Below are 45,904 nucleotides of genomic sequence, written 5' to 3'. Positions count from 1 at the left end.
CATCAACGGCGAGGTGCGCTTCAAGTCGCACTGCTTCAAGGTTTCGAGTGCGCTGGCTGAGCTGCCCATCGCGTTGCGCGCCTGTAGCGAAACTGACGGGTGCTACGACGTGTACTTTGTTCATCATCGCATCGATACCATCGACTTGAGGGAACGCGGCGAAAGGAGCTAAATGTGTTACCCATGTCCTGACACACCTGTTACCCATGTCCCCGGTCTATACACTGCTGCAAAGAAAGTAACCAAAGAAAGCAGCTTCTCACCGCCCGCGGTCACACGCACGTTGACCATGCTTGCCAGCCGGTGGTGGCACTCGCCTAAGTGTCGCCCTCACAGGCCCAACCGGGCTTGGATCGCGCACGGTCTGTCGCGTCGCATCGCTTGCGTTATTGGTTCAGCACCAAATGGCTCCGACCCGCTTCGCGGCCGACCGGTCAATCGGGTCGGCGTGCGCTTCTTTTTCGACGGTTTCCCTCGCATACCCAACGGCAGCGCGTAGCGCTGTGCCGAAGCTATTTCGTGCTGAACCAGCGTCCTTGGACATTTGGGGCGGCAGACCGTGCGCGGTCCAAGCCCCGCGAGACCTTCGAGGGCACTCGCTACTGCCGGGCCATTAGGCCAATCGTCTGTGCCGCGGCCGGTGTGAAGTGCTTAGGCTGGGGAAAGCTGTTTCTTTGGTTACTTTCTTTGCAGCAGCAAAGAAAGTGACTGCCGCCCCGCACAGGGGCAACGCTAGTAGACCAAAAAGAAACCGGGATCCGGCGAAAGCCTAAAGGCCCTCAGGCGTGGTAACCCAAATCCCCCCGCACTTTCCCGCGAAACACCCAATAAGACCAGATCACATAGATCATGAGCACAGGCAACAAAAACATCGTGCCGATCAGCAAAAACTGATGCGATAACGGCGCGGCGGACGCATCCCAGAGCGTGACGGAAGGCGGCGCGATAAACGGCCACAAACTGATCACAAGCCCTGTGAAGGCGAGAAAGAAGAGCCCGATCGAGCACAGAAACGGCATCACTTCGCGGCCCTTGGCAAGACTCGACCACAGCGTCCACGCAAGCAGCACGGTGAGCACCGGCACGGGCGCAAACACGAAACTCTGAGGAAACCCGAACCAGCGCGCCGCGATGCGCGCATCCTTGAGCGGCGTCCAGATGCTGATGAGCAGAATGAACACGATCACGCCGAAGAGCGCATAGCGCGCCATGTTGCGGCTCCAGTGCTGGAGTTCACCTTCGGTCTTGAGCACGAGCCACGTCGTACCTTGCAGCGCATAACCGAAGATCAGCCCCACACCGACCAGCAGCGGAAACGGCGCGACCCAGTTCCAGCTCGTGCCCACATAAACGCGCCCTTCGATCGGAAAGCCCTGAATGAACATGCCGAGCACGATGCCCTGCGAAAACGTCGCGACCAGCGAGCCGCAGCCGAACGCGCCGTCCCACAGCCACTTGCGCGCACCGATCACCTCGCGGAACTCGAACGCGACGCCGCGAAAAATCAGCCCGAGCAGCATGAATAGAATCGGGAAATAAACCGCCGGCACGATGATCGCGAACGCAAGCGGAAACACCGCGAACAGCCCGCCGCCGCCGAGGACCAGCCAGGTCTCGTTGAAGTCCCAGACAGGCGCGACGGAGTTGATCATGAGGTTGCGCGATTCGGCGTCGCGACGCAGCAGAAACATCATGCCGACGCCGAGATCGAAGCCGTCGAGCAGCACATACATGAACACCGCCAGCGCGAGAATGGCGGCCCACAGTGGCACGAGATCGAGCATCGCGTTCTCCGTTATCGACGTTGATTGCGCCCGTGGCCCGGCGGCACGATATCGTCGTCGCTGACGGGCCGCGCCGTGCCGCCCGCACTCGCCGATACCGCGGAGAGCGGACGCGCCGCGCGTGTTTTCGCATCCAGTTCGTCCTTCTCGTGCGCATGCGCGACTTCCGCCGGCCCGACGCGCACCAGCCGTCGCAGCAGGAAAAATCCCGCGCCGAAGATGACGACGTAAGCCACCACGTAGAGCAGCCACGAGAGGCCGACATCGGCCGCGGTGAGCGATGGCGTCACCGAATCCTTCGTGCGCAAAATGCCGTACACGGTCCACGGCTGGCGGCCCGCCTCGGTCGTCGTCCAGCCGGCGATCACCGCGATGAAGCCGAGCGGCATCGCCCAGGTGGCCGCGCGCAGCCAGCGCGAGCTCGTCTCGATCCGGCCGCGCGCGAACTGCACGATGCCCCACAGCACGAGCGCGAACATCAGCAGCGCGACGCCCACCATGATGTGAAAGGCAAAGAACACGACGGCCACGGGCGGCCGGTCCTCACGCGGAAAGTCCTTCAGCCCGCGCACGAAGCCGTTCGGATCGTGCGTCAGATACAGGCTGCCGAGCACCGGAATCGAAATCTCGAAGCGATTGCGCTCTTCTTCCTGATCCGGAATCGAAAAGAGATTGGCCGGGATGCGCGTGCCGGATTCCCACAGGCCTTCCATCGCCGCGAGCTTGGCGGGCTGATGTTTGAGCGTGTTGAGGCCGTGCGCGTCGCCGATCACCATCTGGATCGGCACCATGATGATGAGAAAGATCAGCGACATCTTCACCATCACGCGGCTTTCTTCGAGCGCGCGTCCCTGACGCAGATACATCGCGCCGATGCCGAGGATGACGAAGCCTGCCGTCACGAGAAACGCGCTCACCGTATGTCCGAGCCGATACGGAAACGACGGCGTGAAGATCACGTCGAAGAAACTCACCACTTCGAAGCGGCCGTCGGGCAGCATGCGATGGCCCTGCGGCGTCTGCATCCAGCTATTGACCGCGAGTATCCAGAACGACGAGATCACCGTGCCGGCGGCGACGAAAATCGCGGACATCACGTGCGCCCATTGCGGCACGAGCTTGCGCCCGAAAAGCAGCACGCCGAGAAACGCCGATTCGAGGAAGAACGCCGTCAGCACTTCGTAGCCCATCAGCGGGCCGACGACGTTGGCGGTCGCGTCGGAAAAGCGGCTCCAGTTGGTGCCGAACTGAAACGGCATCACGATGCCCGACACCACGCCCATGCCGAACGACACCGCGAAGATCTTCAGCCAGAACGCCGAGAGCCGCCGGTAGACGTCGCGTTTCGTGATCCACCAGTTGAATTCGAGCGTCGCGATGTAGCACGACAGGCCGACCGTGAACGCCGGCAGCAGAATGTGAAACGCGACGACCCACGCGAACTGGAAGCGGGAGAGCAGGACGGAATCGACATCCATGAACGCTCCTTTGTTCAGGCTTTTGCAGCGGCTATGTCGAGGACGCGCGCAGCGCGCACGCGTTTTACTTAATACACGGTTTTCATGAACGCGGCCACGCACCGCGCGACGAGACACCCGCATGCGCCGGGCCACGAATGCACCAATTTGATACAATCGGGTTTTGGTCTTAGGCCATGTGGACGACCGCATGCGCCTCGTTTCATCGGGGACGGCCCCATTTTTCAAGGGAGTCGCCCGATGTCCTGGATTCTTCTCTTCATCGCCGGTCTGCTCGAAGTCGCGTGGGCCGCGGGTCTCAAATCGTCCGAAGGCTTCACCCGGCTCGGACCGTCCATCTTCACGCTCGTCACCGCAATCGGCAGTTTCGTCCTGCTCGCCATGGCCATGCGCCAGTTGCCGCTCGGCACGGCCTACGCCGTCTGGACGGGCATCGGTGCGGTCGGCGCGTTCGTGTTCGGCATCGTGTACATGGGCGAGGCGTTGTCGGCGGCGCGTATCGTGAGCGCGATGCTCATCGTCGCGGGGCTGGTCGGGCTCAAGCTCTCGTCGGGGCATTGAACGCTCATCCGTTGCGCCCGCGCCACCCCGCAGTGCGCTGGCGCACCCGGAACTACAATCGCTCGAACCGTTGCTGCACCGCGCGTATCGGCGTGGATATAATGGTCTGAGTCATCCGGTTTTCGTCTGATTCCTATGTCCTGCTTTTTCGTTGTATCTTCGTGGATGTAGGCGGCTTCTTTCGATATTTACCGGGCAGACCGCATTTTTCAGCCGGCTGATCGTCCCGTGGCGGCGAACGCCGGCAGCAGGCAGCACAAGGGAGGCGGCAATGCTTGAGTCACTTTCGCTCGCAGCGGGTCTGTCATGGGCGAGCGGGTTGCGCCTGTACCTCACCGTTTTCATCGCCGGCATGTTCCAGCGCATGGGGCTCGTTCATCTGCCGGATACGCTCGCGGTGCTCGGTTCGCCGTGGGTGATCGGCGTCGCGGCGGTGCTCGCGCTCGTCGAATTTCTCGCCGACAAAATCCCCGCCGTCGATTCCCTGTGGGACGCGGTTCACACGTTCATCCGCATTCCGGCGGGCGCCGTGCTCGCGGCCGGTTCGCTCGGCCACGCCGATCCGGCCATGCTCACGATCGCGGCGCTCGCGGGCGGCACGCTCGCCGGGGCATCGCATTTCGCGAAGGCGGGCACGCGCGCGCTCATCAATCTGTCGCCGGAGCCGGTGTCGAACTGGGCGGCATCGACGACCGAGGATGTCGGCGCGCTCGCGGGCATCACGCTCGCGCTCTTCGTGCCGTTCCTGTTTCTCGTGCTCCTGCTCGCGTTTCTGGTGCTCGCGGGCTGGGCGCTGCCGCGGCTCGCGCGAGGCGTGCACGGCGGCGTGTCGCGCATGGCCAAACACATGTTGCCGAGCTCGGATCGTATGAACCGGCTGCGGAGCAAGCACGATTGAGCACCGCATTCCCGAACGATCAGGCTGCACGCAAGGCAGGGCATCCGCATCCGGCCATCAAACTCGGCTTCACGCAGACGGTGCGCCAGGCATGGCGCATGACCGGGCGCGACTGGCGCGCGGGCGAGCTCACGATGCTCCTGCTCGCGCTGGTACTCGCCGTGGCGGCGCTGTCGAGCGTCGGGTTTCTCGCGGATCGCATGCGTCAGGGGCTCGCGCGCGACGGGCGTCAGATGATCGCCGCCGATTTCGTCGTGCGCGCGGATCATCCCGTCGATCCGATGTTCGCAGCAGAAGCGCAGTCGCTCGGACTTGAGACCGCCGGCACGACGATCTTCCCGAGCATGATCAGTTCGACGGCCGCGGAGCCGCTCTCCAGGCTCGCGGCGATCAAGGGCGTGACGCAAGGCTACCCGTTGCGCGGGGCGCTGCGCATCGCGCCCGGCACCGACGCCGCCGATGCGCCCGTGCACGGCATTCCCGCGCCCGGCACCGTCTGGGTCGATCCCGCCCTGCTCGATGCGCTCAAGACCCGGGTCGGCGGGACGGTCAAGGTCGGCACGCGCACGTTTACGGTCGCGGGCGTCATCACCCGCGAGCTGGATCGCGGCTTCTCGTTCGTCAACTTCTCGCCGCGCCTCATGATGCGCGCCGACGAGATCGCGGGCACGGGGCTCGTCGGCTATGGCAGCCGCGTGACGTATCGATTGCTCGTCGCCGGTTCCGACCCGCAAGTCGAGCGTTTCGCGAAGTTCGCGCGCGAGCAGGTCGATGGCGGCAAGCTGCGCGGCGTCGGCCTGGAATCGTTGTCCGACGGCCAGCCGCAAGTGCGTCAGACGATCGATCGCGCGAGCCACTTTCTCACGCTCGTCTCGCTTCTGACGGCGCTGCTCGCAGCCGTCGCAATCGCGATGGCCGCGCATCGTTTCGCGCGGCGGCATCTCGACGGTTGCGCCGCGATGCGCTGCCTCGGCGTTAGCCAGCGCACGCTGCGCGCGCTCTTTCTGAACGAATTCCTCGCGATTGGCTTGATCGGTAGCGTGCTCGGCGTCGTGCTGGGTTTCGGCGGCCATCTCGTGCTGCTGAACTGGCTCGGTTCGCTCGTCGATGTCGAGTTGCCGCAGCCGAGCGTGTGGCCGGCGCTGCAAGGCATCGCGATGGGCCTCGTGCTTCTGCTCGGCTTCGCGCTGCCGCCGCTCCTGCCGATCACGCGGGTGCCGCCGGTGCATGTGATCCGCCGCGAGCTCGGCGATGCGCAACGCGTCGCCCATGCGGCGTATGGCGTCGGCGTGCTGCTGTTCGCGGCGCTCCTGATCGTCGCGGCGGGCGAGCTGAAGCTTGGCGGCATCGTCGCGGGCGGCTTCGCGGCCGGTCTGCTCGTGTTCGGCGCGATTGCGCGCGCGGCGCTCTGGGCGGCGGCGCGTTTCGTGCGCCGCGAGACGAGCCGCGCGGGCGTCGGCTGGCGTTATGCGCTCGCGTCGCTGGAGCGGCGCAGCGGATCGAGCGCGCTGCAGATCACCGCGCTCGGTATCGGCTTGATGTGCCTGTTGCTCATCGGCATGACGCGCAACGATCTCATCAAGGGCTGGCGCGACGCGACGCCGCCCGACGCGCCGAACCAGTTTCTCATCGACATTCAGCCTGACCAGCGCCCGGGCGTGCTCGACTATCTGCACACGCACGGCGAGCCCGACGCCACGCTCTCGCCGATGGTCCGCGCGCGCCTCGTCGCGATCAACGGCAAGCCCGTGAATCCGGACAACTACGACAAGGCCGATGCGAAGCGCCTCGTCGATCGCGAATTCAACCTTTCGTACACGACCGAGCTGCCCGGCGACAACCGCGTGACGCAAGGCGCGTGGTTCGGCAGAGACGGCAAACCGCAGGTGTCGATCGAAGAGGGCATCGCGAAGACGATCCGCGTGAAGATGGGCGACACGCTGCGTTTCGACGTCGCCGGCCTGCCGGTCGAAGCGCCCGTGACGAGCGTGCGCAAGGTCGACTGGAATTCGTTCAAGGTCAACTTCTTCGTGCTGATGCCGCCCGATGCGCTCGCCGATCTCCCCGCGACCTTCATCACGAGCTTCCATCTGCCGGCGGAAGAACAGCGCGTGATCGACGGGCTCGTCGCGCGCTATCCGAACGTGACGGCCATCGACATCGCGCCGATTCTCGCGCAGATCCATCGCACGCTCGCGCAGGTGATCGGCGCGGTGCAGTTCCTGTTCCTCTTCACGCTCGCGGCGGGCGTGCTCGTGCTGTACGCGGCGCTCGCCGGCACGCGCGACGAACGCGTGCGCGAGTCGGCGCTCCTGCGCGCGCTCGGCGCATCGCACAAGCAGGTGCGCTCGGTGCAGGTGGCCGAGTTCGTGGCCGTCGGCGCGCTATCGGGGCTGATGGCCGCGATCGGCGCGCAGGCGATCGGCTATGTGCTCGCAGCGCGCGTGTTCGAGTTTCATATCGATTTCAATCCGTGGCTCGTGCCGACGGGCATCGTCGCGGGCGTCGCGTGCGCGGGGCTCGGCGGCTGGCTGAGCCTGCGGCGCGTGCTGTCGCGCCCGGCGCTGCAATCCCTGCGCGATGCCTAGTTTTCTGAATCAAAGCAATGACCGACGTAAATCCTCAAGACGAAGTGCAAAAGCCGACCGCTTTCGAGCTGATCGGCGGCGAGGAGCGCGTGCGCGCGCTCGTCGACCGTTTCTATGACCTGATGGATCTGGAGCCCGAATTCGCGGGCATCCGCGCGCTGCATCCGCCGACGCTCGACAATTCGCGCAACAAGACCTTCTGGTTCCTGTGCGGCTGGATGGGCGGGCCGGATCACTACATCGACCGCTTTGGGCATCCGCGTCTGCGGGCGCGGCATCTGCCGTTCGCGATTGCATCGGACGAGCGCGATCAGTGGCTGCGCTGCATGGCGTGGGCGATGGAGGACATCGGCGTCGACGAAACCTTGCGCGAGCGCCTGCTGACGTCCTTTTTCGACACCGCCGACTGGATGCGCAACCGTCCCGGTTGATTCGCGCCGTTTTGTATCGGTTCAGGCGTGGCGCGCGTGGTGCATCATCGTCTGCGAATGGTTTCAACTCCCCCGCAAGACAAGGAAGCAAAGACATGAGCACACGCGCACTCTTTCGCGAGGACGCCTATCTGACGCGTTGCGACGCGACCGTCACCGCCATCGACGAGCAGGGCATCCACCTCGATCAGACCGTGTTCTATCCGCTCGGCGGCGGTCAGGCCGGCGATGCCGGCACGCTGACGCTCGCGGACGGCACGGTCATCGCGATCGCCGAAACGCGCAAGGCGAAGTTCGAAGGCGCGACGCCCGATGACGCCGTGCATGTGCCCGCGCCGGGTCAGGACGACGCGCTCGCGAAAATCGCGGTCGGCAGCAAGGTGAGCGCGGAGATTGACTGGGCGCAGCGTTATCGGCGGATGCGGCTGCATACGGCGAGCCATCTGATCTGCGCAGTGCTGCCGTTTCCGGTCGATGGCTGCAGCATCACGACCGATTACGCGCGCCTCGACCTGGCGACCGTCGAGCCGATCGAGCGCGAGGCCGTCGAAGCGAAGCTGAACGCGCTGATCGGCGGCGCGCACGGCGTGCATACCGAATGGATCACCGACGACGAGATGGCCGCGCGTCCCGAACTCGTGCGCACGATGAGCGTGAAGCCGCCGATGGGCCTCGGCCGCGTGCGTCTGCTGCGCATCGAGAACGTGGATCTGCAGCCGTGCGGCGGGACGCATGTGCGCAATACCGGGGAAATCGGCGCGCTGCGCATCGCGAAACTGGAGAAGAAGAGCGCGCGCACGCGGCGGCTCGTGCTGGAACTGGTGTGAGCGTGGACCCGCGGGCGCAGGCAGTGCTCGATCTCTGGTTCGGTGAGCGCGGCTCGCCGGACTTCGGCCAGGATCGCAAGCTCTGGTGGAAAAAGAAGCGCGCTTTCGATTCGATGCTTACCGAGCGCTTCGGCACGCTCGTCGAAGAGGCCCACGCGGGTGGTTTGCAGGACTGGGAGCGCACGCCGGCCGGCATGCTTGCGTTGATCGTGCTGCTCGATCAACTGTCGCGCAATTGCTATCGGAACACGCCGCGCGCGTTCGCGGGCGATGGCCGCGCGCTCGCGCTGGCGAAGACGCTGGTCGCGCGTGGCGACGACCTGCGTCTGCCGAGCGCGTATCACCGCGCGTTCGCCTATATGCCGTTCGAACACGACGAAACGCTTGAGAGCCAGCGCGAGTCGCTGCGTCTCTTCGGAAAACTAAAAGACGAGACGGGCGTTTCGAGCTTCTACGAATCGGCGGTGGAACATGCGGAGGTGATCGGACGCTTCGGGCGCTTTCCGCATCGCAACCGGATTCTCGGGCGTGAGATGTCGGCCGATGAGGAAGCGTGGCTCGCGAGGCACGGCGGGTTTTGACAGTAGCTGACTGACGCAGTGATTTAGAATCGCAGTCTTTGGATATCCTGAATCATGGAATTCGGGAATCTTAACGATTTGCAACAATCGCTGCCGACATGTCTGACTTCAGCAACATTACACTGGTCTCCGTCACAGGCCTGAACGATGCGCGGGGTGCCGCGTATTCGCTCGCGCTGAGCAGTCGGCAGATGCCTCAGGCGAACGTCTTGCTCATCAGCCCCACGCGTCCCGCCGATCTTCCGCTTCACATTCGCCACCGCGTCATCGCGCCGCTCAGCTATCACGAATACAGCTGGTTCATCATGTTCGCGCTGTGGAAGTTAATCGACACGGAGTTTGCGCTCATTGTCCAGGAAGACGGCTGGATCCTCGACATCCGCAACTGGAGCGACGATTTCCTGAATTACGATTATCTCGGCGCGCCGATCGCGCTCGGGCGAGTCGATATGCCCGAAGGCATCATGTGGATGCAAAATTTCACCTGGTGCGAGCACTTGAACCGGCCCGACCGTGTGGTTCGGCCGGTGCTGAACGGAGGATTCAGCCTGCGCAGCCGTCGCATGCTGCGCGCATTGATCGATCATCCGCAGATTCGGGTGGAGATTCCCCCACCCGAAGTGGTCGAGGTCGAGCCCATACGCATGGAATGGTTTCACAAGCCCTTGAACGAAGACGTTCAGCTTTCCGCTGCCCTGCGTCCACAACTCGAGGCGGTGGGGCTGAAGTTCGCGCCGCTCGACCTGTGCCTCCAGTTTGCTGCGGAGGATATCGGGCCGCTTCACGTTGGCCGCAATATCAACCGGTTGTTCGGGCTGCATGGCTGGTGGCGGCGTCTCGTGAGTATCGATCCGCCCACGGTCCGATACGGCGTCACCCGGCAACTCGCCGAGCATATCGGCGGCGAGCGGGTGATCATCGAAATGTTGCAAGCGCGCGGCTATCGGCTCGAATTCCCGCCCGAACCTGCGTAATTACCGCCCGCCCGTTACGTCCAGAATCGCCCCCGTCACATACGACGACGCATCCGAGAGCAGCCACACGATCGATTCGCCGACTTCATCGGCCGTGCCCGCGCGCCCGATCGGCGTCTGCACGCCAAGCACGTGCGCGCGGTCGGGCTTGCCGCCGCTCGCGTGAATGTCGGTATCGATGAGGCCGGGGCGGATCGCGTTCACGCGCACGCCTTCGCGCCCGAGTTCCTTCGACAAACCGATGGTCAGCGTATCGATCGCGCCCTTGGACCCCGCGTAGTCGACATACTCGCCGGGACCGCCCAGCCGCGCCGCCGCCGACGACACGTTCACGAGCGATCCGCCCTTGCCGCCGCGCGAGTTCGACATGCGGCGCGCCGCCTCGCGCGCGACGAGATACGCGCCGAGCACGTTGATGTCGAAGATGCGCTTCATGCGCGCGATGTCCATGTTTGCGAGCGCCGATCCGGGCGCGACGATGCCCGCGTTGTTCACGACGCCATCGATCTTGCCGAAGGCTTTCTCGGTCGCATCGAACATCGCGATGATCGCGGCTTCGTCGCTCACGTCGCCGTGGATGGCGATCGCCTTGCCGCCCGCCGCCTGCACGGCCGCGACGGTTTCATCGGCGGCGGCCGCGTTCGACGCATAGTTCACGCCGACCGACCAGCCGCGCGCGCCCGCGAGCACCGCAGCCGAACGGCCGATGCCGCGGCTCCCGCCTGTGATCAGAATGACTTTGGACATGCGCTGTTCCTCAGACGGCGTTACGTTTTTCGGACCACTTGTCGTTCGCGGGCGGAATGTAGCGCGCGAGTTTGTCGATCATCTTGGCGGGCTCGGCGGCGACCTGGATGATGTCCAGATACGGCGCGCGCATGAAACCTTCCTCGACGGTATGCCGCAGCATCGCGAGGAGCGGATCGAAATAGCCGTTCACGTCGAGCAGGCCGACCGGCTTCTGGTGATAGCCGAGCTGCGCCCACGTGTAGACCTCGAAAAACTCCTCGAACGTGCCGACGCCGCCGGGCATCGCGACGAACGCATCGGAGAGATCGGCCATTTTTTTCTTGCGCTCGTGCATGTCGGGCACGACGTGCAGTTCGGTGAGATCGGTATGGCCGACTTCCTTCGCGAGCAGCAATTCGGGAATCACGCCGACCGCGCGCCCGCCCGCGGCGAGCACTTCATCGGCGATGAGGCCCATCAGGCCGACGCGGCCGCCGCCGTACACGAGCGAAAGATCGTTTTGAACCAGCGCGCGGCCGAACGCCTTGGCCGCTTCTGCATAGACGGGGCGGGCTCCGTTAGAGGAGCCGCAATAGACACATACTGCCTTCATTTATCTGGGATCCTTTGTTTCGGTCTTTGCATCGTCGCGCGGCGGCAGGAAGTCCGCGTATTCGCGCTTCGGCAGCTTACCGGATACGAGGTCGTCGAATAGCTGGCGCGAGCGTCCGCGCAGATACGGCGCCATGATCGAGATGATATGCAGGCTCGCCTGATGCAGTTCGGCGCGGATCGCTTCCTGATCGTTGTATTTGCGCGGATTCATCACGTACTGATACGAAAGCCAGTACGTGGCGATCACGCCGATGTTGGTCGCGATCACCTTGATCTCTTCGGGCGTCGCGACCATTTCCTGATCGGCGACGAGCGCCTCGCACAACTGGCTCGCGAAATACACCTTGTGCGTGATGATCTGCTTGAAGTGCGTTTCGAGCGTGCGGTTGCGCGCGAGCAGGTCGTTCAGGTCGCGATACAGGAAGCGGTAGGCCCAGAGGAAATCCGCCATGTATTGCAGATACGACCACATCTCGTCGATCGTCGGGCGATGATCGTCCGGAAAGCGCAGACGCTTCTGAATCTGCTGCTCGAACTGCGCGAAGATGCTGTTGATGATGTCGTCTTTGTTGCGGAAATGGTAGTACAGGTTGCCTGGACTGATTTCCATCTCTTCGGCGATCGTCGTCGTGGTGACGTTCGGCTCGCCGATATCGTTGAACAACTTCAGCGACAGCTCGAGTATCCGTTCGCGGGTGCGGCGGGGTGGTTTGGCTTCCATGTCGTCCGACCTTGGGATCGGGCCGCGTTGGCTCGGGATGAGCGTTCGCGCGGCCGCTTCCGTTGCTATTTTTGAGAATATCGGACGATTATAAACCGGTCGTTCGGCCGCACGGATACAGGCTTTGCGCGCGGGTGTTCTCTTTTATAAGATACGCGCAAGCCACGCGGATGCAAACGGCCACAGAATCAGGCCCCACGTGATGACGCAGACGCCGAGCGCGACCATCACCGCCGCACTGCCGAAATCCTTCGCCCGCTTCGACAGTTCGTGACGTTCGAGCGAAATGCGGTCGATCGCCGCCTCGACGCTCGAATTGAGCAATTCGACGATGAGCACGAGCAGCACCGACACGATCAGCGCCGCGCGCTCGACGGGCGAGACCGGCACGAAGAGGCTGCACGGCAACAGGATCGCGGCGAGCGTCAGTTCCTGGCGGAATGCGCTTTCCTCGCGGATCGCGACGCGAAAGCCGTAGAGCGAATTCTTCATCGCGTGCCACGCGCGCGTGAAGCCGCGATTGCCCTTGTACGGATTGAAAGGCAGATCGTCGGGGCCGAGCGGCTCGGGCGGTTGCGCGGGCTTACCGTCGATGTCGTCTATGTCTTCGATGTCGTCGTCGAACGGATCGCGCGCGCGGGCCGCCGCGGAGGTTCCGGCCCGCGCATTCGCTTCGGCTTTCTCCTGCGCCACGGCGCGTCGCGTCATGCGGCCGCCCGGTCCGAGCTGGCGTTGCGCGGCCCAAATTTCCGCAGATGCGAGGCGAACTGCTCCGACGCCGCGCGCCACGAGAAGCGCTCGGCCCACGCACGCGCATCGGCGCGCTCGATCTTCAGTGCTTGCAGGCAGGCTTCGTGAAGATCGTCGTGGAGCGCGCCCGGGCCGTGTTCGCCGAGCACGTCGATCGGGCCCGTCACCGGATACGCCGCGACCGGCGTGCCGCAGGCCATCGCTTCGAGCAGCACCAGGCCGAAGGTATCGGTGCGGCTCGGAAACACGAATACGTCCGCCGCCGCGTAGACCTTCGCCAGTTCCGGCTGCGACAGCACGCCGAGATAGTTGACGTTCGTGTAGCGCGACTTCAGCTCCGCGAGCGCCGGGCCTTCGCCCGCGACCCACTTCGAACCAGGCAGATCGAGCTTCAGAAATGCCTCGACGTTCTTCTCGACCGCGACGCGCCCGACATACAGAAAGATCGGTCGCGCGGTGTTGAGCACCTTCGACTCCATCGGACGGAAGATGTCGAGATCGACGCCGCGCGTCCACAGCACGACGTTGGTGAAGCCGAAGCGCTCCAGATCCGCCTTGACGACGGGCGTCGGCGCCATCACAGCCTGCGAGTTCTTGTGGAACCAGTGCAGGAAGCGATACGTCAGCGACAGCGGAATGCCGAAGCGCGCGTTCACGTACTCCGGAAAGCGCGTGTGGTAGGCGGTCGTGAACGGCAGCTTGTGACGCAGCGCATACGAGCGCGCGGCGAGCCCGAGCGGGCCTTCGGTGGCGATATGCAGCGCGTCCGGCGCGAATGCGTCGATGCGCCGGGCGACGCGTTGTCCCGGCAGGAGCGACAGGCGAATCTCGGGATAGGTCGGGCAGGGGATCGTTCTGAATTCGAGCGGTGTGAGCAACTCGACGCGATGACCGAGCGCGGTGAGTTCCTTCGTCGTTTGCGTGAGTGTGCGGACGACGCCATTGACCTGCGGCTCCCATGCATCGGTAACGATCATGATTTTCATCGATTCGGCCCAGAGTTGGTGTTGCTTGTTATGGCTTGGTGCGATGGCTAGACGGTCGCGCGTGCGCGCGTCGTGCGCGCTTCCGGCGAGCGCATCACGGTCCAGTAGACGATCTTCAGTTCACCTTCGTAGGTCTCGACGAGCGCCGAGAGACTCTCGACCCAGTCGCCGTCGTTGCAGTACAGAACGCCGTCGATGTCGCGGATCTCGGCCTTGTGGATGTGTCCGCACACGACGCCGTCGCAGCCGCGGCGGCGCGCTTCGTCGGTCATCACGCGCTCGAACTGCGAGATGAAGTTCACCGCGTTTTTCACCTGATGCTTCAGGTACTGCGACAGCGACCAGTAATTGAAGCCGAGCTTCGTGCGCACGCGATTGAACCAGCGGTTGAGCAGAAGGATCATCGTGTAGGCGGTGTCGCCGAGATAGGCGAGCCACTTCGCGTGCTGGATCACGCCGTCGAAGAGATCGCCGTGCACGATCCACAGGCGCTTGCCCGCGAGCGTCGTGTGGAACGCTTCGCCGCGCACGTGGATGTCGCCGAACGCGAGATCGCAGAACTGCCGCGCGGCTTCATCGTGATTGCCGGGGATGAAGACGACCTGCGTGCCCTTGCGCGCCTTGCGCAGGATTTTCTGCACGACGTCGTTGTGCGCCTGCGGCCAGAACCAGCCTTTGCGCAACTGCCATCCGTCGATGATGTCGCCGACGAGATACAGATATTCCGACTCGTGGTGCCGCAGGAAATCGAGGAGATAGTGCGCCTGGCAGCCGCCCGAACCGAGATGGATGTCCGAGAGCCAGATCGTGCGATACCGATGCGGCTCGTCGGCCGAATCGGGGAGCTCGTCGTGATGGACGGGCGCGGCGGCACGCGAGTCGGACAAGCCGGGCGCACCCGCAGAAGCGGACTCGGATGATTCGGTGGACTCCGATCGCAGTGCGAAGGGACCGGTACGCAGCTCGCTATTGTTGAAGCTGAACGGAGAGGGCGGGTCGATCGCCGGGTGAACTGACGAGTTGAAGGCCATTGGCTCGCGCATCGGGTTTCGGTATGCGCATTGCGCCATGCGGCTGTGACCGAGCCGTGACAGTCACGAGAAGTTCTTATTACTTGACAGTGCGCTGAGCCGTGACGATGCGCGTGCCCGCGAGGCGATCGTGGAGAAATTGGCGCGCCGGATCGAGCCACACGGCGGCGGCCCACAGCGCGACCCACGCCGCGAAGACGGCGAGCGTCTGCGGCACGGCGAGGGAGAAGAGAGGATGCAGCGCGAGCGGCGGAAGGAACCACAGCCACGCGAGCACATAGCGCGCGAACGCACGCGCGGGTTTGACGGGCTGGCCCTGCGCATCGACGACCTTGAGGCGCCAGGTCTTCATCGGCAAGGTCTGGCCGCCGTGTGTCCAGAAATATACGAAGTACGCCGCGAGCACGATGCCGATCCACGACATCAGCCAGTTGTGATGCGTGAGGCCGTTGCGCTGCTGCGTGAGCGTGCTGAAGAGATAGCCCGCTAGGAACACCACGCCGAAGAGGATCACGCTTTCGTAGAGCATCGTCGCGAGGCGGCGGCGCAGCGTGGGCGCGCGCATCGGGTCGATGGCGAGTGCCGCGGGCTGAGCGCTCACGAGCCGTTGTACATCGAAGGCGCCTGCTGCGGCGAGACCGGAATCGGCGTGGCCGGGACGATGCTCGCGGCGTTCGGAATGGCCGGTTGCATCGGCGTGCCGGAGATGGGCGCGGCCGGAGCGGCCGCCGCGCCCGATCCGCCTTCCGCGTGGCCGGGAACGTGCCCCTGTTCGCGTGCGGTGACGAGGCGGTTGATGTCCTTCACTTCGGTCTTGCCCGTGGGCGGCGCGGAAACGATCGTCGGACGACGCACGTGCTCGCTCGCGGCGAGCTTCTTCTTCTGCTCTTCGGAAAGCTTCTGATAGGCGTCCCACGCCTTTTCGCGCTTGTCGAGCGGCACCGATTTGGAAACCTGATAGTTCTCGCGCGCGACCTTGCGCTGGTCGGGCGTGAGACGCACCCATTCCTCCATGCGCTGATGCAGATGCTTCTGCGCTTCAGGCGACATCCGATGAAACCGGGACGCGATCTTCAGCCACTTCTGCTTGCGCTCGTCGGAAAAGGTATCCCATTGCGTGGCGAAGGGCGCGAGCGCGGCATGCTGCGCTTCGGTGAGACGGTTCCAGGAGAGCGGTCCTTCGGCACCCAGCGCGGAGAGCGTCGAGGCGTTCGAATCCGCGCTCGTGCCCGAGCCGCCGCCCGGCGTCACGGGCGGTGAGGACGGAGCGCCGGCGGTGGAATAAAAGCGCGGATAAGTCGCGGCGAACGCAACCAGACCCGCAATCGCGCAACCAAAGACAATCGCGAGACCGCGCTTGTAACTCACCCGAAAATTCCCCCGCTGTATTCAGTGTTTAATGATTGCGCGTCAGGTACGCGTTGAAACCGTGATCCAGATAGGCGTCGATCGGCAGGCTGTCGCTCATCATGGCTGCGTCGATGTCGGCGAGTTCCGCCTTGCGCTGCTGATCTTCCCAATACGCGATGCCCGCCAGTCCGATGATGAGCGCCGCGAGCGGCCACGCGAGGCCGAGCCCGCCAAGCCGCGCGAGCAGTCCCTTCGGACGATGATCGTCGCCGGCATCGCCGGTCGTGAGCGTGGCGCCCGCGCCGGCCAGGGCCGGCGTGAACGCGGGCGCTGTCATCGTGACGGCGACTTTCTCCGGCTTCTTGCGCGCGATCGCCGAGCGGCGCGCCTCGCGCAGCCGGTCGACGGCGGCAGCCGGAATATTCGACGTGCTTTCGTCCAGTGCGCGCACGACCTTCAGCGCGAACTCGTTTTCCTTCGTTTCAAGAGCGGAACTCATAGCGTGATCCCTTTGGCTTTCAGGGCTTGTGCGAGAGTGTGCGTGGCGCGTGAGCAATGCGTCTTCACGCTGCCCTCGGAGCACCCCATCGCGGCGGCCGTCTCAGCGACATCCATGTCTTCCCAGTAACGCATGAGAAACGCTTCCCGTTGACGTGCCGGCAGTTTCTGGATTTCGGCGTCGATCAGATTCAAGACCTGTTCGCGCTCCAGACGGTTCTCGCTGCTCTCGCTGCCGACCGCGCTGTCCTCGGATTCGAAGGTTTCGAGCGGGTCGAATTCGTCGTCGTCGGCGTTGCCGAAGGACGAGAAGAGGCTGACCCAGGTGTTGCGCACCTTCTGGCGACGGAAATAATCGTGCGTCGCGTTCTGAAGGATACGCTGGAATAAAAGCGGAAGCTCGGATGATGGACGGTCGCCGTATTTCTCCGCCAGCTTGATCATCGCGTCTTGCACGATGTCGAGCGCCGCGTCGTCGTCGCGAACGGTATACACGGTCTGCTTGAACGCGCGTCTTTCGACGCCCGCCAGGAAGTCGGCGAGTTCCTTGTCTGATGCCATCCGTTGGGGACCCGGCGCAAGAGCTTGCGTCGAAAGGATCGTGGAGTTCTAGGAAAACCTGCGAATCCTAGCAAAGTTTCGCCGCATCCGGAGAAATTGAGAGGTTTTGTTGCCACTTCCGACATGCATCAGACGATTGACCGTGAATTCGCGAGACTGCGCGTGCAGGTCGCTTTTACCTTCGAGGCGTGCGCGAACGGCGCCATCGGCACATTCGGAAACTTTTTGCTTGACCCGCCTCGCGCGGCGCTGTTACATTTTCTGACTCGCATCATCAGTGAAATGTCTGCTTTGAGGCGAGCCCAAGAAGTTCGCCTGTCAAACCTAGACGCGCCGCTTGAACCCGAGCCACAAGCCCGGCAGAGAGCACCCGATCAATTTTTTGCCGAAAATTCGAAAGGTGATGAATGAACATGCCTAGCGCGGAATTCTCCACGTCGGATACCACACCCCCTCACGAAGCTGACTCCATCGGCGGCACCGTGCTCATGCGCGCGCTCGCTGACGAGAACGTCGAATTCATCTGGGGCTATCCCGGCGGCTCGGTACTCTACATCTACGACGAGCTGTACAAGCAGGACCAGATCCAGCACATTCTCGTGCGCCACGAACAGGCCGCCGTGCATGCCGCCGACGCCTACGCGCGCTCGACAGGCAACGTAGGCGTGTGCCTCGTGACCTCGGGACCGGGCGTCACCAATGCCGTCACCGGCATCGCCACGGCCTATATGGATTCGATTCCGCTCGTCGTCATCAGCGGCCAGGTGCCCACCGCGGCCATCGGCCTCGACGCATTCCAGGAATGCGACACCGTCGGCATCACGCGTCCGTGCGTGAAGCACAACTTCCTCGTGAAGGACGTGCGCGACCTCGCCGCGACCGTCAAGAAGGCGTTCTACATCGCGCGTACCGGCCGTCCCGGCCCGGTGCTCATCGACATTCCGAAGGACGTGTCGAAGGCGCCGTGCAAGTACGAGCCGATCAAGAGCGTGTCGCTGCGTTCGTACAACCCTGTCACGAAAGGCCATTCGGGTCAGATCCGCAAGGCGGTGCAACTGCTCCTGTCGGCGAAGCGTCCGTATATCTACACGGGCGGCGGCATCATCCTCGCGGATGCGTCGCGCGAGCTGAACCAGTTCGCCGATCTGCTCGGCTATCCCGTCACCAACACGCTGATGGGCCTCGGCGGCTATCGCGCGTCCGACAAGAAGTTTCTCGGCATGCTCGGCATGCACGGCACGTACGAAGCCAACATGGCGATGCAGAACTGCGACGTGCTGATCGCGATCGGCGCGCGCTTCGACGACCGCGTGATCGGCGATCCCAAGCACTTCGCGTCGTCGCCGCGCAAGATCATTCATATCGACGTCGATCCGTCGTCCATTTCCAAGCGCGTGAAGGTGGATATCCCCATCGTCGGCGACGTGAAGGAGGTGCTGAAGGAACTGATCGAGCAGCTTCAGCACGCGGAGCACGGCCCGGACACGCAGGCGCTCAAGACGTGGTGGGACGAGATCGAAGGCTGGCGCTCGAAGGACTGCCTCGCTTACGACCGCAAGAGCGAAATCATCAAGCCGCAGTACGTCGTCGAAAAGCTCTGGGAGCTGACCGACGGCAACGCGTTCGTGTGCTCGGACGTCGGCCAGCACCAGATGTGGGCGGCGCAGTTCTATCCGTTCAACAAGCCGCGCCGCTGGATCAATTCGGGCGGCCTCGGCACGATGGGCTTCGGCCTGCCGGCGGCGATGGGCGTGAAGATGGCCTTTCCGGACGACGAAGTGGTCTGCATCACGGGCGAAGGCTCCATCCAGATGTGCATTCAGGAGCTCTCGACGTGCAAGCAGTACAACACGCCCGTCAAGATCATTTCGCTGAACAACCGCTATCTGGGCATGGTGCGCCAGTGGCAGCAGATCGAGTACAAGAAGCGCTATTCCAGTTCGTACATGGACGCGCTGCCGGACTTCGTGAAGCTGGCCGAGGCGTATGGCCATGTCGGCATTCGTGTCGAAAAGACCGCGGACGTCGAACCGGCGCTGAAGGAAGCGCTGCGTTTGAAGGATCGCACCGTATTTCTCGACTTCCAGACCGATCCGACCGAAAACGTATTCCCGATGGTGCAGGCAGGCAAAGGCATCACGGAAATGCTGCTCGGCTCTGAGGATCTTTAACGCGGCTTTGTCTCGCGAGGCTCGCGCGCGCCTGTCTTCACAAAGGACATGCGCTGCGCGCGGGTTTTTCGAACGAACGCCACTTCTGGACATATTCGGGAATCACGCACATGAAACACATCATCTCCGTTTTGCTGGAAAACGAACCGGGCGCGTTATCGCGCGTCGTCGGGCTCTTTTCGGCGCGCGGCTATAACATCGAAACGCTGACGGTGGCGCCGACCGAAGACAGTTCGCTGTCGCGGCTGACCATCGTCTCGATTGGCTCGGACGACGTGATCGAACAGATCACGAAGCACCTGAACCGCCTGATCGAGGTGGTGAAAGTGGTCGACCTGACAGAGGGCGCCCACATCGAGCGCGAGCTGATGCTCATCAAGGTAAGGGCGGTCGGCAAGGAACGCGAAGAGATGAAGCGCATGGCGGACATTTTCCGCGGCCGCATCATCGACGTGACCGAGAAAACCTACACGATGGAACTGACCGGCGCGTCCGACAAGCTCGACGCGTTCATTCAGGCGCTCGACACCACCGCGATCCTCGAAACGGTTCGCACGGGCAGCTCCGGCATCGGCCGGGGCGAGCGGATTCTCAAGGTGTAACGGCGTCTCACCCATTCATTTGCAGCAAAGTAGCGCAACCATTCAACGCATCAGGACTCAAGGAACCACCATGAAAGTTTTCTACGACAAGGACGCCGACCTCTCCCTCATCAAGGGCAAGCAAGTCACCATCATCGGTTATGGCTCGCAAGGCCATGCGCACGCGCTCAACCTGAAGGACAGCGGCGTGAACGTGACGGTGGGTCTGCGTAAGGGCGGCGCATCGTGGAGCAAGGCCGAGAACGCGGGCCTCAAGGTGAAGGAAGTGGCCGAAGCCGTGAAGGGCGCCGACGTCGTCATGATGCTTCTGCCCGACGAGCAGATCGCCGAAGTCTACAAGAACGAAGTGCACGACAACGCCAAGCAGGGCGCGGCGCTCGCGTTCGCGCACGGCTTCAACATCCATTACGGCCAGGTGATCCCGCGTGCGGATCTGGACGTCATCATGATCGCGCCGAAAGCGCCGGGCCACACCGTGCGCAACACGTACAGCCAGGGCGGCGGCGTGCCGCATCTGGTCGCCGTTGCACAGGACAAGTCGGGTTCGGCGCGCGATGTCGCGTTGTCGTACGCAGTGGCGAACGGCGGCGGCCGTGCCGGCATCATCGAGACGAACTTCCGTGAAGAAACGGAAACCGACCTGTTCGGCGAGCAAGCGGTTCTGTGCGGCGGCACCGTCGATCTGATCAAGGCCGGCTTCGAAACGCTGGTGGAAGCGGGCTACGCGCCGGAAATGGCGTACTTCGAGTGCCTGCACGAACTGAAGCTGATCGTCGACCTGATCTATGAAGGCGGCATCGCCAACATGAACTACTCGATCTCGAACAACGCCGAATACGGCGAGTACGTGACGGGTCCGCGCATCGTCACGGAAGAGACGAAGAAGGCGATGAAGGCCGTGCTGAAGGACATCCAGACCGGCGAATACGCGAAGAGCTTCATCATCGAGAACCGCGCCGGTGCGCCGACGCTGCAATCGCGCCGCCGTCTGACCTCCGAGCATCAGATCGAGCAAGTCGGCGAAAAGCTGCGCGCGATGATGCCGTGGATCGCTAAGAACAAGCTCGTCGACCAGTCGAAGAACTAAGCGTCACGTTTTTTGCTCTATCGAAAGCCGTCCGGCAGCCCAGTGCGCCGGGCGGCTTTTGCTATCCTACGGTCTTTATAAACCACAGAACCCGTTCATGAACTATCCTCATCCGATCATTGCCCGCGAAGGCTGGCCGTTCATCGCCATCGCGGCTGTCGTCGCCATCCTCGTGCAAGCGATGGGCGGCTTCGGCTTCGCCTGGATCTTCTGGCTGATCGTGATTTTCGTCGTCCAGTTCTTCCGCGATCCGGCCCGCCCGATCCCGACCCAGCCCAACGCGGTGCTGTGTCCGGCCGACGGGCGCATCGTCGCGGTCGAAACCGCGCACGATCCGTACGTGGGCCGCGAGGCGCTCAAGATCAGCGTGTTCATGAACGTGTTCAACGTGCACTCGCAACGCTCGCCGGTGGACGGCGCGATCACGAAGGTCCAGTACTTTCCGGGCGCGTATCTGAATGCCGCCGTCGATAAAGCTTCGACCGAGAACGAGCGCAACGCGGTCGTGCTGCAGACGGCGAGCGGGCATACCGTCACGTCGGTGCAGATCGCGGGACTGATCGCGCGCCGCATTCTGTGCTACGTGCACGTCGGCGAGCCGCTCACGCGCGGACAGCGCTACGGCTTCATCCGCTTCGGCTCGCGCGTCGACGTGTATCTGCCGGTGGGCAGCCGCCCGCGCGTGTCGATCGGCGAGAAGGTTTCGGCTTCGTCGACGATTCTCGCCGAGTTCGCGGAATAACGCGGGGGATTCGATGGCGGCATTCAAACCGCGCCGTAACCGCGCGAACGCGACGACTCCGCGCGCGTTCCGCCGCAACAAGGCCGCTCAGGACGTGGGCGCCGTGGAGACGCGTCGCGCGAAGCGACAGCAGTTTCTGAGGAAGCGCGGCATTTATCTGCTGCCCAACGCGTTCACGACGGCGGCTTTGTTTTGTGGCTTCTTCGCTGTCGTTCAGGCGATGAACGTCCGTTTCGAGATTGCGGCCATCGCCATTTTCGTCGCGATGGTGCTCGACGGCATGGACGGGCGCGTCGCGCGCATGACGCACACGCAGAGTGCGTTCGGCGAGCAGTTCGACAGTTTGTCGGACATGGTGTCGTTCGGCGTCGCGCCCGCGCTCGTGATGTACGAATGGGTGCTGAAGGACCTCGGGCGCTGGGGCTGGCTCGCGGCGTTCGTGTATTGCTCGGGCGCGGCGTTGCGGCTCGCGCGCTTCAATTCGAACATCGGCGTGGTCGACAAGCGGTACTTTCAAGGTTTGCCGTCGCCGGCCGCGGCGGCGCTCATCGCCGGCTTCGTCTGGCTCGCGACGGACAATCGCGTGCCGCTCAAGCTCGTGTGGCTGCCGTGGGTCGCGTTCGCGCTGACCGTGTACGCAGGCGTAACGATGGTGTCGAACGCGCCGTTCTACAGCGGCAAGGCGCTCGACGTGCGTTATCGCGTGCCGTTCGCGGGCGTGCTGCTGATCGTGGTGGCGTTCGTGCTGGTGTCGTCCGATCCGCCGGTCATGCTGTTTTGCCTGTTCGTGCTGTACGGCTTTTCGGGCTACATCTGGTGGGGATATCTCGCGATGCGCGGCAGGCAGAATCCGGCGCGCAGCTCGCAGCGGGAGCATTAGAGCGGCCGGCGCTCCAGAGCTTGATCGCTGACGCGACGCTCCGGGGCCGTCCACGCCGATGTTCAACGCTCGATCAGCCTTCAAAGCTTCAGATAGCTATAGGTGATGCCCGCATCGTCTGTCGTTCGATTGAAATAGATGCATGACGCGTCGTGCCAGTGTGTGTGCGAATTGAGCACGTGCATCGGGACGAAGGCGGAGCGGAGGTAGTCGGGCGGATACTGCATCATGATCTTCTTGCGAAAAATCTTCGGGAAGCACGACGCAATCCAGTACGGGCCGCTATCGACGCCTATGAATACGCGCGCCTGAGCGATGATGCGAACCACTTCCCAGATGTCGTCGATGCCGCGACAGTCGATCACGCCGGCGTCGGCGTCCGTACGCGCGCCGATCTGAATGATCTCGTGGTCCGCGTAAGCCTCGCGTATATGGGCGATGATTTCGTTGGAAAGTCGCCGGATGCTGTCCTCGCCGTGTGACAAGACAGGATGAAGACCGCTGCCAGTCGTGTGCAGCACGATTCGTCGCTCGACCGCTGGTACCTCCTCAAACCTGTAGAGCCGGGGATGCCGAAGATAAACCACGTGTCCGAATATCGTGCCGGTGCGCTCCGCGATGGAGGAAAAGACCGGTTTTGAGTTGTATTCGTGGAACGACAATTTCGTCGCCCACGGCCACGGCGTTGACCAAAGATTAACGACGCTGGCCGGTTCCACGTCACGGACGACGTACGGATTGTGATCGAAGACCCAGCACCGATCGATATCAACAACTCGCTCGCCCGTGTTCCTGAAGTAATTTTCCGGAAAATTCGAGAACTGGAGCTTGTCTCCCATGCCGTTCGCTCCAACCAGCGTGATGCCGAGCATTTCTATCCTTCGTTGAAAAAGAAGGATTATCTATTGGCAGGGCGGATGCAAAATTGGGTCGGAGCAATTCTTACAAGTACTGCGGTGACATTCTGGGGACCCGCCCCCCATCTAACCCGCGACTAACGTCCCGTTCTGAATATGCACGCGCTCGCCTTGCTGGAACGGCGGCGGATTCTTGTACGTGAAAGTGCGCGTATGGCCGTTTTCCATCCGCACGCGCACCGAATAGTCGGTCTCGCTACGCAGATGCTTCTCGACGGAGTTGCCCGCCAGACCACCGCCGAGCGCGCCGAGGAGCGTCATCGCGGTACGGCCGCCCCCGCGTCCGAACTGGTTGCCGACGACACCGCCCGCGACCGCGCCACCGACCGCGCCGATCCCCGTTCCGTGGCCTTCCTGTTTAACGGCGGAGATTGCCTCGACGGTGCCGCAGGTCGAGCAATACGCGGGGTGCTGCGGCTGTTGCTGCGCATACGAAGGCTGTGCGGGTTGGGGCTGTGCGGGCGCTTGTTGCGCCTGCTGCTGGGCCGCTTGTTGCGCCGCCGCCTGCTGTGCAGCCTGTTGCTGGGCTGCCTGCTGCTGAGCGGCCTGCTGAGCCGCCTGTTGTTGCGCGGCCGTGGGCTGCTGCGCCGCCGGACTCGGCGCGGCGGAATCGACCACTGGCTGTTGCGCGACCGGTGCCGTCTGCGTCTGCGGATTCTGCGCCGAATTGCTCGATGCCTTCGGGAACAACCCCGTCATCGCGGCAGTCGCCACGAGGCTCGCGACGATGACCGCGCCCGCTGCCGTCGCGACGAGCGGATGCAGGCGCCGCTGCTGCGGCTGAGCGCCGCCGGAAGAGGGCGACGTGCTGAGTTTGTTGGTTCCGTTATCCATTGTCGAACCTCCGTTTCGAGGCAAGTTGCGGCTTCCGATGCCGGCCGTTACAGCCAATTCTGGGGGAAACCCGAATTTTTCGCTTTTTCGGCTTGTAACAATTTCGCTGACGCGACGTGCATCGAAAAAAGCACGTCTGATGCCAGCCCCGACAGCACACGCCGACATGCCGCACGCTCCCCAATCGGCCTTGAAATATTTACCATCGGTTACATCAGAATCTGCCAGGCGAAAAAAAGCGCGCCTCGGTGGGCGCGCCTTTCTCGCTTGTCGATCGAGCCAGAAACTCAATCTTCGCGACGCAGATGCGGGAACAGAATCACATCGCGGATGCTCGGGCTGTCGGTCAGCAGCATCACCAGACGATCGACGCCGATGCCGCAACCGCCCGTCGGCGGCATGCCGTATTCGAGCGCGCGGATGTAGTCGGCGTCGAAGTACATCGCTTCCTCGTCGCCCGCGTCTTTCTGATCGACCTGCTTCTGGAAGCGCGCAGCCTGATCTTCCGGATCGTTCAGCTCCGAGAAGCCGTTGGCGATCTCGCGCCCCGTGATGAACAGCTCGAAGCGCTCGGTGATGCCCGGCACCGAATCCGATGCGCGCGCGAGCGGCGACACCTCGATCGGGTAATCGACGATATACGTCGGTTCCCACAATTGCGATTCCGCCGTCTCTTCGAACAGCGCGAGTTGCAGCGATCCGACGCCGGCGTTGAGGAAAGCGGGCTGGTTCGTATCGACGCCGAACTTCTTCAATTCCGTGCGCAGGAACGCGGCGTCCGTCAACTGCGCGTCGGTGTACTGGGGCGCGTACTTCTGGATCGCCTGATTGATCGTCAGGCGATGGAACGGCTTGCTCAGGTCGAGCTCGCGGCCCTGATACGTGATGGTCGCGGTGCCGAGCGCATCGACGGCGGCCTGGCGGATCAGCTGCTCGGTGAAGTCCATCAGCCAGCGGTAATCGGTGTACGCGGCGTAGAACTCCATCATCGTGAATTCCGGATTGTGACGCGGCGACACGCCTTCGTTCCGGAAGTTACGGTTGATCTCGAACACGCGCTCGAAGCCGCCGACGATCAGCCGCTTCAGATACAGCTCGGGCGCGATGCGCAGGAACATCTGCATGTCGAGCGCGTTGTGATGCGTCGTGAAAGGCTTCGCCGCCGCGCCGCCCGGAATCGGGTGCAGCATCGGCGTTTCGACTTCCATGAAGTTCGCCTGCGACATGAAATTGCGGATCGACGTGACGGCCTTCGTGCGCGCCATGAACGTCTTGCGCGACTCCGGCGTAACGATCAGATCGACATAACGCTGGCGATAGCGCATTTCCTGATCGGCGAGACCGTGGAACTTGTCCGGCAGCGGGCGCAGCGCCTTCGAGAGCAGTCGCAATTCCGTGCAGCGCACCGACAGCTCGCCCTTGTTCGTGCGGAACAGCACGCCTTGCGCGGCGACGATGTCGCCCAGATCCCATTTCTTGAAGGCGTCGTAGGTTTCGGCGCCGACATCGGCGGGCGTCACGAAGAACTGGATCTGGCCGCTGCCGTCCTGAACCGTCGCGAAGCTGGCCTTGCCCATTACGCGCTTGAGCATCATGCGCCCGGCGATCGCGACGGGCAGGGGATTCGCTTCGAGCGCGTCTTTGTCCGTTTCGGCGTACTCGCTCTGGAGCGCCGCGGCCTGATGCGTCGGGCGGAAATCGTTCGGATAGGCGACGCCTTGCTCGCGCAGCGAGCGCAGCTTGTCGCGTCGCTCGGCGATGATCTGGTTCTCTTCCAGTTCGGGAGCGGCGCCCGGTTGAGTCGGTTCGGTCATGATGATTCTTGGCTTTGAATGCGGCGAATGCGCGGCGGGATGAAACGAAAGCGGCGCGACCGGAAGGCCACGCCGCTCCAAGGCATCAAACGCCCTGTTTCAGGCTCGCGCCGATGAAGTCGTCGAGGTCGCCGTCGAGCACGGCGCGCGTGTTGCTCATTTCGACGTTGGTGCGCAGATCCTTCACGCGGCTCTGGTCGAGCACGTAGGAGCGGATCTGATGGCCCCAGCCCACATCGGTCTTGCTCGATTCGAGCTTGTCCTGTTCGGCCTGGCGCTTGCGCATCTCGAATTCGTAGAGACGCGCCTTGAGCATCTGCATGGCTTCCGCGCGATTGCGGTGCTGCGAGCGGTCGTTCTGGCACTGCACGACGATGCCGGTGGGCGCGTGCGTGAGACGCACTGCCGAATCGGTCTTGTTGATGTGCTGGCCGCCCGCGCCCGATGCGCGATACGTGTCCGTGCGGATATCGGCGGGATTGATTTCGATCTCGATCGAATCGTCGATTTCCGGATACACGAACACCGACGAGAACGACGTATGCCGGCCGCCCGACGAATCGAACGGCGACTTGCGCACGAGGCGGTGGATGCCCGTTTCGGTGCGCAGATAGCCGTATGCGTATTCGCCTTCGACCTTGATCGTCGCGCTCTTGATGCCGGCGACATCGCCTTCGGATTCTTCGAGGACTTCGGTCTTGAAGCCCTTGCGCTCGCAGTAGCGCAGATACTGGCGCAGCAGCATGGACGCCCAGTCGCACGCTTCGGTGCCGCCCGCGCCCGCCTGAATGTCGATGAAGCAGTTGTTCGGATCGGCCGGGTTCGAGAACATCCGGCGGAATTCCATGTCTTCGACGCGAACGCGCAGCGCATCGGCGTCGGATTCGCACGCGACGAGCGTGTCCTCGTCGTTTTCCTCGTGCGCCATCTCGAAGAGATCGCTGGCGTCGCGCAGGTCGTTGTCGAGCGCGCTGATTGTCGAGACCACGCCGTCGAGCAGCTTCTTTTCACGACCGAGCGCCTGGGCGTTCTTCGAGTCGTTCCAGACGTTCGGGTCTTCGAGTTCCTTGTTGACTTCGACTAGACGCGCGGACTTGGCGTCGTAGTCAAAGATACCCCCGTAGCTCGCCCGCGCGGCGGCGCAGGTCGGCCAGAAGGCTTTCGATCGCGTTGAGACGTTCCGCTTCCATTGTCGATCTTCGGCTTCGTAAAAAGATGAAATTATAGCCGATCGACAACTTTTCCCCGCCTTTCCGGGCGTCCGCCGCGCCTTCTCAGCCCGCGTGCTCGACGATCAGTTGCACCCGCGCGACGCCGTTCCACGAATCGCTGACGAGCCGGTACGCGACGGTCGCGCGCGGCGGCAGCGGATCGACGTGATTGAACCAGATCGCGTTGAAACGCTGCCGCCCGCGCAACAGCGACAGCTTCAGATGCTTCTCTTTCACGAGCGCCTGCGACGCGACTTCGAATTCGCCGGAGAAGGTGGGCGCGGGAAAGCCCTGTCCCCAGACCGCGGCGTCGAGCATGTCGACGAATTGCGGCGTGAAGTACGCGTCCTCCAGCTCGCCGTCGGTTTCGACGGTGCGCGACAGCGCCTCGGCCGTCAGCCATTCGCGCCCGATCGCTTCGAAGGCTTTGGTGAAGCGCGGAATGTCGGCGGTGGAAATCGTCAGGCCCGCGGCCATCGCGTGGCCGCCGAACTTGTGGATGAGACCGGGCTCGCGCTTGCTGATCAGATCGACGGCGTCGCGCAGATGAAAGCCCGGAATCGAGCGGCCGGAGCCCTTGCAGAGCGTGCCGCTGTCGTCGGCGTGGGCGAAGGTGAACGAAGGCCGGTGGAAGCGCTCCTTCAGCCGCCCCGCGACGATGCCGATCACGCCCTGATGCCAGCTCGCATCGTAGAGCGTGAGCGTCGCGCGCTCGCCGGGATCGATCGTCTGCAGTTCGGCGAGCGCCTGCTGCTGCATGCCGGCTTCGATTTCGCGACGCTCGCGGTTCATCGAATCGAGTTGCTGCGCGAGCTCCCACGCGCGGCCGATATCGTCGGTCGTCAGACATTCGATGCCGAGCGACATGTCCGACAGCCGTCCCGCCGCGTTCAGCCGCGGGCCGAGCGCGAAGCCGAGATCGAAGCCCGACGCCGCGCGCGCATCGCGGCCGGCGGCGCGAAAGAGCGCGGCGATGCCCGGCTGCATGCGGCCCGAGCGAATCCGCTTCAAACCTTGCGCGACGAGAATCCGGTTGTTGCAATCGAGCTTCACGACATCGGCGACGGTGCCGAGCGCGACGAGATCGAGCAGGCCGTCGAGGCGCGGCTCGGGCGCGTTCTCATAAGCGCCGCGACGGCGCAACTCGGCGCGCAGCGCGAGCAGCACGTAGAACATCACGCCCACGCCCGCGATGCATTTGCTCGGAAACTCGCAGCCCGGCTGGTTCGGATTGACGATCGCGCGCGCGGCGGGCAGTTCGTCGCCGGGCAGGTGATGATCGGTGACGAGCACGTCGATGCCGAGCGCGTTCGCGGCGGCGACGCCATCGACGCTCGCGATACCGTTATCGACCGTGATCAGCAGATCGGGCAGGCCGTTCTTCGAGCGCGAGGCCAGCTCGACGATTTCCGGCGTGAGCCCGTAGCCGTATTCGAAGCGGTTGGGCACCAGATAGTCGATGGTCGCGCCGAACATGCGCAGGCCGCGCACGGCGACTGCGCAGGCGGTGGCGCCGTCGCAGTCGTAATCCGCGACGACGAGCATGCGTTTGCCTTGCGCGAGCGCATCGGCGAGCACGGCGGCGGCATCGTCGCAGCCTTTCAGGCCGGCGGGCGCGTGCAGGCGCTTGAACTCGGTTTCGACTTCATCGGGCGAGCTCACGCCGCGCGATGCGTACAGACGCGCGATGACGGGATGCAGGCCGTGGCGCATCAGCGCTTCGGCGTCGGCGGGAGAGGAGGCGCGCGTAACGATTCGCGTCATTGCAGGGTGTGCCTTATTCGATGAAGAGCGCCGCGACCGGACGGCGCCGCCAGAACTTGCGCAGATCGGAGCGCGTGACGGAGAGCGTGACCGAGCCGGTGTCGCCGCACAGCGTGAGGCTCAGTCGGCCGAGCGAGCCATCGGTGAGCGCCTGCAGCGCGGGGGCGAACCACGCGGCTTCGAGTTCCTTGAGCGACGCGTTCCAGCGCGCCCAGTCCTGCTCGATGAACGGCGCGGAGAACGGATTGAGCTCGACGAGCGTCGTGCCTTGCGCGCCGTCTTTCGACAGCGATGCGAACGACTCGGGCGGCATCGACGGCTTCACGCCCGACGCGAGCGCGAGACCGCGCGTCGCCGCGGCATCGGACATCACGCGGGCGAAAGGCGTCGCCACGGGCCGCATCGCGCCTTGTCCGTGAAGCCAGATCGAATTGATCGCGGGCAGGCCGCGCGCTTCGCGCTCCACGTTCAGCGGATGCTCGAACCACGCCATCTGCACTTCGTTCTGCAGCTTCATCCAGGCGCGCGAGCGCTCGCCGGTGCGCGCTTCGTGCGGCAGCCAGATTTCGATGTTGCGGCCCGTCGCGCGCAGCGGCGATGCGCCCGCGAGCGAGCCGAGCGCTTCGCCCGACACGTACCAGCGCAAAGGCGTCGGTGCTTGCAGCGTGACGCCCAAATCTTCGATCACCGGCCGCGCGGTCTGAAGGAGCGCGCGCGCTTCTTCCGTGTGCACGCCGAGCGTGTCGGGATCGATCAGCACGAGATGATCGTGCGCGATCCGTACGTGAACCGGCTCGATGCAGGCCCAGGAAGCATCGCCGGGCGTGCCGCCGTCGGCGAGGAGCATGAAGGGTGCGAGCGGGGCGTCGTCGGCATAGCGTTGATCGGCGGGCGTGACGGTGTTGAAGCGCCGCGCGATCCAGCGTTCGTGCGGCAGCGTCCGCTGAAAGTCTTCACCGATGACGCGTTCCTCGAGCGTCGCGCGGGCGAGCACCTTGTCGAGCGCCGCGCTCTCCAGTCCGTGCAGGGCGATGGCGGCATCCGCGGCCGACGGCAGCGCGAACGGCAGCAGGAGATGAAGGTCGTGAACGGGCATGATGCTCGGCATTGTAGGGCAAAGCGGGCAGGGCGACGGACCGCTTCGAAGTGTGCCAGGAGGCCTTGCGATGCCCGCGTCTTCTCGCGCCGCGGCGCGTCTGACGCATCGGGATAGGTAAAATCACATATTCCGCAGTCCCTTTTTACATCCGACACCCGATATGGAGCAGACGTTGGCCGATCCTTTGCACCGCAACGCTACGGCGCCGCGCGCCGCGCGTTTCGGTCACGTGCGCATCGCCGTACTGGTGCCTTGTTATAACGAAGCCGTTACGGTCGGCTCGGTGGTGCAGGGCTTTCTCGCGGCGCTGCCGGACGCGAAGGACTGGACGTGATCGTCGGGGCGCGCCGTTTGCAGGAGCGCGAGGCTTACCGGCTGGGCCATCGCTATCCCGATGCCTCCTGACATGGGCGGTCAATTCCTTCGCTTCGCGATCGCCGGCGCGGTGGGTTTCATCGTCGATGCAGGCGTGCTGATGCTCGGGCTCACGCTCGGCCTCGGTTATTTCGCGGGCCGCGCCGTGTCGTTTCTATGCGCCGTGTTCGCCACCTGGCGGATCAACCGGCGCTTCAGCTTCCCTGGCGTAGCGAAGCGTTCGACCTGGGCGGAATGGTGGCGCTATCTCGCCGCGGCTTCCGTCGGCGGGAGCGTCAACTATCTCGCCTACACGGCGGTCGTGATCAACTGCCGCCCGACTGCATGGCTGCCGACCGTCGCGGTCGGGGTGGGCTCGCTGGCCGGCATGGTCGTCAATTTCGCCACCGTCAAATGGTGGGTCTTCAAACATCGAAACAAGCAGTCGAATGCAGCCAACCAATAGTCCCGCCTCGTCCTCGCGTTGGTCGCAACTGAAGGCGCTCGATCTGAATTCATCGCGTGTGCGGGCCCGCGCGCTGGTTCTCGTGCCCGTGCTCTTCGGCCTGTATTCGCTTGTGCTCGGCGCTGACGCCAACTGGGACCTTTTCAACTATCACCTCTACAACCCGTTCGCGTGGATCAACGGCAAGCTGTCGATCGATTTCGCGCCCGCGGGCATGCAATCGTTCTTCAACCCGATGCTCGACGTCGGGGTGTACTGGCTGAACACGCATCTGCCATCACGCGTGGCAGGGTTCGCGATGGGCGCGCTGCACGGCCTCGTGTTCGTTCTCCTGTTCCATATCGCGCGCTTGGCGGTGCCGCAAAGAGCGCCGGAAGACGCGAATCGCGTGCCGCTGCTGCTCGCGCTCGCGGGCGCGCTGAGTCCGAGTTTCCTGACGGGCATCGGCAACTCGATGGGCGACGATACGACCGCGCTCCTCATCCTCGCGAGCTTGCTCCTTCTGCTCGCGAATTGGGAATCGCTGTCGTCGGTGCGGCTGCGCGGCTGGCTCGTCACCGCGGCTTGCGGCTTCGTGTGCGGACTGGGCGTCGGGCTCAAGCTCACCAACGCGATCTTCGCCGTGGCGCTGTGCGTGGCGCTGCTTGGTTATCCGGCGTCGGCGGCGGTGCGCGTGCGGCTCGCGTTCGTTTTCGGCGTCGGCTCGCTGGCCGGTTTCGCGGTGACGGGCGGTTACTGGCTCTTCCACATGTGGCGGTTGTTCGGCAACCCGTTTTTTCCGCTCTTCGCGAAATGGTTTCCCAATTCGCTGACGGTGCCGCTCAACGGCGATCTGCGCTGGCTGCCGCGCAATCTGCTCGAAACCGTGTTGTGGCCGTTCGTGATCGCCGCCGATCCGAGGCGTGTCGGCGAATCGCCGGTGCGTCAGATCGTCTGGCCGCTCGTCTATGCGCTGTTCTGGATCTGGGTCGCGGCGTGCGCGATCGCGCGGTTTCGCGGACGCGGCATGGCGCGGCTGGAGGCGCGCTCGCGCTTCGTCGTCGTGTTCGTCGCGCTCGGGTTCGTGCTGTGGATGAAGGGCTTCAGCATCTACCGATACGTCGTCGCCATCGAAGTGCTGACGCCCATCGTCACCTTCGTGTTGCTGCAACGGCTGCTCGACGATCGGCTGGCGCGGCGCGTGGCGGCATGGATCATCGGCGGGGCGGTGGCGGTGACCGTTCTGGGCGGCGTGCGGACCTGGGGGCATGAAGGCTGGGCGGACCCGCTTTATCACGCCGAACTGCCGGCGCTTGCCGAACCCGCGCGCACGACCGCGATCATCTACAGCGAGACCACCGCGTGGGCGTGGCTCGCGACACGCTTTCCGGTCGATGTCGCGTTCACGCAGATCGACAGCAGTTTCCCGCGCGGCCCGGCCTTCGACGAACGCGTGCGCGACATGGTCCGCTCGCGCGGCGGCCCCGCCTTCGCCCTGATCGATGGAAGCTACAACTGGCGAGCCGACAGCATGGTGCGCACGAACGCCATTCTCGACAGCGTCGGTCTGACGTCGGGCGCGGGCGGTTGCGGCGCACTGCGCTGGACGGTGGATCATCTGCGCCTGCGCGCGAGCTACCGCGACGATCCGGCCGGCCCGAGGCGCTGTCACCTCGGCCTGCGCGCCGACGATGTCCGCGACAGCGACGCCGAGAACCGCTCGCTCGCCGATCGCGCGGCGTCGGCATTCGGGCGTTACGGCTTCGTGCTCGACACGGCGTCGTGCGCGCGCTACCGCGCCGGAATCGGGAAGGGCGTCACCGTCTATCAGTGGTGCCGCGTGAGCCTGCGCTGAATCGACGGCGACCGTGCACGCCACGCGGCTTTCGGCGTTCGCTGCCGTACCGTTCGCGTCATGTATGGCAAACTTTCGCAAATTCGCGCCATCGGGGCATGACAACGCTGGACAGCAGCAGAAAGGAATCGCTTGAAACTTCCGTACGAATGGCAGATCGGCTGGCGTTACACACGCGCCAGCAAACGCACCACAGGCAACGGCTTCATCTCCTTCATCGCACTCGTGTCGATGGCGGGCATCGCGCTCGGCGTCGCCGCGCTGATCGTCGTGCTGTCGGTCATGAACGGCTTCCAGAAGGAAGTGCGCGACCGGATGCTCTCGGTGCTCGCGCACGTCGAAATCTTCTCGCCGACCGGCTCCATGCCCAACTGGCAACTGACCGCGCAGGAAGCGCGCCGCAATCCGGAAGTGATCGGCGCGGCGCCCTATGTCGAAGCGCAGGCATTGCTCACGCGCCAGGGTGCGGTGAGCGGCGTCGCGCTGCGCGGCGTGGAGCCGTCGCTTGAGCCGGAAGTGTCGGACATCGGTAAGGAGATGCGCGCGGGCAAGCTCACGGACCTCAAGCCGGGCGAATTCGGCATCGTGCTCGGCAAGGATCTCGCAGCGAATCTCGGCGTGACGGACGGCGACAAGATCACGCTCGTCGCGCCTGAAGGCACCATCACCCCGGCGGGGATGATGCCGCGGCTCAAGCAATTCACCGTGGTCGGCGTCTTCGAGTCCGGTCACTATGAATACGACTCGACGCTCGCGCTCATCGAAATCCACGACGCCCAGGCGCTCTTTCGCCTGCCCGCGCCGACCGGCGTGCGCCTGCGCCTGAAGGACATGCAGCGCGCGCCCGAAGTCGCGCGTCAGCTCGCGCGCACGCTGTCGGGCGATCTCTACATCCGCGACTGGACGCAGCAGAACAAGACCTGGTTCTCCGCCGTGCAGATCGAAAAACGCATGATGTTCATCATCCTCACGCTGATCATCGCGGTGGCGGCGTTCAATCTGGTGTCCTCGCTCGTGATGACCGTCACCGACAAGCAGGCCGATATCGCCATCCTGCGCACGCTCGGCGCGCAGCCCGGCTCGATCATGAAGATCTTCGTCGTGCAGGGCGTGACGATCGGCTTCATCGGCACGGCGCTCGGCGTGACGTTCGGCTGTCTCGTCGCGTGGAGCATTCCGTGGCTCGTGCCGATGATCGAGCATCTCTTCAACGTCCAGTTCCTGCCGTCTTCGGTGTATTTCATCAGCGAACTGCCATCGGAGCTCGTGCCGGGGGATGTCGCGAAGATCGGCGTCATCGCTTTCGTGTTGTCGTCGCTCGCGACGCTCTATCCGAGCTGGCGCGGCGCGAAGGTTCGTCCGGCGGAGGCGCTGCGCTATGAGTGACCTGATTCCGGCCAACAATCTCGTTCTGCAGGCATCGGCCATTTCGAAGACGTTCGTGCAGGGCGGCTTCAACGTGCCCGTGCTCAACAACGCGCAACTCGACGTGATGAAGGGCGAAAAGCTCGCGATCGTCGGCGCGTCGGGCTCGGGCAAGAGCACGCTGCTGCACGTGCTCGGCGGGCTCGACGAGCCGAGCGCGGGCAAGGTTTCGCTGCTCGGCAAGCCGTTCACCGAGCTGAAGGAGAAGGAGCGCAACGAGTTGCGCAACCGTGCGCTCGGCTTCGTGTATCAGTTCCATCATCTGCTGCCGGAATTCACGGCGCTCGATAACGTCGCGATGCCGTTGCGCATCCGCCGCATGGCCGAGGACGACGCGCGCCGGCAGGCGCAGGAGATGCTGGAACGCGTGGGCATCGGGCACCGCGCGAAGCATCGGCCGGGCGAATTGTCGGGCGGCGAGCGGCAGCGTGTGGCGATCGCGCGCGCGCTCGTCACGCGTCCGGCCTGCGTGCTCGCCGATGAACCCACCGGCAACCTCGACGGCGGCACGGCCGACACCGTCTTCAACCTGATGCTGGAGCTGTCGCAGACGCTGGAAACGAGCTTCGTGATCGTCACGCACGATCCCGATCTCGCCGCGCGCTGCGACCGCATCATGCGCCTGCGCGACGGCGTGCTGCACGAAGAGCCGCCCGTGCCGGTATAACGCGTTTCCTGTGCGGGAGGCGTCATGTGGATCGATACGCACTGTCATCTCGATGCCGGAGAGTTCGATGCCGACCGCGATGCCGTCGCCGGCGCGGCGCTCGATGCGGGCGTGACGCGCATCGTGATTCCGGGCGTCGAGCGCGGCAACATCGCGACGGTGCGCGCGCTCGCGCATCGCATCGCGGGCGGCGCGTATGCGCTCGGCATACACCCGCTTTTCACGCCGGGCGCGCAGGAAGACGATCTGCGCGTGCTGCGCGACGAGATCGCAGCGAGCCTCGACGATCCGCTGTTCGTCGGCATCGGCGAGATCGGGCTGGATTATTTCGTGCCGACGCTCGACGATGCGCGTCAGCAATTCTTCTACAACGAACAGTTGAAGCTTGCGCGCGAGTTCGATCTGCCCGTGATTTGCCACGTGCGCAAGTCGCAGGACAAGGTGCTGAAAGGCTTGCGCGTGCACGACATTCATCGCGGCATCGCGCACGCGTTCAACGGCAGTTTCCAGCAGGCCGAGGCGTTCATCGCGCAGGGCATGCGTCTCGGCTTCGGGGGCAATCTCACGTTCGAACGCGCGCGGCAGATTCGCCGTCTCGCAGCGGAGCTTCCGCTCGACGCGATCGTGCTCGAAACCGATGCGCCCGACATCGCGCCTTCGTGGCGCTACAAGCAGCGCAATACGCCGGACCAGGTCGCGCAAATCGCAAAGGTGCTCGCGCAGTTGCGCGGCATCGACGAAAACACGCTCGCCCTAGGCACAACGGCTAACGCGCACGCCGCGCTCCCACGGCTCGCGCCCGCCTCTTCATAATCGTTTCGATGGACGTTCGTCTCCGCGAGCGAGCGTCTGCGGCAACGAAAACGAAGAGGAAGAAGTGCGCGCGATTCTGCTGGGATTTGCGTTGGGCGTCTGGGGCTTGCAGCAGCAGGCCCGCTTGCCGGATGGCATCGCGTGGTCCGCAATCTGCGCGGCGTTCGTCGTCACGATGACGCTCGGCGCGATGAAGCCGCGTGTGCGCATCGCGAGCTTCGTAATCGGCGCTTGTGCGCTCGGCTTCGCGTACGCCGCGATGCGCGCCGAAGTCCGGCTGCGCGAGCAATTGCCCGTCGCGTACGAGCAGCGCGATATCGAATTGACGGGCTTCGTGCGCGGGCTTCCCGAGCAACAGGCGGACGGCACGCGCTTCGTCTTTGAAGTCGAAGCGAACGGCGCGGGTCTGCGCGATTTTCCACGCATCGTGCGATTGCTCTGGCCGTCGCCGAATCGCGCAACGCTCCGCGCCGGCGAGCGATGGACGCTGACCGCGCGTCTGAAACGCGCGCACGCCAATGCGAACTTCGGCCTGCGCGATGCCGAAGCGTGCCTGCTCGAACGCGGCATTCGCGCGACGGGCAATGTGTCGGCTGCGCACGCGCCGCGCCGCGTGAGTCCCGATGCGGCCGGTCCGCGTCTGATGATCGATCGTCTGCGTGCGCGCATGCGTGATCGCATCGACAACGTGCTCGGGCGTGCGCCGCATCGCGGGATCATCGTCGCGCTCGCGGTGGGCGCGCAGGACGCGGTCAGCGATGCCGACTGGGCCGTCATGCGCGCGACCGGCACGAGTCATCTCGTCGCGATATCGGGCTTGCACATCGGGTTCGTCGCGGGACTGGCGGCGTTGATCGTCGGCTTCGTGTGGAAGCGCCTGAGGTTGCGAGGTGTGCCTGCGCCATTGATCGCGGCCGCGCCCAAGGTGGCCGTGGCCGGTGCGGCCGTCTTCGCCGCCTGCTATGCCGCGCTCGCCGGATTCAACGTGCCGGCGCAACGCACGCTCTGGATGCTGCTGATTTTCGCCATCGCGTTTCTCTGCGGACGGCGGCCCGCGTCGTCGCTGGTGCTTTTGTGGGCGCTCGCGATCGTGCTCGTCGCCGATCCGTGGGCGGTGACGTCGCCGGGATTCTGGCTGTCGTTCTGCGCCGTGGCAGCGATTCTGCACGCGATCGCGTCGGCGGGGCGATTCGAGTCGCGCGCGCAGCCGGAAGATCGCGATGACATCGATCAGTGGGATCGCGTCGATCCGAGCGAAGTCGGGCAGCGCCCGGCGCACTCGACGAGGCGCACATTGCTTCCGGCCTTCGCGCGGTTTTGTCGCCGCGTCCGGCGTCACGTGATGTCGAGCGTGCGCGTGCAATACGCGGTGACGATCGCGCTCGCGCCGCTCACGGTCTACTGGTTCTCGCAGATTCCGTTGCTCGGCCCGCTCGCGAATGCGTTCGCGATACCGTGGATCAGCGTGCTCGTGACGCCCGCGACGCTCGCGGGCCTCGTGCTGCCCGCGCCGCTCGATGCGCCGATGCTCCACGCCGCGCATGCCGCGCTCTCGCTGCTCTGCGATGGACTCTCGCGCCTCGCCGATGCCGTGCCATCGCCGCTCTGGGTTCTGCCGCAGCCGGGAGCGTTCGCGCTCGCGGCAGCGTGCATCGGCGCTGCATGGGCGCTCGCGCCGCGCGGCTGGCCGCTGCGCTTCGCCGCGCCGCTGACCTGGCTGCCGCTCCTCGCTCCCGCTACGCATCCCGCGCCCGCAGGCGCATTTCGGGTCACCGCGCTCGATATCGGGCAGGGCTCGGCGCTCGTCGTCGAAACGGCGCGGCACACCTTGCTCTTCGATGCCGGTCCCGGCCCCGAATCGACGCACGCGGGCGAGCGTATCGTCGTGCCTTATCTGCAGGCCGCGGGCATTCGCGCGCTCGATGCGCTCGTCATCAGCCATTCGGATTCGGATCACGCAGGCGGCGCGCCCGCCGTATTGCAATCGATCGCCGTGCGCCAGTTTCTGGCGTCGCTGCCCGCGACGGACGCGTTGTGGCCGAACGCGCGCGCACGCGGCGCGCAAACGCTGCGCTGCGCGGCGGGGCAGCGCTGGACCTGGGACGGCGTCGAATTCCGCGTGCTGTGGCCCGAGCCGGGGCCGCTTTCGGGCAAGCCGAACTATCAGTCGTGCGTGCTTCGCGTAACGAACGCGGCGGGGCGCGCGGCGTTGTTCGCGGCCGATATCGAAGCGGATGTCGAACGCGCGCTGATCGCTCGCGAGCGCGACGCCTTGCGAGCCGACGTGCTGATCGTGCCGCATCACGGCAGCCGCACCTCATCGACCGAGCCTTTCCTCGATTCTGTCGGGCCGTTCGTGGCGATATTTCAGGTAGGCTATCGCAACCGCTTTCACCATCCGCATCCGACCGTGTTCGCGCGTTACCAGATGCGCGATATCGTGCTTTCGCGCAGTGATGAAGACGGCGCGGCACGCAGCGAAATCGGTTCGCAGATCACGTTCGAGCGCTACCGGCAAAGCCACGCGCGCTACTGGATGGCGCGCTAAAAAAATAGAGACACGCTTGAAAGACATCATCCATTTCTCGCACGCGAACGGTTTTCCGGCATCGGTCTATCGCACGATTTTCGCAGAGCTTTCCGACGATTACGAAGTTCGCAGCATCGAGCGCATCGGGCATGACGCGCGCTTTCCGGTGACCCGCGACTGGCCGTATCTCGTCGATCAACTCATCGATGACATGAGCCGCTATCGACGCGAAGCCGACGACGCGCATCCGAAGGTATGGCTCGTCGGGCATTCGCTCGGCGGCTATGTGTCGCTGATGGCCGCGCTGAAGCGTCCGCAATGGGTGAAGGGCGTCGTGATGCTCGATTCGCCCGTGATCGCCGGCTGGCGGAGCAGTCTCCTGCGCGTCACGCAATGGACGGGACTGGATGAGCGCCTGTCGCCCGCCGCCGCAACCAGGAAACGCCGCACGCAGTGGGCGAGCCGCGACGAGGCGTGGCGGCATTTTCTGTCGAAGCCCGCGTTCGCCCGCTGGGACGAGCGCATGTTGTCCGACTACATCGATTTCGGCATTCCGCAGACGCATTCGAACGGCGCGCGCTCGCTCGCGTTCGATCGTCATATCGAATATCTGATCTATCGCACGCTGCCGCACACGCTCGGCGCGCGCGTCGCCCACGGCGTGCCGGTGCCGGTCGGCTTCATCGCGGGGACGCGTTCGCGCGAAGTGCGGCAGGTGGGGCTCGGCATGACGCGGCGTATCGCGGGGGCGCGCATCGAATGGATGGAAGGCAGCCATCTCTTTCCGATGGAACGCCCGATCGACACCGCGCGCGCAGTGCAGCGCCTGCTTAAAGCAATGCAGCCATCGCCATGACGAGGCGCTCAAAAGGGCACGAGCACGCACGCGGGCCTTGACGAACGGCCGGCGCGACGTTCCGCAAAAATGACGGGGAAAAGGGCGGTTTTGTAGTCGATCTCCGCGTCTGGTGCGCTTCGTGGGAACCTGCCTTTACGGTATAATCCGTTTTTCCCGCGAGCATCTAGCGATGACCAAATATGTATTCGTCACCGGCGGCGTAGTTTCGTCCCTTGGCAAGGGTATTGCCGCCGCCTCCCTCGCCGCGATCCTCGAATCGCGCGGTCTGAAAGTCACTCTCCTCAAGCTCGATCCCTACATCAACGTCGACCCCGGCACGATGAGCCCGTTTCAGCACGGCGAAGTGTTCGTGACGGAAGACGGAGCGGAGACCGACCTCGACCTCGGCCACTACGAGCGCTTCATCAGCACGAAGATGCGCAAGGCCAACAACTTCACCACGGGCCAGATTTACGAATCGGTGATCCGCAAGGAACGCCGCGGTGAATATCTGGGCAAGACGGTGCAGGTCATTCCGCACATCACCAACGAAATCCAGGCTTTCGTCGAGCGTGGCGCCGCAGCGGCGACATGCGGTCAGCCGGATGTCGCGATCGTCGAAGTCGGCGGCACGGTGGGTGACATCGAGTCGCTGCCGTTCCTCGAAGCCGCGCGTCAGATGAGCCTGCGCATGGGCCGCAACAGCGCGTGCTTCGTGCATCTCACGCTGGTCCCGTTCATCGCGACCGCGGGCGAGCTGAAGACCAAGCCCACGCAGCACAGTGTGCAGAAGCTGCGCGAAATCGGTATCTATCCGAACGTGCTGCTGTGCCGCGCGGACCGCCCGATTCCGGACGACGAGCGCGCCAAGATCTCGATGTTCTCGAACGTGCCCGAAGACGCGGTCATTTCCGTGTGGGACGCCGACAGCATCTACAAGATTCCGCAGATGCTCAACGACCAGCACCTCGACGACATCATCTGCGAAGCGCTCAAGCTGTCGCCGCCGCCGGCGGATTTGTCGATGTGGTCGAACCTCGTCGAGAAGCTCGAGAATCCGAAGAGCGAAGTAACCATCGGCATGGTCGGCAAGTATGTCGAGCTGACCGAGTCGTACAAGTCGCTGATCGAAGCGCTGCGTCACGCCGCGATTCACACGTCGACGAAGGTCAATATCGAGTACATCGATTCCGAGCAGATCGACGCCGAAGGCACCGATGCACTCAAGCATCTCGACGCCGTGCTCGTTCCGGGCGGTTTCGGCCGGCGCGGCACGGAAGGCAAGATCAAGGCGATCAAATACGCACGCGAATCGAAGACGCCGTATCTCGGCATCTGCCTCGGCATGCAGCTCGCGGTGATCGAATTCGCACGCGATGTCGCCGGTCTCGCCGATGCGAACAGCACCGAGTTCGATCAGGACACGAAGAACCCGGTCGTCGCGCTCATCACCGAGTGGTACGACCGCGCGGGCCGCATCGAGAAGCGCAACGAGGAGTCGGATCTCGGCGGCACCATGCGCCTCGGTTCGCAGAAGTGCCCGATCAAGCCGGGCACGATGGCCGGACGCATCTATGGCACCGATGTGAACGAGCGTCATCGTCACCGTTATGAAGTCAATAACCGTTTCGTGCCCCAGCTCGAGGCCGGCGGGCTTATCATCAGCGCCCGTACCCCGAGCGAGGATCTGCCCGAAATGATGGAGTTGCCGCAGTCGCTGCACCCGTGGTTCGTCGGCGTGCAGTTCCACCCCGAATTCACGTCGACGCCGCGCGACGGGCATCCGCTCTTCAAGGCGTTCGTCGAAGCGGCGCGCGCACACGCCGAATCCGGCGATGCGAAGGCGCCCGCCAGGGCTGCGGCGACCGCGGGAGCGCAAGCATGAAGCTGTGTCACTTCGAAGCCGGTCTCGACAAGCCGTTCTTTCTGATCGCGGGCACGTGTGTCGTCGAATCGGAGCAAATGACGATCGACGTCGCCGGGCGCCTCAAGGAAATGACCGAGAAGCTCGGCGTGCCGTTCATCTACAAGTCGTCCTACGACAAGGCGAACCGCAGCTCGGGCAAGTCGTTTCGCGGCCTCGGCATGGACGAAGGGCTGCGCATTCTCGGCGAAGTGAAGAAGCAACTCGGCGTGCCGGTTCTCACGGACGTGCACGCGGAGCACGAGATCGAAGCGGTCGCATCGGTGGTGGACGTGCTGCAAACGCCCGCGTTCCTGTGCCGTCAGACCGATTTCATCCACGCGTGCGCGCGCTCGGGCAAGCCGGTGAACATCAAGAAGGGCCAGTTCCTCGCGCCGCACGACATGAAGAACGTGATCGACAAGGCGCGCGACGCCGCGCGTGAAGCGGGTCTGTCGGAAGACCGTTTCATGGCGTGCGAGCGCGGTGTGTCGTTCGGCTATAACAACCTCGTGTCCGACATGCGCTCGCTCGCGATCATGCGCGAAACCAACGCGCCGGTCGTGTTCGACGCGACGCATTCGGTACAGTTGCCGGGCGGGCAGGGCACGAGTTCGGGCGGTCAGCGCGAGTTCGTTCCGGTGCTCGCGCGCGCGGCAGTCGCGACGGGCGTCGCGGGTCTCTTCATGGAGACGCATCCGGACCCGGCATGCGCGAAGTCGGACGGCCCGAATGCGGTGCCGCTGCATCACATGGAAGCGCTGCTCAAGACGCTCATCACCATCGATCGCGCGGTGAAGAGCGGCTCGTTCCTCGAGAACGATTTCAACTGAGCATCTGCGGCAAAAAAGAAGTGCGGCGCGGGCGTCTTCATCGGCGCCCGTGTCACGATAAGAGGTCACCTGGAGTGACCGGAGCAACGGAGGAGCGTGCGACGCATCAGGGCGCGCATCAGGGCGATACGCGCATACCCGCGCCGATCAGCGGGACTCAAGCCCGCTCCCCCACGAAAGCGATGCGGATCGAATCGCTATCCCGAAACGACCGCTCTTTGCGCCGGCGCTGAACCGGCGATCATCGAAAGGGTCTGAGCGAAGCAGTGAAGCGCGTGCCGTCGCGTGTATCGAAGTGTAAAAACAGGCGGCGCGCTTCGTTGTGACTGACAGAATTCATCGTCATTTCTTGAGGAAACCATGAGTGCTATCGTAGATATCATCGGCCGCGAGATTCTCGATTCGCGAGGCAATCCGACCGTCGAATGCGACGTGTTGCTCGAATCGGGCACGATGGGCCGCGCGGCGGTTCCGTCGGGCGCGTCCACCGGTTCGCGCGAAGCCATCGAACTGCGTGACGACGAAGCCGGCCGCTACAACGGCAAGGGCGTGCTGAAGGCCGTCGAACACATCAACACCGAGATTTCCGAAGCCATCATGGGCCTCGACGCCTCGGAACAGGCTTTCCTCGACAAGACCCTGCTCGAGCTCGACGGCACCGACAACAAATCGCGCCTCGGCGCGAACGCGATGCTCGCCGTGTCGATGGCCGTCGCCAAGGCCGCCGCCGAAGAAGCCGGCCTGCCGCTGTATCGCTACTTCGGCGGCTCGGGCGCGATGCAACTGCCGGTCCCGATGATGAACATCGTCAACGGCGGCGCGCACGCGAACAACAGCCTGGACATCCAGGAATTCATGATCGTCCCGGTCAGCCAGCCGACTTTCCGTGAAGCGCTTCGCTGCGGCGCGGAAGTGTTCCATGCGCTCAAGAAGATTCTCGCCGATCGCGGCATGAGCACGGCAGTGGGCGATGAAGGCGGCTTCGCGCCGAACTTTGGCAGCAACGACGAATGCCTGTCGACGATTCTGCAGGCTATCGAGAAGGCCGGTTATCGCGCCGGTGAAGACGTGCTGCTCGCGCTCGACTGCGCGGCGAGCGAGTTCTACCACGACGGCAAGTACCAGCTCGCGGGCGAAGGCCTGCAACTGTCGTCGAGCGAATTCGCGGACTATCTGGCTACGCTCGCGGACAAATTCCCGATCGTGTCGATCGAAGACGGCATGCACGAAAGCGACTGGGAAGGCTGGAAGATCCTGACCGACAAGCTGGGCAAGAAGATCCAGCTCGTCGGCGACGATCTCTTCGTCACCAACACGCGCATCCTGAAGGAAGGCATCGAGAAGGGCATCGCCAACTCGATCCTCATCAAGATCAACCAGATCGGCACGCTGACGGAAACCTTCGCGGCAATCGAAATGGCCAAGCGCGCGGGCTATACGGCCGTGATCTCGCATCGCTCGGGCGAAACGGAAGATTCGACCATCGCCGATATCGCCGTCGGCCTGAATGCCGGGCAGATCAAGACCGGCTCGCTGTCGCGCAGCGATCGCATCTCGAAGTACAACCAGCTGCTGCGCATCGAGGAAGACCTCGGCGATATCGCGAGCTACCCGGGCAAGTCGGCGTTCTACAACTTGCGCTAAAGCTTTTGCCGCTTTAGTCGATAAGACGTTTGATCGTCTTTGAAGCGTCATCTTTTGAAGCCCGCCGCCCACGGCATTACGCCGCAGGGCGGCGCTTATTTCGGCTACGTGAATGCGGCTCGTAACTGTCGTTCTGGTTCTGTTGCTGGTGCTGATCCAATACCCGCTCTGGTGGGGCCACGGCGGCTGGCTGCGCGTGCATGAATTGCAGCAGCAGCTCGCGCAGCAGACGGAGAAGAACACGAACCTGAGATTGCGCAATGAGCGCGTTCAGGGCGAAGTGCAGGATCTGCAAAGCGGCACGGCCGCCGTGGAAGAGCGCGCGCGCTACGAGATGGGCATGGTGAAGGACAGCGAGGTGTTCGTGCAGTTCGTCGCGCCGAATTCGAATGCGCCCGTCAATTCCGCGAACGTGCCGGGCATGAACGGCTCGACACGCGGTCAGGTCTCGGCAGCGCCGCTGCGCGTGGTGCCGAATCCCGTGTCGCGTTCGAAGCAGGAATTGCGCGATCTCGACAAGAAGGCGCAGAAGGAAAAAGCAGCCGAAGCGAAGAAGAAACAGCCGCAGGGTGCGGCGCAGTAGCGCGGCGGCTTGCCGATCGGAACAAAAAAATAGCGCGGTCATCGACCGCGCTATTTTTGTTTTGTGCTGACCGTCTCGCTGCTTCGATCACCACCAGGTGCCGACTCCGACGCCGGTTCCCCAGTACGGGCCGCCCCAGCCGCCACTCGAATAGCCGCCGTAGACCGACACCGGCGCGGGCGAATAGAACTGCGACATCGTCTTCGCCGCATTGCCCGCGGCGGCGGCCTGCTGCGATTCGTTCAGCGCCTGCTTGTCGATGGCGTTGTAGCGTTCCATCTGCTGCTGCGACGTCAGCGTCTGCTGGGGCGCGGGCGGCGTATCGGGCAGACGGCTATAGATCGGTGAAGGGCCGGGCGGATCCATCATGCAGCCGGCGAAGAGTACGACGCCGGCAAGGCACGGCAGCAGTTTCCAGTTGAGCGTTGCGGTTTTCATATACGACCTCCAGCGGGCCGACATCTTTACAGGAGCCCCAATCATAGCTTGCGGAGTCTGTCGTGAGTCTTGGCTCGCAAGCGGCGCGCCGGACGGTCGCCGGGTTCGACAAACCCCGGACGCGTGCGGCGCAAGCTCCGCTGGACAAGGCTTTCGCGGCGTTTCAGTGCCGCCGGTCCGACGCCGGACTCACGCCTTGTGAGAGTTCTTTTGCGACAAAAAGTTGCGCCACGTCGACGGCGTCGAAGTCATAACGCTGGTTGCAGAACTCGCAATGCACTTCGACATTGCCGCGCTCCTCGATGACGCCATCGACTTCCTCGCGCCCCAGCATCTTGAGCATGCCGCCGACTTTTTCGCGCGAGCAGCTGCACTGGAAGCGCGCCGGCGCGGGATCGAAATGCTGCACGTTTTCCTGCCAGAACAGGCGCTTGAAGACCGTGTCCGGTTCTTCCTTCAGCAATTCTTCGTTCGAAAGCGTGCTGCCGAGATGGCAGACGCGCTGCCACGTGTCCGCGTCGTGCTCGCCCGGATGCGGAACGATGCCGCCATCGCCCGGCAGCTTTTGCAGAAGCATGCCGACGGCGCGATCCGTATCGGCGGCGAGCCACAGGCGCGTGTCGAGCTGCTCGGAGTGATGCATGTAGTGCTCGAGCACCTCGGCCATCGACGCGAGCGGGCCGTGCTCGCCCGACAGCGGCACGATGCCCTGATACGGCTGCTGTCCCGGCTTCTTGTCGGCCGGATCGAGCGTGATGACGCAGCGCCCGCGCCCGTGACGGTTCAGCAGGTCGGCGAGCGACATCTCGTTTTCCAGCTCGCGCTCCGCCCCTTCGGCAAGCTTCGCGGTGGCGCGCAGAGAGAGCTGGGAATCGCACTGCACGACCAGCATCTTCACCGGGCCGTCGCCGTAGATCTGCATGACGAGCGTGCCGTCGAACTTGAGGTTCGCGGACAAGAGCGCGCATGCGGCCATCATCTCGCCGAGCACGTTGCGCACGGCCGCGGGATACGAGCGGCGCGCGAGCACTTCCTGCCATGTGTGGCGCAATGAGACGATCTCGCCGCGCACCGGCGCCGCGTTGAACATGA

At 64.1% G+C, this 45,904-nt stretch carries 45 protein-coding genes (1 of these 45 running past the window's edge); 25 read left to right on the top strand and 20 right to left on the bottom strand.

All coding sequences use genetic code 11. From position 1 onward, the window contains the following. Nucleotides 1–779: 779 nt before the first annotated feature. Both cydB and QCE73_RS09285 read right to left on the bottom strand, forming a co-directional pair. Nucleotides 780–1,784, bottom strand: a complete 1,005-nt coding sequence (gene cydB, locus QCE73_RS09290) for a cytochrome d ubiquinol oxidase subunit II (RefSeq protein ID WP_035509959.1) — start codon at nucleotides 1,782–1,784, stop codon at nucleotides 780–782. Between the two features lie 11 nt (nucleotides 1,785–1,795). Then, nucleotides 1,796–3,262: a cytochrome ubiquinol oxidase subunit I gene (locus QCE73_RS09285; protein WP_309880861.1), complete on the bottom strand. Its 1,467-nt coding sequence runs from the start codon at nucleotides 3,260–3,262 to the stop codon at nucleotides 1,796–1,798. 240 nt (nucleotides 3,263–3,502) lie between these two features. Here QCE73_RS09285 and sugE point away from each other — a divergent pair, with 240 nt between their 5' ends. From sugE to QCE73_RS09250, 7 genes are all read left to right on the top strand, one after another. Continuing rightward, complete coding sequence (gene sugE, locus QCE73_RS09280; RefSeq protein ID WP_035509964.1) at nucleotides 3,503–3,823, top strand: quaternary ammonium compound efflux SMR transporter SugE; 321 nt, start codon at nucleotides 3,503–3,505, stop codon at nucleotides 3,821–3,823. A gap of 271 nt (nucleotides 3,824–4,094) precedes the next feature. Then, nucleotides 4,095–4,721: a DUF4126 domain-containing protein gene (locus QCE73_RS09275; RefSeq protein ID WP_035509968.1), complete on the top strand. Its 627-nt coding sequence runs from the start codon at nucleotides 4,095–4,097 to the stop codon at nucleotides 4,719–4,721. A 98-nt stretch (nucleotides 4,722–4,819) separates the two neighbouring features. Continuing rightward, entirely contained in the window at nucleotides 4,820–7,309 is a 2,490-nt protein-coding gene (locus tag QCE73_RS09270; protein ID WP_309881957.1) for an FtsX-like permease family protein, read from the top strand. A 17-nt stretch (nucleotides 7,310–7,326) separates the two neighbouring features. Continuing rightward, a complete protein-coding gene (locus tag QCE73_RS09265; protein WP_035509974.1) occupies nucleotides 7,327–7,740 on the top strand; it encodes a group II truncated hemoglobin in 414 nt (137 codons plus the stop codon). Between the two features lie 95 nt (nucleotides 7,741–7,835). Next, nucleotides 7,836–8,567: an alanyl-tRNA editing protein gene (locus QCE73_RS09260; protein ID WP_309880859.1), complete on the top strand. Its 732-nt coding sequence runs from the start codon at nucleotides 7,836–7,838 to the stop codon at nucleotides 8,565–8,567. Nucleotides 8,568–8,569: 2 nt separating this feature from the next. Continuing rightward, the gene (locus QCE73_RS09255) at nucleotides 8,570–9,148 is read left to right on the top strand and encodes a DUF924 family protein (RefSeq protein ID WP_309881956.1); all 579 of its coding nucleotides are present in this window, start codon (nucleotides 8,570–8,572) and stop codon (nucleotides 9,146–9,148) included. Nucleotides 9,149–9,453: 305 nt separating this feature from the next. After that, nucleotides 9,454–10,122 (top strand): DUF5672 family protein, encoded by a 669-nt coding sequence (locus tag QCE73_RS09250; RefSeq protein ID WP_309880858.1) that lies wholly within the window; start codon nucleotides 9,454–9,456, stop codon nucleotides 10,120–10,122. Here the strand turns inward: QCE73_RS09250 and QCE73_RS09245 are convergent, their stop codons facing one another. The 10 genes from QCE73_RS09245 to QCE73_RS09200 all read right to left on the bottom strand — a co-directional run bounded on the left by QCE73_RS09245 (nucleotide 10,123) and on the right by QCE73_RS09200 (nucleotide 17,363). Continuing rightward, nucleotides 10,123–10,869, bottom strand: coding sequence for an SDR family oxidoreductase (locus tag QCE73_RS09245; RefSeq protein WP_309880857.1), 747 nt, complete (start codon nucleotides 10,867–10,869; stop codon nucleotides 10,123–10,125). It lies immediately after the preceding gene. 10 nt (nucleotides 10,870–10,879) lie between these two features. Beyond that, nucleotides 10,880–11,464: a TIGR00730 family Rossman fold protein gene (locus QCE73_RS09240; RefSeq protein ID WP_309880856.1), complete on the bottom strand. Its 585-nt coding sequence runs from the start codon at nucleotides 11,462–11,464 to the stop codon at nucleotides 10,880–10,882. After that, nucleotides 11,465–12,187, bottom strand: coding sequence for a TetR/AcrR family transcriptional regulator (locus QCE73_RS09235; RefSeq protein ID WP_309880855.1), 723 nt, complete (start codon nucleotides 12,185–12,187; stop codon nucleotides 11,465–11,467). Between the two features lie 144 nt (nucleotides 12,188–12,331). After that, nucleotides 12,332–12,895: a diacylglycerol kinase gene (locus tag QCE73_RS09230; RefSeq protein ID WP_309880854.1), complete on the bottom strand. Its 564-nt coding sequence runs from the start codon at nucleotides 12,893–12,895 to the stop codon at nucleotides 12,332–12,334. Then, a complete protein-coding gene (locus tag QCE73_RS09225) occupies nucleotides 12,892–13,923 on the bottom strand; it encodes a glycosyltransferase family 1 protein (RefSeq protein WP_309880853.1) in 1,032 nt (343 codons plus the stop codon). Before QCE73_RS09225 ends, QCE73_RS09230 begins: the two co-directional genes overlap by 4 nt. Before the next feature lie 47 nt (nucleotides 13,924–13,970). Next, the gene (locus QCE73_RS09220) at nucleotides 13,971–14,954 is read right to left on the bottom strand and encodes a UDP-2,3-diacylglucosamine diphosphatase (RefSeq protein ID WP_035509999.1); all 984 of its coding nucleotides are present in this window, start codon (nucleotides 14,952–14,954) and stop codon (nucleotides 13,971–13,973) included. A 79-nt stretch (nucleotides 14,955–15,033) separates the two neighbouring features. Beyond that, nucleotides 15,034–15,519 carry an RDD family protein gene (locus QCE73_RS09215; protein ID WP_238215080.1) on the bottom strand — a complete coding sequence of 162 codons (486 nt, stop codon included), beginning with the start codon at nucleotides 15,517–15,519 and terminating at the stop codon, nucleotides 15,034–15,036. Nucleotides 15,520–15,551: 32 nt separating this feature from the next. After that, on the bottom strand, nucleotides 15,552–16,322 hold the full coding sequence (locus QCE73_RS09210) for a DUF3106 domain-containing protein (protein ID WP_035510005.1): 771 nt from the start codon (nucleotides 16,320–16,322) through the stop codon (nucleotides 15,552–15,554). 28 nt (nucleotides 16,323–16,350) lie between these two features. Further along, complete coding sequence (locus tag QCE73_RS09205) at nucleotides 16,351–16,803, bottom strand: DUF3619 family protein (protein ID WP_309880852.1); 453 nt, start codon at nucleotides 16,801–16,803, stop codon at nucleotides 16,351–16,353. Next, nucleotides 16,800–17,363, bottom strand: coding sequence for an RNA polymerase sigma factor (locus QCE73_RS09200; RefSeq protein ID WP_035510010.1), 564 nt, complete (start codon nucleotides 17,361–17,363; stop codon nucleotides 16,800–16,802). The genes QCE73_RS09205 and QCE73_RS09200 overlap by 4 nt, the downstream gene beginning before the upstream one ends. Nucleotides 17,364–17,486: 123 nt before the next feature. Between QCE73_RS09200 and QCE73_RS09195 the strand changes: the two genes are divergently transcribed. From QCE73_RS09195 to pssA, 6 genes are all read left to right on the top strand, one after another. After that, a complete protein-coding gene (locus QCE73_RS09195; RefSeq protein WP_309880850.1) occupies nucleotides 17,487–17,774 on the top strand; it encodes a hypothetical protein in 288 nt (95 codons plus the stop codon). After that, complete coding sequence (locus QCE73_RS09190; RefSeq protein WP_035510017.1) at nucleotides 17,771–19,534, top strand: acetolactate synthase 3 catalytic subunit; 1,764 nt, start codon at nucleotides 17,771–17,773, stop codon at nucleotides 19,532–19,534. The genes QCE73_RS09195 and QCE73_RS09190 overlap by 4 nt, the downstream gene beginning before the upstream one ends. A gap of 110 nt (nucleotides 19,535–19,644) precedes the next feature. Further along, nucleotides 19,645–20,136, top strand: a complete 492-nt coding sequence (ilvN, locus tag QCE73_RS09185) for an acetolactate synthase small subunit (protein ID WP_309880848.1) — start codon at nucleotides 19,645–19,647, stop codon at nucleotides 20,134–20,136. A 70-nt stretch (nucleotides 20,137–20,206) separates the two neighbouring features. After that, a complete protein-coding gene (ilvC, locus tag QCE73_RS09180; protein WP_035510019.1) occupies nucleotides 20,207–21,223 on the top strand; it encodes a ketol-acid reductoisomerase in 1,017 nt (338 codons plus the stop codon). A gap of 97 nt (nucleotides 21,224–21,320) precedes the next feature. Continuing rightward, a complete protein-coding gene (locus QCE73_RS09175) occupies nucleotides 21,321–21,965 on the top strand; it encodes a phosphatidylserine decarboxylase (RefSeq protein ID WP_035510022.1) in 645 nt (214 codons plus the stop codon). Between the two features lie 13 nt (nucleotides 21,966–21,978). Then, nucleotides 21,979–22,845, top strand: coding sequence for a CDP-diacylglycerol--serine O-phosphatidyltransferase (gene pssA / locus QCE73_RS09170; RefSeq protein ID WP_035510024.1), 867 nt, complete (start codon nucleotides 21,979–21,981; stop codon nucleotides 22,843–22,845). An 80-nt stretch (nucleotides 22,846–22,925) separates the two neighbouring features. Here the strand turns inward: pssA and QCE73_RS09165 are convergent, their stop codons facing one another. From QCE73_RS09165 to QCE73_RS09140, 6 genes are all read right to left on the bottom strand, one after another. Continuing rightward, nucleotides 22,926–23,717, bottom strand: a complete 792-nt coding sequence (locus QCE73_RS09165) for a hypothetical protein (RefSeq protein ID WP_035510028.1) — start codon at nucleotides 23,715–23,717, stop codon at nucleotides 22,926–22,928. A 111-nt stretch (nucleotides 23,718–23,828) separates the two neighbouring features. Beyond that, nucleotides 23,829–24,596 carry a glycine zipper 2TM domain-containing protein gene (locus QCE73_RS09160; protein ID WP_309880844.1) on the bottom strand — a complete coding sequence of 256 codons (768 nt, stop codon included), beginning with the start codon at nucleotides 24,594–24,596 and terminating at the stop codon, nucleotides 23,829–23,831. A 287-nt stretch (nucleotides 24,597–24,883) separates the two neighbouring features. Next, complete coding sequence (lysS, locus tag QCE73_RS09155) at nucleotides 24,884–26,410, bottom strand: lysine--tRNA ligase (RefSeq protein WP_309880842.1); 1,527 nt, start codon at nucleotides 26,408–26,410, stop codon at nucleotides 24,884–24,886. Between the two features lie 85 nt (nucleotides 26,411–26,495). Beyond that, nucleotides 26,496–27,600, bottom strand: a protein-coding gene (gene prfB / locus QCE73_RS09150; protein WP_187608802.1) for a peptide chain release factor 2 whose coding sequence is annotated in 2 segments (ribosomal slippage) — nucleotides 26,496–27,518 and nucleotides 27,520–27,600 — 1,104 coding nt in all. Because the reading frame shifts where the segments join, the coding sequence is not laid out codon by codon here. Between the two features lie 84 nt (nucleotides 27,601–27,684). Beyond that, the gene (gene recJ, locus QCE73_RS09145; protein ID WP_309880839.1) at nucleotides 27,685–29,385 is read right to left on the bottom strand and encodes a single-stranded-DNA-specific exonuclease RecJ; all 1,701 of its coding nucleotides are present in this window, start codon (nucleotides 29,383–29,385) and stop codon (nucleotides 27,685–27,687) included. 13 nt (nucleotides 29,386–29,398) lie between these two features. Continuing rightward, the gene (locus QCE73_RS09140; RefSeq protein WP_309880838.1) at nucleotides 29,399–30,493 is read right to left on the bottom strand and encodes a regulator; all 1,095 of its coding nucleotides are present in this window, start codon (nucleotides 30,491–30,493) and stop codon (nucleotides 29,399–29,401) included. A 151-nt stretch (nucleotides 30,494–30,644) separates the two neighbouring features. On the opposite strand from QCE73_RS09140, the gene QCE73_RS09135 reads away from it, so the two are divergent. The 12 genes from QCE73_RS09135 to ftsB all read left to right on the top strand — a co-directional run bounded on the left by QCE73_RS09135 (nucleotide 30,645) and on the right by ftsB (nucleotide 44,374). Beyond that, nucleotides 30,645–30,818 carry a hypothetical protein gene (locus tag QCE73_RS09135; RefSeq protein WP_309880836.1) on the top strand — a complete coding sequence of 58 codons (174 nt, stop codon included), beginning with the start codon at nucleotides 30,645–30,647 and terminating at the stop codon, nucleotides 30,816–30,818. A 60-nt stretch (nucleotides 30,819–30,878) separates the two neighbouring features. Continuing rightward, complete coding sequence (locus QCE73_RS09130; RefSeq protein ID WP_309880835.1) at nucleotides 30,879–31,304, top strand: GtrA family protein; 426 nt, start codon at nucleotides 30,879–30,881, stop codon at nucleotides 31,302–31,304. Next, nucleotides 31,288–33,138, top strand: a complete 1,851-nt coding sequence (locus QCE73_RS09125) for a hypothetical protein (RefSeq protein WP_309880834.1) — start codon at nucleotides 31,288–31,290, stop codon at nucleotides 33,136–33,138. The genes QCE73_RS09130 and QCE73_RS09125 overlap by 17 nt, the downstream gene beginning before the upstream one ends. A 132-nt stretch (nucleotides 33,139–33,270) precedes the next feature. Further along, nucleotides 33,271–34,524, top strand: a complete 1,254-nt coding sequence (locus QCE73_RS09120; RefSeq protein ID WP_035510046.1) for a lipoprotein-releasing ABC transporter permease subunit — start codon at nucleotides 33,271–33,273, stop codon at nucleotides 34,522–34,524. Then, nucleotides 34,517–35,230 carry a lipoprotein-releasing ABC transporter ATP-binding protein LolD gene (gene lolD / locus QCE73_RS09115; protein ID WP_035510050.1) on the top strand — a complete coding sequence of 238 codons (714 nt, stop codon included), beginning with the start codon at nucleotides 34,517–34,519 and terminating at the stop codon, nucleotides 35,228–35,230. The genes QCE73_RS09120 and lolD overlap by 8 nt, the downstream gene beginning before the upstream one ends. A 24-nt stretch (nucleotides 35,231–35,254) precedes the next feature. Beyond that, nucleotides 35,255–36,043 (top strand): TatD family hydrolase, encoded by a 789-nt coding sequence (locus QCE73_RS09110; protein ID WP_035510051.1) that lies wholly within the window; start codon nucleotides 35,255–35,257, stop codon nucleotides 36,041–36,043. A 64-nt stretch (nucleotides 36,044–36,107) separates the two neighbouring features. Next, a complete protein-coding gene (locus QCE73_RS09105; protein WP_309880830.1) occupies nucleotides 36,108–38,591 on the top strand; it encodes a DNA internalization-related competence protein ComEC/Rec2 in 2,484 nt (827 codons plus the stop codon). Nucleotides 38,592–38,607: 16 nt separating this feature from the next. After that, a complete protein-coding gene (locus QCE73_RS09100) occupies nucleotides 38,608–39,429 on the top strand; it encodes an alpha/beta hydrolase (protein ID WP_309880828.1) in 822 nt (273 codons plus the stop codon). Between the two features lie 172 nt (nucleotides 39,430–39,601). Continuing rightward, on the top strand, nucleotides 39,602–41,296 hold the full coding sequence (locus tag QCE73_RS09095; protein WP_187608811.1) for a CTP synthase: 1,695 nt from the start codon (nucleotides 39,602–39,604) through the stop codon (nucleotides 41,294–41,296). Beyond that, entirely contained in the window at nucleotides 41,293–42,147 is an 855-nt protein-coding gene (gene kdsA, locus QCE73_RS09090; protein ID WP_035503085.1) for a 3-deoxy-8-phosphooctulonate synthase, read from the top strand. Before QCE73_RS09095 ends, kdsA begins: the two co-directional genes overlap by 4 nt. A 360-nt stretch (nucleotides 42,148–42,507) precedes the next feature. Next, nucleotides 42,508–43,791: a phosphopyruvate hydratase gene (gene eno, locus QCE73_RS09085; RefSeq protein WP_035503082.1), complete on the top strand. Its 1,284-nt coding sequence runs from the start codon at nucleotides 42,508–42,510 to the stop codon at nucleotides 43,789–43,791. Nucleotides 43,792–43,903: 112 nt separating this feature from the next. Beyond that, the gene (ftsB, locus tag QCE73_RS09080) at nucleotides 43,904–44,374 is read left to right on the top strand and encodes a cell division protein FtsB (RefSeq protein ID WP_035503081.1); all 471 of its coding nucleotides are present in this window, start codon (nucleotides 43,904–43,906) and stop codon (nucleotides 44,372–44,374) included. Nucleotides 44,375–44,461: 87 nt separating this feature from the next. Here ftsB and QCE73_RS09075 read toward each other — a convergent pair whose 3' ends face one another. Then, nucleotides 44,462–44,812 carry a hypothetical protein gene (locus QCE73_RS09075; protein WP_187608815.1) on the bottom strand — a complete coding sequence of 117 codons (351 nt, stop codon included), beginning with the start codon at nucleotides 44,810–44,812 and terminating at the stop codon, nucleotides 44,462–44,464. Between the two features lie 163 nt (nucleotides 44,813–44,975). After that, nucleotides 44,976–45,904: the 3' portion of an Hsp33 family molecular chaperone HslO gene (hslO, locus tag QCE73_RS09070; RefSeq protein WP_309880823.1), read on the bottom strand. The gene runs 22 nt beyond the window's last position; only the last 929 of its 951 coding nucleotides appear in the window; its start codon lies beyond the right edge, outside the window; it ends in the stop codon at nucleotides 44,976–44,978.

This window comes from Caballeronia sp. LZ029 (genome assembly GCF_031451275.1).
Classification (GTDB): Bacteria; Pseudomonadota; Gammaproteobacteria; order Burkholderiales; family Burkholderiaceae; genus Caballeronia; species Caballeronia jiangsuensis.
Note: the sequence above shows the minus strand (reverse complement) of the source record. Positions and strands in the feature narration are given on the sequence as shown.

Bases quoted from the DNA above. Each gene is read 5' to 3' on its own strand.
- cydB (WP_035509959.1), bottom strand. From the start codon at position 1,784: ATGCTCGATCTCGTGCCACTGTGGGCCGCCATTCTCGCGCTGGCGGTG.
- QCE73_RS09285 (WP_309880861.1), bottom strand. From the start codon at position 3,262: ATGGATGTCGATTCCGTCCTGCTCTCCCGCTTCCAGTTCGCGTGGGTC.
- sugE (WP_035509964.1), top strand. From the start codon at position 3,503: ATGTCCTGGATTCTTCTCTTCATCGCCGGTCTGCTCGAAGTCGCGTGG.
- QCE73_RS09275 (WP_035509968.1), top strand. From the start codon at position 4,095: ATGCTTGAGTCACTTTCGCTCGCAGCGGGTCTGTCATGGGCGAGCGGG.
- QCE73_RS09270 (WP_309881957.1), top strand. From the start codon at position 4,820: ATGACCGGGCGCGACTGGCGCGCGGGCGAGCTCACGATGCTCCTGCTC.
- QCE73_RS09265 (WP_035509974.1), top strand. From the start codon at position 7,327: ATGACCGACGTAAATCCTCAAGACGAAGTGCAAAAGCCGACCGCTTTC.
- QCE73_RS09260 (WP_309880859.1), top strand. From the start codon at position 7,836: ATGAGCACACGCGCACTCTTTCGCGAGGACGCCTATCTGACGCGTTGC.
- QCE73_RS09250 (WP_309880858.1), top strand. From the start codon at position 9,454: ATGTTCGCGCTGTGGAAGTTAATCGACACGGAGTTTGCGCTCATTGTC.
- QCE73_RS09245 (WP_309880857.1), bottom strand. From the start codon at position 10,869: ATGTCCAAAGTCATTCTGATCACAGGCGGGAGCCGCGGCATCGGCCGT.
- QCE73_RS09240 (WP_309880856.1), bottom strand. From the start codon at position 11,464: ATGAAGGCAGTATGTGTCTATTGCGGCTCCTCTAACGGAGCCCGCCCC.
- QCE73_RS09235 (WP_309880855.1), bottom strand. From the start codon at position 12,187: ATGGAAGCCAAACCACCCCGCCGCACCCGCGAACGGATACTCGAGCTG.
- QCE73_RS09230 (WP_309880854.1), bottom strand. From the start codon at position 12,895: ATGACGCGACGCGCCGTGGCGCAGGAGAAAGCCGAAGCGAATGCGCGG.
- QCE73_RS09225 (WP_309880853.1), bottom strand. From the start codon at position 13,923: ATGAAAATCATGATCGTTACCGATGCATGGGAGCCGCAGGTCAATGGC.
- QCE73_RS09220 (WP_035509999.1), bottom strand. From the start codon at position 14,954: ATGGCCTTCAACTCGTCAGTTCACCCGGCGATCGACCCGCCCTCTCCG.
- QCE73_RS09215 (WP_238215080.1), bottom strand. From the start codon at position 15,519: ATGCGCGCGCCCACGCTGCGCCGCCGCCTCGCGACGATGCTCTACGAA.
- QCE73_RS09205 (WP_309880852.1), bottom strand. From the start codon at position 16,803: ATGAGTTCCGCTCTTGAAACGAAGGAAAACGAGTTCGCGCTGAAGGTC.
- QCE73_RS09200 (WP_035510010.1), bottom strand. From the start codon at position 17,363: ATGGCATCAGACAAGGAACTCGCCGACTTCCTGGCGGGCGTCGAAAGA.
- QCE73_RS09195 (WP_309880850.1), top strand. From the start codon at position 17,487: ATGCATCAGACGATTGACCGTGAATTCGCGAGACTGCGCGTGCAGGTC.
- QCE73_RS09190 (WP_035510017.1), top strand. From the start codon at position 17,771: ATGAACATGCCTAGCGCGGAATTCTCCACGTCGGATACCACACCCCCT.
- ilvN (WP_309880848.1), top strand. From the start codon at position 19,645: ATGAAACACATCATCTCCGTTTTGCTGGAAAACGAACCGGGCGCGTTA.
- ilvC (WP_035510019.1), top strand. From the start codon at position 20,207: ATGAAAGTTTTCTACGACAAGGACGCCGACCTCTCCCTCATCAAGGGC.
- QCE73_RS09175 (WP_035510022.1), top strand. From the start codon at position 21,321: ATGAACTATCCTCATCCGATCATTGCCCGCGAAGGCTGGCCGTTCATC.
- pssA (WP_035510024.1), top strand. From the start codon at position 21,979: ATGGCGGCATTCAAACCGCGCCGTAACCGCGCGAACGCGACGACTCCG.
- QCE73_RS09165 (WP_035510028.1), bottom strand. From the start codon at position 23,717: ATGCTCGGCATCACGCTGGTTGGAGCGAACGGCATGGGAGACAAGCTC.
- QCE73_RS09160 (WP_309880844.1), bottom strand. From the start codon at position 24,596: ATGGATAACGGAACCAACAAACTCAGCACGTCGCCCTCTTCCGGCGGC.
- lysS (WP_309880842.1), bottom strand. From the start codon at position 26,410: ATGACCGAACCGACTCAACCGGGCGCCGCTCCCGAACTGGAAGAGAAC.
- recJ (WP_309880839.1), bottom strand. From the start codon at position 29,385: ATGACGCGAATCGTTACGCGCGCCTCCTCTCCCGCCGACGCCGAAGCG.
- QCE73_RS09140 (WP_309880838.1), bottom strand. From the start codon at position 30,493: ATGCCGAGCATCATGCCCGTTCACGACCTTCATCTCCTGCTGCCGTTC.
- QCE73_RS09135 (WP_309880836.1), top strand. From the start codon at position 30,645: ATGGAGCAGACGTTGGCCGATCCTTTGCACCGCAACGCTACGGCGCCG.
- QCE73_RS09130 (WP_309880835.1), top strand. From the start codon at position 30,879: ATGCCTCCTGACATGGGCGGTCAATTCCTTCGCTTCGCGATCGCCGGC.
- QCE73_RS09125 (WP_309880834.1), top strand. From the start codon at position 31,288: ATGCAGCCAACCAATAGTCCCGCCTCGTCCTCGCGTTGGTCGCAACTG.
- lolD (WP_035510050.1), top strand. From the start codon at position 34,517: ATGAGTGACCTGATTCCGGCCAACAATCTCGTTCTGCAGGCATCGGCC.
- QCE73_RS09110 (WP_035510051.1), top strand. From the start codon at position 35,255: ATGTGGATCGATACGCACTGTCATCTCGATGCCGGAGAGTTCGATGCC.
- QCE73_RS09095 (WP_187608811.1), top strand. From the start codon at position 39,602: ATGACCAAATATGTATTCGTCACCGGCGGCGTAGTTTCGTCCCTTGGC.
- kdsA (WP_035503085.1), top strand. From the start codon at position 41,293: ATGAAGCTGTGTCACTTCGAAGCCGGTCTCGACAAGCCGTTCTTTCTG.
- eno (WP_035503082.1), top strand. From the start codon at position 42,508: ATGAGTGCTATCGTAGATATCATCGGCCGCGAGATTCTCGATTCGCGA.
- ftsB (WP_035503081.1), top strand. From the start codon at position 43,904: ATGCGGCTCGTAACTGTCGTTCTGGTTCTGTTGCTGGTGCTGATCCAA.
- QCE73_RS09075 (WP_187608815.1), bottom strand. From the start codon at position 44,812: ATGAAAACCGCAACGCTCAACTGGAAACTGCTGCCGTGCCTTGCCGGC.